Source organism: Alistipes sp. An66 (genome assembly GCF_002161445.1).
GTDB classification, from domain to species: domain Bacteria; phylum Bacteroidota; class Bacteroidia; order Bacteroidales; family Rikenellaceae; genus Alistipes; species Alistipes cottocaccae.
In genome coordinates this window covers 1-57671 of the sequence record NZ_NFHT01000016.1, presented here as the reverse complement: position 1 = coordinate 57671, position 57671 = coordinate 1, and the positions used below count along the sequence as shown (strand labels likewise).

Sequence of the window (57671 nt, the reverse complement as noted above, 5' to 3'; positions counted from 1 at the left end):
GAACGACGAGACCGACCGGATTGCTGCCTGGCTGGATGCCAATCCCGAAGAGCACCAAAAATACATGAATGAAGTTCATGAAAAGTTCATCATAAGTATTATGACTGAACCGGACTCCGTTCCCGAAGCCGATACGAACTTATGGTACCGCATCACACATTCAAGACCGGTTCGTCAAACCATGGGAATTGCGGCTTCCTTGCTTCTGGTTATCGGAGGGAGTTATCTGTTTTTCTCCTCTGAAATGGATCGGTTGGCGGGTACCCGGACATCCATTGAGGCCCCGGCCGGGCAGCATATCAATATCGCTCTGGGCGACGGCACCACCGTCAAACTCAATTCGAAGAGCCGGATCACCTATCCGGCGCTCTTCACCGGAAAGGAGCGTCGCGTGCGTCTCGAAGGCGAGGCGATGTTCGAGGTTGCGCACGATGCGTCGCAACCATTCGTTGTCGAGACCTACGCCTGCGATGTCGAGGTCTGCGGCACGCGGTTCAACGTGACCGCCGACAAGGATGTGCAGGAATTTTCAGCGGCGTTGTTCGAGGGCAGCGTCGCTGTTCGGAACAAAATGAACGACGAGGAAATTCTGATGGAGCCCAACACCATCGTCCATCTGAAAAACGGCCATCTTCATTTGAGCGATCTGGAAAACCAGGACAATTATCTGTGGACGGACGGCATCATCTCGTTCAGCGGCGACGATTTCGGGCAGATCATCAATAAATTAAGGAAATATTTCGGCGTCAGCATCGAGATCCAACGAGAGGAACTGCCCGAGATCAAATACAAGCGGTTGAAGGTCCGCACCTCGGAGGGTGTCGACCACATCCTGCGCATCCTGCAACGCTCGTCGGATTTCACTTATGAGTACAACGAACTCGATAATAAAATCATCATCCGATAGAACAGTGTAATTATTCATTTATGTCAAACCCCAAAACAGAATAGCCTATGGATTTGAAATAGAAGCGATTACCGTCTGTTTTTGATTGACATGAAAAAAGCCTGCAGGTGTTGCCTCACCCGCAGGCCGCAGTTCAATCAAAAATACTAACCGATTTTTACTTGAACCTTAACTCACAAATGTATGAATAAAAAGATTATTCAGCAAATCCGTCTGTCTATTCTTTTGTTCGTTCCTGCTTTGCTGTTCCCTGCATCCGTCATCCATGCACAGAATGTGCGGGTTACAATCCGGGAAAACAAGGTCAAAATGGAACAGGTCATCAGTGCAATCGAAGGGCAGACCCGTTATCTTTTTGGTATTGACGACAGTGTAGACACCGATCTTTTGGTCACCGTTCATGTCGAAAACGAACCCCTGAAAAAAGCCCTTGACGAGATGGTCCGCGGTACGGACATCGCCTATTCTGTCGAAGGGGGCAATATCCTTCTTTTCCGCAATACTGCGCAGTCCGGGCGCGCCGTAAGGGTCTCCGGTCAGGTGCTGGATTCCAAAGGACAGCCTGTTGTCGGCGCTTCGGTCATCGTGCGCGGCACGACGGTCGGAGTTTCGACCGACGCCGAGGGGCGCTTCTCGCTGGAAGTTCCTGCTCCGGCCGCGTCGCAGGTTCTCGAAATCAGCTACCTGGGTTATGAGACGGCTACGGTAGCCGTAGGCGCCCGGACGGATTTCAGCGTGACGCTCCGCGAGTCCACGTCGGAGATCGAGTCGGTCGTGGTGACGGCCCTGGGCATCAAGCGCGAGGAGAAGGCCCTCTCGTACAACGTCCAGCAGGTCGGCGCCGAGGATCTGACGACGGTCAAGGACGCCAACTTCATGAATTCGCTGGCGGGCAAGGTGGCCGGCGTGACGATCAACACCTCGTCGTCGGGCGTCGGCGGCGCCACGAAGGTCGTGCTGCGCGGCAACAAATCGATCTCGCAGTCGTCGAATGCGCTGTATGTGATCGACGGTATCCCGATGTACAACTTCGGCGGGGGCGGCGGCACGGAGTTCGATTCGCGCGGCGCGACGGAGTCGATTGCCGACATCAACCCGGAGGACATCGAGTCAATGTCGGTGCTGACGGGTGCCGCAGCCGCGGCCCTTTACGGTTCGGAGGCTGCAAACGGCGCCGTGATGATCACGACGAAAAAGGGGCAGGCCGGGGCCTTGAAGGTGACGCTTTCGAGCAACACGGAGTTCCTCGATCCCTTCGTGCTGCCGGAGTTCCAGAACCGCTACGGCACGGGGCTGAACGGTGTGAGCAGCGGCTCGAAGATATACAGCTGGGGCGAGCGGCTGAATCCCGCTTCAAGTTACGGCTATACTCCGAATGACTTTTTCGAGACGGGCCACGTCTATACGAACTCCGTGACGGTCTCGGGCGGCACGGACCGCAACCAGACCTACTTTTCGGCCGCGTCGGTCAATTCGGACGGCATCATCCCGAACAACGAGTACGACCGTTACAACTTCACCTTCCGGAATACCTCCTATTTTTTGAAGGACAAGCTGCGTCTGGATGCTTCGGCGAGCTACATCTACCAGCAGGATCAGAACATGACCAACCAGGGTGTCTATTCAAACCCTTTGGTTCCGGCCTACCTCTTCCCGCGGGGCGAGAACTTCGACCTCTACCGGCGTTTCGAACGTTACAACGAGGGTACGAAGCTCATGGAGCAGTTCTGGTCGGCGGATATGGAGGGCGGCGATTTGCGGATGCAGAACCCCTACTGGATCGCCTACCGCAACCTCCGCAATACGGACAAGAAGCGCTACATGCTGTCGTTCTCGGCCTCGTATGATATTCTGCCGTGGCTGAACGTCACGGGACGTGTGCGGATTGACAACGCCAACACGCTCTACACCCAGAAACTCTACGCCTCGTCGAACACGACGATCACCGACGGCGGCAAGAACGGCCACTACACCGAAGCCCGCGGCTACAACACGCAGACCTACGGAGACCTGATGGTCAACATCGACAAGACGTTCGGCGACGACTGGTCGTTGCAGGCCAACGTCGGTGCCTCGGTCAACAACGTCAAGAGCGACGAACTTTCGTACCGGGGCCCGATTCAGGAGAACGGCCTTCCGAACGTCTTCAACGTCTTCGACCTGGACGATACGAAGAAACGCGCCGAGAAGACCGGCTGGCACGACCAGACGCAGTCCGTGTTTGCCTCGGTGGAGGTCGGTTGGAAGCAGATGCTTTACCTGACCGTTACGGGCCGCAACGACTGGGCCTCGCAGATTGCCGGATCGTCCGAATCCTCGTTTTTCTATCCGTCGGTGGGCCTTTCGTGGGTACCCACCTCGCTCTGGGACATGGGCAATGCGCTGACCTACCTGAAACTCCGCGGCTCGATCGCCTCGGTGGGTACACCGTTCCCGCGCTATCTGACGATCCCGACCTACGAATACGATGCTACGAACCGCGTCTGGAAGGACAAGACGCACTATCCGATCGGGGATCTGAAACCCGAGCGGACGATCACCTACGAGGTGGGTCTGGACGCGCGCCTGTGGAAACATGTCAACCTTTCGGTTTCGTGGTACCAGGCCGACACGAAGAACCAGACCTTCGACCCCTCGCTGCCACCGTCGTCCTCCTACACGACGATCTACTTGCAGACGGGACATGTCCGCAACACGGGCGTCGAGCTCGCGGCGGGGTATGACAACCGCTGGGGCGATTTCCGCTGGGGGACGAACTTCACCTTCTCGTGGAACCGCAACGAGATCATCGAGCTGGCGGCCAACGCCATGAATCCGGTGACGGGCGAGCCGTTGAATCTCGAAAAACTCGACATCAAGGGACTGGGCAAGGCGAAGTACATCTTGAAGGAGGGCGGCACGCTGAACGACCTCTATACGACCTCGAGCCTGCGCTTCAACGACAACGGCTACGTCGAGGTGGATAAGAGCGGTAACCTGCTCATCACCGACGAGGGCGAGGACATCTACCTCGGGTCGGTGGTTCCGGACTACAACCTCGCGTGGCGCAACGACTTTTCGTGGAAAGGCATCAATCTCGGCGTGCTCTTCACGGGCAGCATCGGCGGCATCTGCTACTCCGCGACGCAGGCCAACCTCGACCTGTACGGCGTTTCGGAGGCTTCGGCCGCGGCGCGCGATGCGGGCGGCGTGTGGATCAACGGCCGCGAGCTGGTCGATGCGCAGAAGTGGTATCAGGCCATCGGTTCGCAGTCGGGTCTGCCGCAGTATTACACCTATTCGGCGACGAACTTCCGCTTGCAGGAGCTCTCGCTGGGCTATACGCTCCCTTCGAAGTGGTTCCGCGACAAGATGCGGATGACCGTCTCGTTCGTCGGGCGCAACTTGTGGATGATCTACTGCAAGGCGCCGTTCGATCCTGCGGCCGTGGCGTCGACGGGTCTGAACTATCAGGGCATCGACTATTTCATGATGCCGTCGCTGCGGAGCCTGGGCTTCAACGTCAAATTCCAATTCTAAATGAACAGCAAGACCATGAAAACAAGAAAAGATAAGGTGCAGCGGCTGCTGCTTGCGGTCGTGCTGCTCGGGCTGGGGGCCTGCACGGGGGATTTCGAGGATTACAACCGCAATCCCAACCAGGTGACCGAGGACCAGATGGAGGCCCTGAACTACAAGACGGGAACGAAGGTCAAAACCTTGCAGGGTCTCGTGATCCCGGTTCAGGAGCACATGTACCAGTTCAACGAATCGCTCTCGGGAGGTCCCTTCGCGGGCTATATCGGCGCCACGGTGGACTCCTGGCAGACGAAGTTCGAGACCTTCAACCCTTCGGCCGACTGGCGGAAGTGGCCCTTTGCGAACGTCATCACCGAGACCTACACCCCCTATAAGGGCATCATCGGCGGCACGGACGACGAGGTGGCCATTGCCTTTGCGCGGCTGCTGCGCGTGGCGATCATGCAGCGCGTGACGGACTCCTACGGTCCGATCCCGTACTCGAAACTCGAAGACAACGAATCGGTCTACGTCGAATACGACTCGCAGGAGACGGTCTATACGAAGATGTTCGAGGAGCTGGATGAGGCTATTGAGACGCTGGGCCGCAACACGACGCTCTCTTCGGATGCGTGGAGCCGCTACGACGGGGTCTACTACGGCAATATCGCAAAATGGTTGAAGTATGCCAACTCGCTGAAACTCCGCGTGGCGATGCGCCTCACGGAGGTGAAGCCCGAACTGGCGCAGGCGAAGGCTTCGGAGGCGATTGCCGGGGGCGTCATCACGTCGAATGCCGACAACGCGGCGATGCACGCCGCGGAGAACCGCATGACGCTGATCTACAACGACTGGGGCGACCACCGCGTGGGAGCGGACATCCTCTGCTACATGACCGGCTACAACGACCCGCGCACGGAGAAGATGTTCCTGCCGAACGACGTGGGCGACTTTGTCGGCATCCGCATCGGGATCGACGTGGCGGGCAAGTCGACGGCTATGTCGAAGTATTCGAACCTGATCGTCGAGTCGACAACCCCCTACCTGTGGTTCAACGCCGCGGAGGCTGCGTTCCTGCGTGCCGAATACGAGCTGCGCTGGGGTTCGGAGGAGACGGCGCAGTCGCTCTACGAGGATGCCATCCGCCTCTCGTTCGAGGAGCGGGGCGCCAGCGGCGCCGACGCCTACATCGCCGATGCCACGAGCCGCCCGGCGGCCTATACCGACCCGCTGGGCTCGTACAGCGCCGCGGCGCAAAGTACCATTACGATTGCCTGGGCTTCGGGTGCCGAGCATTTCGAGGAAAATCTCGAGCGGATCATCACCCAGAAGTGGATCGCCATCTTCCCGTTAGGCGTGGAGGCGTGGTCCGAGTACCGGCGCACGGGCTATCCGCGGCTGCTGCCGGTGGTGGCCGACAAGTCGGGCGGCGGGGTCGACGTGGCGCAGGGCGCGCGGCGGCTTCCCTACCCGGTGGAAGAATACCAGCAGAACAACACGAACCTGCAAGCCGCGATCCAGACGCTCAACGCCGAGCAGAAGAACGGCAACCGCACGGGCGACCAGATGGGTACGCGCGTATGGTGGGACTGCAAACCCTATAACAACTGACCGATATGAAACAGACAAGCATATACCGACTGATCCTTCCGGTCGTTGTGTTGCTGCTCGGGGCCTCGTGCAGCGACTGGACCGAGACGGAGAACATCGAGAACACGGTTCTCAAACCGTGGGAGCAGGACCCGGCGCTGTGGGCCGACTACATGGCGGCGCTGCGGACCTACAAGGCTTCGGAACACTACCTTTCGTATGCCCGGCTCCACAATTCGCCCTCGCCGGCCGCGAGTGAGCAGGACTTCATGCGCTGCCTGCCCGATTCGCTCGACATCGTGACGCTGACCAATGCCGACAACTTCTCGGCGTATGACGCCGAGGACTTGGCTGCGATGCACGAAAAGGGCACGAAAGTCCTCTACCAGGTGGACTACGCCGCACGGAAAGCGGAGTTTTCGGGAGAGGCTGCCCTCAAAGCCTACCTCGACGGCGTAATCGCCGCGGTAGCTGCCAACGGCCTGGACGGCTACTCGTTCACCGCCGACCCGCTGGACGCCGCCGCTACGGCTACGATCGTTGCGACGCTCTCGGCAGCCCGGAGCGATGGTCAGCTTCTCGTTTTCGAGGGCAACCCGTTGTCGGTGGCCGAAGCCGACCGTGCTAAACTCGACTTCGTGGTCCTCGACACCGAAAAGGCCGAAAATACCACCGAGGTGCAGCTGCTGGTCCTCAATGCCACGGGCTATGCGGGCATCGCCCCGGAAAAACTGCTTTTGGCTGCGGAGATCGACGCCCCGCTGCAGGACGAGGACCGCACGGAGTATGCCGCTGTGGAACTGATGGCGCGCTGCGTGGTGGAGTACGGCCCGCTGGCAGGCTTTGCAGCCTATAACATCGCCGGGGACTACTACCATGCCGAGATGAACTACCAGACCATCCGCACGGCGATTCAGACGTTGAACCCTTCCAAATAAGAGAGCCATGAAACGATACCTCATAACACTTTTCGCGCTGCTTGCTACGCTGACGGGCTGCGAGCGGTTCGATGCCGACGACCGCAAGTTCGACAATGTGGTCTACCTCGATGTCTCGCAGACAAGCCCCGTGCAGTTGGCGACGTTCAGCAACAACCGCGCGACCTATGACTGCACGTTGCAGGCGGCACTGACCTATCCCGCCGGACAGGACGTGCAGGTTTCGCTCGAGGTCGACCCGTCGCTCGTCGGGACGTACAACGCCCGCTACGGCACGCAGTGGCCGATGCTTGACGCGAAATACTACACGCTTTCGTCCGAAACCGCGACCATTCCCGCGGGACGTACCGCCTCGGACGTCGTAACCCTGCAGCTCAAGGAGCTCATGGGCGAGGGCGAGGAGCAGACCGGGGCCCTGCCTTTGGACGAGACCTATCTTGTCCCGGTGCGCATCAGCGGGGCGTCGATGGAGATCCTCGGGGGTTCGGACGTGGCCTACTACGTCGTCAAACGCTCCTCGGCAATCACCGTGGCCGCACAGCTCGGCGAGGGCAACTGGATCAACTTCCCGACCCTCGACAAGTACGGTGAGAACAGCAAGGCGTGGAACGGTCTTACGGCCATAACCTACGAGGCGCTGATTTATATCGACCAGTTCGCAAACTCGATCGTTAACGCCAGCGGCAATACCAGCACCGTGAACATCTCTTCGGTGATGGGTGTCGAGCAGTACCTGCTGCTGCGTATCGGCGACACGAACTTCGAGCGCCAGCAGCTGCAGTTCGACGGTTCGGGTAGCGGCTCACAGTTCGGCAAGATTCCGGGCAAGGACGCCTCGAAGAACCTCGAAGCGGGACGGTGGTACCATGTGGCCTGCACCTACGACCAGGCGACGCAGACCGTGCGCGTCTATGTCGACGGCAAGATCCAGAGCGAGGAGACCGGCGTGGGCATCACCGCTCCGAGCAAGAAGAACCAGATCAATCTGGCTATGCGGGCCTTGTATGACCTGTGGAACTCGGCCTCGGAAGCTGATAAACCGCAATACGAAACCGACGACACGGGCTACAACAAGCTGGGCGACGCCTACCAGTTCTTCATTGGTAAATCCTACGACGACTACCGTCCGCTGAACGGCAAGATTGCCGAGGCGCGCGTGTGGTCCGTGGCCCGCACGCCCGAACAGATCTGGGAAAACATGTACGAAATCACCGATCCCGAGAGCGACCCGACCCTGCTGGGCTACTGGAAGTTCAACGAGGGCAGCGGCAACACCGTCAAGGACTACTCGATGTACGGCAACGACGGCGTGGCCGAGATCGACATCGTTTGGCCTTCGGGCATTGAAATTCCGAAAATCAACGAAACGGAGGAGTAAACCATGAAAACGAAAATCAAAAAGTTCAGAACGATAGGAACGATGCTTCTTGCGGCGACCGTTCTTGCAGGCTTCACAGCCTGCAAGACGGACACCGTGGAGCAGTTGGGCGGCAAGTTACCCGATAAAGAAGGAATTGAGAATGTATACGGCATATTGCGTTGTAGCAACAGTTGTGAGAATATCGTAGATATGATCTTAACTGAAGGCAACGGCTTCTTGGTTAACGGCGTCTATTTCGAACAGACAAAACCGGTATCTGAAAACGTGTCCATCCAACTGCAAATAGACGAATCCGTTATTGAGGCTTATAATACTTTAACCGGCGAAGAACGCACCCTCCTTCCTGAATCGAACTATGAATTCATGGAAGGCAATACGCTCGAAATATCTGCCAACGGGAAGCAGTCTGCTTTGAAACAGATTAAATTTTTGGCCGAAGGACTTGCTGCCGGCAAATATGTGTTGCCTGTTTCAATCGGAGAACAAGGGAATGCATTGAGAGACAATGTCATATATTTCAATATTACCATCCGCGAACCGTTTGTTGGCGAAAATCCATTGGATCAAGAGGAATTCTATCCCGAAGAAGGAGAAAATGGAGCAAAAGAACCTATATTCATGGTATTTTATGTCAACACGAAAGATTATGATCCGCGATTGGTTACAGACTTCTATATACGCAAAAAACAACGTAGACCACCTGTTGAGTTATGGACCCGTGCAGTAGGCAATATTGTCAACCTGCGGACGGTCACCTTGAAATATGACGAGGCAAGCGGCCGCGCCCTGCTCGATTTAGGATCGGATATGACGCATGTATTGAGCCATGCCTCTACTTACATTTGGCCCATTCAGGAAACGGAACGCAAAGTGTGCCTCAGCCTGGAAGGTGGTGGGACTGGCCTCGGATTCTGTAATCTTACAGACGAACAAATTGCTGATTTCGTGGCACAAGTCAAGACCGTTGTCGAGACCTACAACCTCGATGGCATTAACCTTTGGGATCGCAATTCGGGGTATGGCAAGGAGGGAATGCCGGAAATGAATACCACTTCCTATCCGAAACTGATCAAGGCAATGCGCGAAGCCCTTGGGACAAACAAACTGCTGACTGTTACCGACCACGAAGAGCCGACCGAATATTTTTGGGATACGGAGGCAACTGGCGGTATTGAAGTCGGGCAATATTTGGACTATGCCTGGTCGGGATATAACAACGGAAATGAAGTTACACAAATTTGCGACCCATGGCATCCAGATGACGTGGAGGTTTCCAAATATACCCACAAACCTTTTGCCGGTTTGGATCCTGCAAAATATGGATGTATCAATGCTCCGTGGTATAAAGGTACTGATCCTACATCAATTAGAGATACGAAAAATGTTTATCGCTGGCGAGCAGCAGGAAACAAACAAAGTCAGATTCTGGTTTTCCAGGATTTAATGACCAGACTCCAGAATGAATATGAATCTACGGGGCAATCATATGGAGGAATTTGTTTAAATTTTGCTGATGATGGAAGAAATGGTACGGGATTAACAAGTTATTATAATAATTATACAAATGATACAACAAATTTAGCTCTCCTTCCTGATGGGACAGGAGGATATGGGAAATGGCTAAAGGATTGGTAGGGGTTAGTTTTTTTTAAGTAGGGAAGCATCCGGTTTGGGGTTTTAACCCCGGCCGGATGCTGTTTTTGTTTTTTCTGAATTTTTCATTCTCGATTTTTGATTTTTTGTTTTTGACCGCCAAACACAAAAATCCCTGCAAAGACCGTTTGCAGGGATTCGTTAGCAGGGATTCTGGAGGCTCGCTTCCACCCCCCCCCTCCTTGCGGAGAGAACGAGATTCGAACTCGTGGTACGGGTTACCCCGTACGTCGGTTTAGCAAACCGGTGGTTTCAGCCACTCACCCATCTCTCCGGGCACGCTCACGGACGATTCCGTCCGAAAGGGTGTGCAAATATAGAATCTTTTTGGGTAAATACAAAAAAATGCGGTCGAAAATTCCTATTTTTGCATGAAAAGACGCTTCCCATGCCGATCCGATTGCCGATAGGGGCTGCGCTGCGAATCTGTTGTGCGGCCTGTTGCCTGACCCTTTTCCCGAACACCGTGCGGGCCGATTCCGATCCGGCCCTCCCGGCTGCCCCGACTGCCACACTTGCCCTAACCGGCTCAACCATCCCGGCCGCCGTGCCTGCCCCGACCATCCCGGCCGCCGTGCCTGCCCCGGCCGTCCCGACAGCCGCAACCGTCCCGGCCGATCCGACCGCTCCGCAGCCGCTCACCCTTTTTTTGCGGCAGACGGAGCAGCGCTTCGGCGTGCGGATTGCCTGCAAACGCTTCGATCCCGACACGGTGCGGATCCGCTTCGGCGCCTTCCGCATCCGCTCCTATTCGCTCGACGAGACGCTCGACAACCTGCTCCGGCCCGCCGATCTGGTGTGGAGCCGCAGAAACGACCCCGACGGCCGGCCCCGGATCACCGTCCGGCCCTACGAATACCACCGACGCACACCCGCTGACGGGGAAAAACTGCTGCGGTGGCTTGCGTCGCTCGCGCCCGACAGCGCCTCGTGGGAGCACCGCCGCACCATGCTCCTCGCCGAAGCCCGTGCGGCGCTGGATCTCGGACCCTTCCTGCGGGGGCTTGCGGCCGATCCCGACGTGCGGCTGGGGCGCGCGGTGCGCCGCGACGGCTACACGACCCAAAACTACGCCCTCGAAACCCTGCCGGGTCTCTACGTCTGCGGCACGATCTACGCCCCGCTCACGAAGGGCCCGCATCCGCTGATCGTCTCGCCCGCAGGACACTGGGAGGGCGGCCGCTATCGCCCGGACCAGCAGCTGCGCATGGCGACCTTTGCGCGCATGGGGGCCGTGGCTGTCGATATGGATATCTTCGGCTGGGGCGATTCGGAGCGGCAGGTGGGACGCGACGCCCACACGCAACGCTATTCGATGCAGATCCAGACGCTGTGGTCGAAGGCCGTGACGGACTGGGTGCTGGCCGCACGGCGCGACATCGACACGGCGCGCCTGGCCGCGACGGGCGGCTCGGGCGGCGCGACGCACGCGCTGCTGCTGGCGCTGGTCGACGGACGTTTTGCGGCGCTGGCGCCGGTCGTGCACCTCGTGTCGCACTTCGACGGAGGCTGCCCGTGCGAGAGCGGCCGTCCGGTGACGCTGGCCGGCGGCGGGAGCTGCATGCCCGAACTGCTGGCGGCGGTGATGGCTCCGCGCCCGACGCTGGTTGTGAGCGACGGCGGAGACTGGACCGCGACCTGCCCGACGCTGGAATACCCCTTCCTGCAACGCATCTGGGGCTTCTACGGGGCAGCGGATGCGGTGCGCAACGCCCACTTCGCCGACGAACGCCACGACTACGGTGCGAACAAACGCCGGGCTGTCTACGCCTTTTTTGCCGAAACGCTGGGCCTCGACCCCGCGCAGGCGGACGAAAGCCGCGTGGAACTGCTTCCCGAATCGGCGCTGCGGAGTTTCGGCGACGAACTCCCGGAGCGTGCGCTGCGAAGCCGGGACGAACTGGAACGGATGCTCGAAAAACTCGAATGATATGAAACGCTTTTCCCTGCTTTTGCTGCTTTTGTGCCTGACGGTCGGCGATCTGGCCGCCCGGAGCCTGAAAACCCGCTACCGGGTGACGACGGACGGCGACCGCCGTGCCTGCCCGGTCGTGTTGCGCGACGTCCCGGCATGGGCCCAAAGCGTCCGTGTGCTGGTGGACGGCGCCGAGATCCCGTCGCAACTGGACCGTTCGCTGGGCGAGGCGGTCTTCGTGGCGGATATCCCCCGCAGCCGGGATTTCGTGGTGTTCTACTCGTCGGAATCGGCGGCGACGCGCTTCCCGAACCGCGTGCACGCGCAGATGTGGCTGAAAAACCCGGACAAGACGCTGCGGGCGGCGGATACGCTCTTCTCGACGAAGGATGACATGTACCGGAAGCTGCACCACCACGGCCCGGCCTTCGAGTCGGAGTATGCCGCCTACCGGATCTACTTCGACAAGAAGCAGACGATCGACACCTACGGCAAGAAACTCCCGCGGCTGGAACTCGCCGAGACGATGTGGTACCCCACGGACGAACAGCTGGCGGCCGATTATGGCTACGACAACCTGCGGGTTTTCGGATCGGTCGGGGTCGGGGCGCTCAAAGGCTGGGACGCCGAAGCGCGGAAGATGACCCACATCACGGATTTCGCCCGCCGGGAGGCGCGGATTCTGGCGCGGGGACCGGTGCGCACGGTGGTCGAGATGCGGGTCGAGGGTTGGCGCTACTGTGGACGGGAGATCACGCTGACGTCGCGCTACATTCTCTATGCGGGCCACAGCGACGTGCGGGTCGAGAACCGCATCGAGGGGGACTTTTCGGGTCTGCTCTTCACGACGGGCGTGATGAAGATGGCCGGGAACGAGGTGTGCCGCACGCAGACCGCGATTGCGGCCGTGGGGTGCGACTTCCCGGAGAACGACACGCTGAAATGGGAGCGCGAACGGGTCGGTCTTGCCATTGCCGTTCCGGAGGCGCGGATCGTCTCGCGCATCGACGACCGGACGAGCTACCTCTTCCAGCTGACGCCCGATGCCGGGGGGCGCATCGACTATGTGTTCGACATGTGGTGGCGGCGGAGTTCGTGGCTGTCGGAGATCCCCGACGCGGGGTTCCCCGCGCGGATGCTGGAACGCCTCGGCGGGGAGCTTCCGGAGCCGGAAGTGCGCCGTTTGAAACAGAATTGACGAAAAATACATCGTTTGCGACAAAAAATCCCGGTCGGAACGGAGGAGCCGACGTACTTTTGTATACCTGAAACTGCGAAATTTTACGGATACGAAATGAAACGATCCCTTCTCATGAACCTGACACGTGCGACGGCCTGTGCGGCGGTTCTGTTGCTGATTGTCTCCTGCTGCCGCACGCGGACTCCGAATGCCGGCGACGGCGATTATCCCTCGTGGATGCCGGCGGTCGGTGATCCGGCGATCCCGGCCCGCACGGTGTGCGTGACGGATTTCGGGGGTGTGGGCGACGGACTCACGCTCAATACGGAGGCTTTCCGGTTGGCGATCGCCGCGCTCTCGGAGCAGGGCGGAGGCCGGGTCACGGTGCCGGCGGGCGTGTGGTATACGGGCCCCGTCGTGCTGACGGACAACATCGAACTGCATCTCGAACGGAATGCGCTGCTGCTGTTCAGCGACGACAAGTCGCTCTATCCGCTCGTGGAGACCACCTTCGAGGGTTTGGAGACCTGGCGGTGCCAGTCGCCGATCTCGGCGACCGGTGCGCGGAACGTGGCCATCACGGGCGAAGGGGTGATCGACGGCAACGGCGACGCCTGGCGGGCGGTGAAGAGCGACAAGCTCACCGCGCGCGAGTGGGCGGCGAAGGTGAAGAGCGGGGGCGTGCTGTCCGACGACGGCCGGACGTGGTATCCGTCGGAGAGCTACAAGTTCGGTGCGACGTCGGGCGCCGACCAGAACGTCTCGACGTGGGCGGAGACGCGCGAAGACTTCGAGCGCATGCGGGATTTCCTGCGCCCGGTGATGGTTGCGATCCATCACTGCGAGAACGTGCTGCTCGAAGGGGTCACGTTCCAGAACTCGCCCTGCTGGAACCTCCACCCGGCAATGTGCACGAATCTGATCGTGCGTGACATCACGGTGCGCTGCCCGGACTATGCGCAGAACGGCGACGGCATCGACATCGAGTCGTGCCGGAACGTGGTGCTGACGGGCTCGCGCTTCGACGTGGGTGACGACGGCATCTGCATCAAGAGCGGCAAGGACCAGGCGGGTCGTGACCGCGGCATTCCGTGCGAGAATATCTATGTGAACAATTGCGTGGTCTTCCACGGCCACGGCGGTTTTGTCGTCGGGAGCGAAATGTCGGGCGGCGTGCGGAACGTGCTGGTTTCCGACTGCCTCTTCTCGGGTACGGACGTGGGTCTGCGCTTCAAGTCGACGCGGGGCCGCGGGGGCGTGGTCGAGAACATCCGGATCGAGAACATCACCATGAACAACATCATGCAGGAACCGCTGCTCTTCGACCTGTTCTACGGCGGGAAGTCGGCCTCGGAGGCGTATGCCGACGGGACGTCGGCCGCCGCATCGACCGACCTGCCGGCCCTGCCGGTGGACGAGACGACGCCGGCCTTCCGCGACATCCACATCCGGGATGTCCGGTGCCGCGGGGCGCGGCGTGCGATGTTCTTCAACGGACTTCCGGAGATGAACGTCGAGCGGGTCACCGTCGAGAACACCTCGATCCGCGCGCAGACGGGCGCCCGGATCAACGAGTCGGCGGACGTCGTGCTCCGCAACGTGGAGATCGTCCCGGAGGAGGGCCCGGCGCTGCTGCTCAACAACGTGAAAAACCTCACCGTGGAGTCGTTCTCCTGCCCGGAGGAGCTGCCGTGCGCGCTCTCCGTGACGGGAAGCCGCAACCGGGCCATCGCGGTCCGCACGTCGGAGATCACGACATCCCGGAGCCGTTTTGCGGACGGCGCGGAGCGCAGCGTAACCATCGAATAAAAGAGTAAAAAACAGCATATCCCATGAAGCAAACTTCGAAACGAACCCTTCTTTCCGCGCTGGCGCTCATGGCCTTTTTGAGTTGCAGCAGCGATACGACGTCGGACGATACGCCGGGAACCGGGAATGGCTCCGGAAATGGCGGCACCCCGGATCCGGGTACTCCGGCCGTAGTTGATTTCGGGCTTCCGCTGGCCAACGAGGACGACGGGGTCGTGCGGGCCTTCCCGGGCGCCGAGGGCGGCGGCATGTACACGACGGGCGGCCGTGGCGGCAAGGTCTACCACGTGACCAAACTTACGGACGACAATACGGTGGGGACGCTGCGTCATGCGGTCGAGCAGTCGGGCGCGCGGACGATCGTCTTCGACGTGGCGGGGACCATCGCGTTGAGCAGGGAGTTGGAGATCAAGCAGGGCGACCTGACGATTGCCGGCCAGACGGCTCCGGGCGATGGCATCTGCCTGCGGGACTTCCCCGTCACGATCAAGGCCGACAACGTGATCATCCGCTACCTGCGCTTCCGGCTCGGGGATGCGAACGTGAGCGACGGCGACGATACGATCTGGGGCCGTTACCGGCAGAATATCATCCTCGACCACTGCTCGATGTCGTGGTGCGTCGACGAATGTGCGTCGTTCTATGCGAACCGGAACTTCACGATGCAGTGGTGCCTGCTGGGGGAGAGCCTCCACAATTCGGGCCACTCGAAGGGCTCGCACGGCTACGGCGGCATTTGGGGCGGGGCTCCGGCGTCGTTCCACCACAACATCCTGGCGCACCACGATTCGCGCAACCCGCGTTTCGACGAACCGAACGCCTATGACTTCACGGGACTCAAAAACGGAGTCAGCGCGACGCATACGGGTGCGAGCGGCTTCTCGAACGACGACCGGATGATCGACTTCCGCAACAACGTGGTCTACAACTTCTGCAACTTCCCGGCCTACGGCGGCGAGGGGGCTCACATCAACTTCGTGGGCAACTACTACAAGTGGGGTCCGGCCTCGGTCAACGGCCTCGGGAAGACGATCAGCACGAGCGGCAAGGAGGGAACCGATACGGGCCACCGCCGCGAGTATTTCTACCAGGTGGACTGCGCCTATACGACGGGCGGCGTGACCTACGATGCGGGCCCGACGCAGGTCTACTACCGGGACAATACGCTCGACACGTCGGTGTCGGATGCCTCGAAGGGTGCGGCCGTGACGGCGGACAACTCACTGGGTTTCACGACGAAGAACGCCTCGAAGAGCGGACTGGGCGATGCTGGTTACCCGACGACGCCGTTTGCCATTGCGGCCGACGGACGCAGCTGCCGGGTGACGGAGCATGCGGCCGACAAGGCCCTCGAACTGACGTTGCTCTATGCGGGCGCCTCGTTGAGCCGTGACGCCGTGGACAAACGGCTGGCCGATGACGTGAAGAACGGCAAGGCGAACGTGATGGAGGGCTCGAACGGCAGCAAGAACGGTGTGATCGACCGCCCGTCGGATACGGCGACGGCCTCGCAGGCCTTCGGCGAGGTGGCTTCGGACGGTTATCCGGTGCTGACGGCCACCGACGAGGAGATCGCGCGTGCGAAGGACAGCGACGGCGACGGTATTCCGGACTACTACGAGGAGCTCTTCGGGCTGGACAAGAACAACGCCGCCGACGGCAATGCGAAGACGCTCGATCCGAAGGGACTCTATACGAATCTCGAAGTCTACCTGCACTACCTCGTGCGCGACATCACCGCCGCGCAGGTCGAGGGAGGAACCTATACGGAACTGAAATAACGAACCTTACGGACGATGGCCGCGGACGGGGATACTCTCCGGGGCCGTCGTCCTCCATTTTGACGCATCGCGTGAGATGAAACGGCTTTTTCTATTGGCACTCTGTATGTTGCTGTCGGCTCCGTCGTTCGGCGGCCCGCTGCGGGTCTTCCTGATCGGCGACTCGACGTGTGCGACGAAGGATCTCGCGAAGCAGAATCCCGAACGGGGCTGGGGACAGATGTTCCAGCCGCTGTTCGACGGGTCGGTCACGGTCGAAAACCACGCCGTCAACGGGCGCTCCACGAAGTCGTTCCGCGACGAGGGGCGCTGGGACCCGATTCTCGACCGCCTGCAAGCCGGCGACTGGGTCTTCATCCAGTTCGGCCACAACGACCAGAAGGCGCAGGACTCCACGCGTTATGCGGATCCGGCGCAGTATGCCGAAAATCTGCGGCGCTATGTCCGTGAGACGCGCGCGAAGGGGGCCGTCCCGGTGCTGCTGACGCCGATCGTGCGCCGGCACTTCTCCGGGGAGTCGCTGGATGATACCCACGGCGCCTATCTCGACGCGGTGCGGCGGGTGGCCGCCGGGGAGCAGACACCGCTGATCGACGCCGAACGCCTGACCCGGGCGTGGGTTGCGGGGCTCGGCGACGAGGCTTCGAAGGCCTTCTACATGTGGGTGGAGGAGGGCACCTGCCCGCTCTGCCCCGAGGGGCGGCAGGACAATACCCACCTCAACGTCCGCGGTGCGCGGACCGTCGCGCGGATGATCGCCGCACAACTGCCGCAGGCGGTCCCGGAACTCGGCGAACGGCTCGTGCCGTCGGATTTCACGGTGGCGCGCGACGGTTCGGGGGACTTCTTCACGCTGACGGAGGCCGTTGCCGCCCTCCCCGATTTCGGGCGCGACACGACGCGCATCGTCATCTGCGGGGGCGTCTACCGCGAGAAGATTTCGATTCCGGCGACGAAACGGCTGGTTGCGCTCACGGGCCGCGGCGACGTGACGCTGACGTGGGACGACTACGCCGCGAAGATCGGACCGACGGGACGTCCGCTCGGGACGTCGGGTTCGTCGACCCTCTATTTCGGGGGCGACGGCTGGACCGTGCGCGGCATCACCTTCGAGAACACCGCCGGGCGTGTCGGGCAGGCCGTGGCGGTGCAGTGTCTGGCTACGGAACTCCGCTTCATCGGCTGCCGCTTTCTGGGCAATCAGGACACGCTCTACCTCTACGGCACGGGCAACCGCGACGGCGAGCGTGTCACGGAGAATGCCCGGATCCGCTTCGAGGAGTGCTACATCGAGGGGACGACCGACTTCATCTTCGGGTCGGCGGCGGCGCTGTTCCGGCGCTGCGAGATCCGCTCGAAGGCTGATTCCTACGTTACGGCAGCCTCGACCTGCCGCGGGCAGCGTTGCGGGCTGATCTTCGTGGAGTGCCGCCTGACGGCCGACGAGGGGGTGACGGCCTGCTGGCTGGGGCGTCCGTGGCGGGACTATGCGCAGACGCTCTTCCTGCGCTGCCACCTGGGAGCCCACATCCGCCCCGAGGGGTGGCACGACTGGAACAAACCCCGGACGCACCGCACGGCGTTCTACGCCGAATGCGCCTCGGAAGGCCCCGGGGCTGCCGGACGCCGCGTGCCGTGGGCCCGCCGGATTGAGGAACGCCGGGCACTCCGGATTGTCGCCGCTTTCGATCGCTGAACGAAAAATTTTCGTATATTTACAAGATACGGGAGACACCTCCCGAAAAAATGCCGGAACGGCGGGGTAGTGACCTTCTCCTGCCGCCCGTTTGAACCAGAGACTCCCCGGAGCGGGTGCTGCCCGTCCGGATCCGTAAACCGCCGACCATGAAACGACCGTTGCTGACCCTGCTGCTGACCTTCGCCGCGCTGCTTCCGCCCCTCTTTGCGGCGACGCCTCCGCAGTGCCTCTTCCGAACCTATTCCACGCTCGACGGCATGACCCATGACCGCATCGCGGACATCTACACCGATTCGCGGGGCTTCGTGTGGGTCTGCACGTGGTACGGCGTGAGCCGCTTCGACGGCTATACGTTCAAGAATTTCAGCACCGCGCCGGGTGACTTCTCGCCCCTGGCCCACCACCGGTTCATCTCCGTGAGCGAGGATGCGAACGGCCACCTCTGGTTCACGACCTACAACCTCCACGTCTACCGCCTGAACCGCTATACGGAGCGCTTCGAGGATGTGGTCTCGCTGCTCGACGGCGTCGATTCGCAACACTACCGCACGCTCTTCATCCGGCACGACCGCCGCGGCGGAACGTGGGTCGCCATCGCCGGGGCCGGGGTGGTCCGCTTCGAGGATGCGGCCGACGAATCGCCGGTCCGCGTCTCGGGGTTCCACTCCTTCGAGGAGCTGGGCGGCGACGTGACGGCAATGTATGTCGACCGCAACGACGGGGCCTGGTTCGCCGCGTCGGAGGGGCGGTTGAGCCGTGCCGCCGCCGGAGCGGAGGCCCTCCATGCGGTCTGCGAGTCGGAGGCTCCCGGCATCGACTTCGCCGCCGATTCGGCGCATGTCTATTGCCTGATGCCCGGCGAGGTCGTCCGCTGCGGATACGACGGTGCGGAAGTCTGCCGCCTGCCGGGCGGCGCGGCGCCCCTGACGGCCATCACGGCCGATACGGTGCGGCAGCAGGTCTATGCGGGAAGCCGTGCGGGCGAACTCTTCCGTGTCGATGCGGACCGTCTGGCCCGGCTCCACCCCCGCGGGGTGCGCCCGCAGCGGATCCGGACGCTGGCCGCCGACTCCCACGGCATCGTCTGGATCACCACCCCCGAGACGGGCATCACGCGCTACAACCCCGCCACGGACGACTGCAAACACTTCGAACAGAAACCCTATACGGTCAGTTACAACATCGACACGCTGACGAAGATCGCCGAAGGCGGAGGCCGGCTGTGGGTCAAGATGAACAACTGGGGCTTCGGCTACTACGACCGCGAGCGGGACTGCATCGAGCCCTTCTACAACGACCCCGAACGCCCGGACTGCCAGATGACCAACGCCGTGGTGCGCTTCGACGTGCAGGACGACGTGCTGTGGCTCTCGACGTACAGCGAGCGCGGGCTCCGCAAGGCGGTGCTGCTGCGTCAGCCCGCGGAGGTCCTCATGCTCGATCCGCTGACGGAGAAGCCCCTTTCGGGGGAGATCCGCGCGCTGATGACCGACAGCCGGGGACGGATGTGGGTCGGGACGCGCGACGGGGAGCTGATCGCCTTCGACGCCGCGAAGCGTCCGGTCTATTCGCTGCCCCGTCAGACCCCGCGCGGAACGGGCATGATCTACGCCCTGCGCGAGGACTCTTCGGGCAACATCTGGGTGGGAACCAAAGGCGAGGGGCTCTACCGCATGACCCCCGCGGGCGCAAGCTACCGCATCACGCACTTCACGCACTCCGACACGGATCCCTGGTCGTTGAGCGACAATCAGGTCTATTGCGTCGAGGAGGACGACGACGGCCGCATCTGGGTGGCAACCTACGGCGGGGGCATCAACCTGCTGGAAGATCCTGCCGGGGAGCGCTTCATCCACGCCGGCAACCAGATGACGCACTACCCGCTGGACGAGGCGGGACGGGTGCGGTGGCTGCTCTACGACCGTCCGGACCGCATGCTGGCGGCTACGGTCGACGGCCTGCTGGTCTTCGATCCCGGGGTCCCGGCGCGTCAGATGCGTTTCCGCCTCGTGCAGAAGATCCCGGGCGACGCCGCGTCGCTGGGCAACAACGACATCATCCACATGCTCAAAGACCGGGAGGAGCGCGTGTGGCTGGCGACCTTCGGCGGCGGACTGAACCGCATCGAGGGGTATGACGGCGAGGGATTGCCCCGCTTCCGGTGTTACGACACGACGTGCGGGCTGGTCAGCAACATCTGCATGGCCGTGACCGAGGACCGGCAGGGGGACCTCTGGGTCTCGACCCACAACGCCGTCTCGCGCTTCGACCCGCGCCGCGAGCTCTTCTCGAACTACTACCTCTACGACAACATGCGCAACGCCATATTCAGCGAGGCAACGGCGCTGACCTCTCCGCAGGGGGATGTCTTCTTCGGCAGCGGACGCCGGCTCTACCGCTTCGATCCGGAGGAGATGCGCGCGGCGAAGATCGACTACGACCTGCGCTTCACGGGGCTCGACGTGCGCAACAAACCCGTCGTCGTGGGCGAACGCCGCTCGCCGCTCACGGAGTCGGTGACCGAGGCCCGGCGCATCGTCCTTCCCTACGACTTCTCGAACCTGCGCGTGGAGTTCGCATCGCTGAACTATGCCATTCAGCATGTCGTCGGATACATGTACAAACTCGAAGGTTACGACAAGGACTGGATCGTCGCGGGGTCGACGAACCGGGCGGCCTACTCCAATCTGCCGATCGGCAGCTACCGCTTCCATGTGCGCGCCTTCGCCGGGAATGCCGATGCCGCCGACGAGGGGATTGCCATCGCGATCGACGTGCTGCCGCCTCCTTGGCTGACGTGGTGGGCCAAGACGCTCTACGTGCTGGCGGCGCTGGCGGTGATCGTCGTTGCCGGGCGCATCGCCTGGACCGTCATGCGGATCCGCCGCGAGGCGAGCGTCGAGCAGAACCTCACGGACCTGAAACTGCGCTTCTTCACCAATATCTCGCATGAGCTGCGCACGCCGCTGACGCTGATTCTGGGCGGCATCGAGGATGTGCGCAAGCACGACCGCCTCTCGCCCCGCGGCGAGAGCAGCCTCACGCTGGCCCACCGCAACGCACGGCGCATGCTCTCGCTCATCAACCAGCTGCTCGACTTCCGCAAGATCATCAAGGAGAAGATGGAGTTGAAGATCTCGCGCGTGGACCTCGTGCCGCTGGTCGAGGATGCGCTGGACGATTTCCGCGAGATGGCCGCCGAGCGTCGGATCGAGCTGCTGTTCACCGTGTCGTGTCGCTCGGTGCTGGTGTGGGTGGATCCCGAGCGCATGGAGAGCGTGGTCTACAACCTGCTGTCGAACGCCCTGAAATTCACGCCCGAAGGCGGGCGCATCGAGGTGGTCCTCACGCTGCGCGAGGCCGAGGAGTGCGTCCTGCTGACCGTGCGCGACACGGGCATCGGCATCCCGAAGGACAAGCAGGAGCAGATCTTCGAACGCTTCGCACAGGCTTCGCGGGCCGTCGACCGCAACATGAAGGGCTCGGGAATCGGACTCTCGCTCTGCCGCGACATCGTGGCGCTGCACCACGGGGAGATCTCCGTGGAGAGCCGTCCCGGCGAAGGCGCGGCCTTCACGGTGCGGCTCCGCCTCGGAAACGCCCACTTCGGCATGGAGCAGATCGACTTCACGGGAGCGGAACGGCATGAGGGGAACCGCCGTCACGACTATATGGTCAGCGACTTCACCTCGGCCGACAGCCAGCGACGCACGGACGTCCGCCCGCCGAAGGAGGCCCAGAAAATTCTGCTCGTGGAGGATAACCGCGAGTTGCGTATCTTCCTCTACAACAGTCTGATCGATACCTACCACGTCGTGGAGGCCGACGACGGTGCCGAGGCCCTCGAAAAGATCCGCAGCGAGATGCCCGACATCATCGTCACGGACCTGATGATGCCCCGCATGGACGGCATCGAACTCATCGACAAGGTGCGCCACGACTTCACGATGAGCCACCTGCCCATCATCATGCTCACGGCCCGCCACTCGCCCGATGACCGGGTCAAGGCGATGGAGTTCGGCGCCGACGGATACATCACCAAACCGTTCAGCATCGAACTGCTGCTGGCGCGCATCGACAACCTGCTGACGCAGCGCCGCAAGCTCTTCGAGAAGTTCTCGGCGCAGTCGGCCCGGAACAAGATCGTCGAACTGACCGTCGACGACGTGGTCGTCACGGACCGCGACGAGGCCTTCATGAAGAACGTCATGTCGTGGCTCGGCGAGCACATCGAGAACTCGGATCTGACCATCGACCAGCTGGCGTCCCACCTCGGACTGGGCCGCACGACGATGTACAACAAGCTCAAAAGCCTCACCGGAAAGTCGCCCGTCGAACTGATCAAGGAGTACCGGATCACCAAGTCGCAGCTCCTGCTCCGCACGGGTCAGTTCTCCGTCTCGGAGGTCGCCTACAAGGTCGGATTCTCCGATCCGGGCTATTTCAGCCGCTGTTTCCGCGAGCAGTACCACATGTCGCCCGCGGAGTACCTCAAAACGCATAATCTGAAACAGAATCAAGATACGAAAACCGCATGAAACGACTCATTCTCCTTGCGGCGGCGTGCGCCGTCGCCGCGACCGCCTGCACATCGCGCCGGGCACTGTACGACTCCGGCGAACCGCTCGCCCTGCGGATGGCACGGAGCGAAATCGCCCGCAACCCCTCGCCGACGACCCTCGACGGAATCCCCGCCGGGAAGGTCAAGTGGAACTACACCACGGGGCTCGAACTCCTGGCGATCCGCGATGCGGGCATCGCCTGCGACGCCCCGGAGCTGATCCGCTATGCCGACCGCTATTACGACACGATCGTGCGCCCCGACGGCGAGGTGCTGACCTACCGCAAGTCGAAATACAACCTCGACCACATCTGTCCGGGACGCCCGCTCTTCGAACTCTACGACCGCACGGGCGACGACCGCTACCGCCGCGTGCTGGATACGCTCTTCGTGCAGTTGCAGGAGCAGCCCCGCAACGCCGACGGCGGGTTCTGGCACAAGCAGGTATACCCGAACCAGATGTGGCTCGACGGACTCTACATGGCCGAACCCTTCTATGCCGAGTATGTCATGCGCTTCCTTGCCGATGGGGAGGATGGCGCCCGGGATGCGTATTGCGAGGACATCGTCCGCCAGTTCACCGTCGTCGCCGACCATACCTTCGACCCCGCCACGGGCCTCTACCGCCACGCCTACGACGATTCGCGGGCGATGTTCTGGTGCGATTCGGTCACGGGGCAGTCGGCCCATGCCTGGTGCCGGGCCATGGGGTGGTATGCCATGGCCATCGTCGAGACGCTGCAATATCTGGGCGTCAGCCCGACCACGCAGCCGATGATCGACATCCTGGCCCATATCTACGAGGTGCTGCCGAAGTATGCCGATCCCGCAACGGGGATGTGGTATCAGGTCCTCGACTGCCCGGGGCGCGAGGGCAACTACCTCGAATCGACGGGCTCGGCGATGTTCGTCTATGCGCAGTTGAAGGGCGTGCGGCTGGGCTACCTCCCGGAGACGATGCGCGGGGAGGCGATGCGCCGCTACGAGCAGTTCGTGGAGCGCTTCGTGCGCGAGAACCCCGACGGGACGATCTCGCTTACGGACTGCTGCGCCGTAGCCGGGCTGGGCGGCAAGCAGATGCGCAGCGGAACGTTCGAATACTACATCTCGGAGCCCGTCATCGAGAACGACTGCAAGGGCGTCGGGCCCTTCATCTGGGCGGCGATGGAGTACGACCGCGCGAAAGGGCGGCTGGCCGATTGACGGGTCCGGCCGATGAGGTGCGACCGTCGGGGCGTGTCTTCGGAACAACTCCCGGGAACACCGCTCCGCGGCATGCCGCACGGATCGTCGCCGGAACCTCCGGAATCCTCCCCGAACAGGGAGGATTTTTTATCTTCCGGGAGCTGAAATGCCGTCTGGATGCATCTCCCGCGCGGTTGACAAATTCTCCATGAGAAGTGATAAAATTTACCAATCGAATCCTCCGGGGGCTATTATTTTTGTATAGGAAAAATGTGTTCCGCCGCGGAATTTCGCGAGACGAAATGAAGAAAAACCTAATTATTAACCAAAACCTGTTCTATGAAAAACTTTACGATGAAGTTTGCCCTGACGCTCCTGTTGGGACTGGGCCTGACCGCCTCGGCCATGGCCCAGAAGATCGGCGGAGTCGTCAAGGATGCTGCGGGCAACCCGGTGATCGGCGCCTCGGTGGTCGTTGACGGTACGACGTTGGGCGCCAGCTCGGGAATCGACGGCGCCTGGACGCTCAATGTCCCCGATGCCTCGAAACAGACCCTGGTCATTTCCTATATAGGAATGAAAACCCAGCGGATCGCCATCGGCTCGAAAACGAAGATCGACGTGACGCTGGAGGACGAATCCACGGCGCTGGACGATGTGGTCGTCGTGGGTTACGCCACCGTCAAGCGGCGCGATGTGGTGGGCTCCGTCTCGTCGGTGAGCTCCGAGGAGCTGACCCAGATGCCCGTGGCGTCGGTCGCCGAGGCGATGACCGGCCGCATGGCGGGCGTGCAGATCACGGCCACGGAGGGTGACCCCGACGCCGACATCAAGATCCGCGTGCGCGGCGGCGGTTCGATCACGCAGGACAACTCGCCGCTCTACATCGTGGACGGATTCCCCGTGGAGAGCATCTCGGACATCCCCGCTTCGGACATCGCGTCGATCGACGTGCTGAAAGACGCCTTCTCGACGGCCATCTACGGATCGCGCGGCGCCAACGGCGTTGTGATCGTCACGACCAAGAGCGGCGAAAAGGGCCGTGTGACCGTGAACTACAACCTCTATGTGGGCTTCAAGGATATGGCCTACAAGGACAAGATGAAGAGCATGGACGTCGGCAACTTCGTCCGCTACCAGTATGAGCTCGCCGCCTTGCAGAGCACCTCGTCGAGCAACACCGTGGCAAAGAACTACGAACCCTTCTTCGGCAGCTTCAACGACATCGGACTCTACGACTCGATGGAGGGCAACGACTGGATCGACCAGGTCTTCGGCCGCACCGGCGAGCAGTTCAGCCACAACCTCTCGGTTTCGGGCGGCGGCGACAAGTTCAAGTGGACGGCCAGCTACGCCCGTCTCTACGACAAGGCGATCATGACCGGCTCGAATTACAGCCGCGACAACCTCAACCTGAAAGCCAACTACAAGCCCGGAAAGCGGGTGACGTTCGACTTCTCGGTCCGTTACGCCGACACGGATGTGGCCGGCGCCGGCGCCAACTCGCTCAACGACATGGGCACCTCGACGTCGGGACGTCTGCGCAACGCGATCCTCTATCCGCCGATCCCGATCTCGGGACTGACGGCCGACGTGGACATGCCGGACAATTCGAGCGATGCGGTGAACCCGCTGGTGGCCATCGCCGACTCGGACAAGAAACGCAACCGCACGACGTGGAACGCCAACGCGGGCTTCACGTGGGAGATCATCGACGACCTGAAACTCAAAGTCGAGGCCGGCATCGACGACTACCGCCAGCAGGACAACGAGTTCTACGGCGTGACGTCCTACTACTCGCGCGAGTCGTCGACCGTGCTCGGCGCCCCGGCGGCCCGCTACGCCAACCAGACGCGCCGCCGCACGCGCAACACCAATACGCTGGCCTACAACTTCAAGAACGTGATCGGCAACGACGACCATGCGCTGGACCTGCTGCTCGGCCAGGAGTACATGATCACCGAGGACGAGACCTTCACGGCCATCGCCGACGGCCTGCCGTCGATGTTCTCGGCCAAGGATGCGTGGAGCTACATGCGTCTGGCGTCGAACGTCAAGGAGGCCTACAACAACATCTCGCCCGACGATATCCTCTTCTCGTTCTTCGGACGCGTGAATTACAGCTACAAGAGCAAGTACCTGCTTTCGGCGACGATGCGCGCCGACGGTTCGTCGAAGTTCGGCAAGAACCAGAAGTGGGGCTACTTCCCCTCGGTGGCGGCCTCGTGGCGCATCTCGGGTGAGAAGTGGCTCGAGGATGCCCGCTGGATCGACAACCTGAAAATCCGGTACAGCTTCGGTACGGCCGGCAACAACAACATCCCGACCTACGCCTCGCGGCCTTCGCAGGAGTTCTCCTCCTCGTCGTCCGCACACCTGAACATCGGAACGTCGTATCTCGACCCGGGTACGGTCATGGCCAACCCGGATCTGACCTGGGAGACGACCTATTCGCACAACGTCGGTCTTGATTTCAGCTTCTTCAACAGCCGTCTGTCGGGTTCGGTGGAGGTCTACCAGAACACGACCGAGGACCTGCTGGTGCGCTTCCCGGTGGGCGGCAGCGGCTACACCTATCAGTACCGCAACGTCGGTTCGACGCGCAACCGCGGTGTCGAGGTGGCCGTGAGCGCCTCGATCCTCCGCACCGAGAAGTACGGACTGGACTTCAACGCCAACATCGCCTTCAACCAGAATACGGTGCTCGACCTGGCCGACCTGAACGCCACGGGCTGGGGCGTCTCGTCGGGCTGGAACAACCGCATCGCCGACTCCGACTACGTGATCTACAAGGGCGGCTCGGTGGGCGACGTCTACGGCTACACGACCCTGGGCCGCTATGAGGTCGACGACTTCATCTGCGAGGTCGACAGCAAGGGCAACACGACCTGGACGCTCATCAACGGCGACGACTCGAAGGAGGTGGCCAACCTGATCGGCACGGTCCGCCCGGGCTCGCTGCGCGTGGCCACGGATGCCGACGGCAAACCCCTCTACGGCAAGATCGGCAACGTGCTGCCGAAATTCACGGGCGGTTTCTCGCTCTCGGGCTATGCCTACGGCTTCGACTTCGCGGCCAACTTCACCTACTCCTACGGCAACAAGGTCTACAACGCCAACAAACTCGAATATTCGGCCTCGCACACCTACACGGGCGCAGGGCAGATCCGCAACCTGCTGGACTTCATGTCGCTGGGCAGCCGCTGGACGAACATCGACTGGTCGACCGGTCAGGTCATCACGGATCCCGTGGCGCTGGCCGAGGCCAACCGGAACACGACGATGTGGTCGCCCTACATGACCGGCAACTTCGTCCACAGCTGGGGTCTGGAAGATGCGTCGTTCCTGCGTCTGTCGTCGCTGACGATCGGCTACACGCTCCCGAAGGCGTGGACGACGAAGGTGCGCCTGCAACGCGTGCGCATCTACGCCACGGGCACGAACCTCTTCTGCTGGACCCCCTATTCGGGCTTCGACCCCGAGGTCGACACGCGGCGTTCGACGCCCATGACCCCGAACGTCGACTACTCGGCCTACCCGAAGAGCCGTTCGTGGGTATTCGGCATCAACCTTTCGTTCTAACCCCTCCGTCTAAAATTACAACATGATGAAAAAGATAATTCTTCTTTTGATCGGGGCGGCCGCATTCGGCTCGGCGATGCTGACGCAGACCTCCTGCTCGGCGTTGGAGGATACGTTGTCGCCCGAATCGCCCTCGTCGTTCGAATCCGCGACGGTCTATTCGAACGTCTCGCTGGCCGACTACGCCGTGGTGGGCATCTACCAGTACTTCACCATCGACCGTTCGTACCGCAACCGCTTCAACACCTACTACGGATTCAATACCGACATCGAGTGGTACAACTCGGCGAACACCGACCCCTCGAAGAGCGACGAAAAATCGAACCTCGCGAACTTCAACACGACGGCCAACTCCTCGAACGAGCTCAACCAGTCGGGCGAACGCCGCCTCTTCTCGATCATCTATCAGGCCATCGAGCAGTGCAACCTCAACATCCAGGGACTCCGCGCCTACGGCAACGTGGCGTCGAATCCCGACATGGCGCACCTGCTGGGCGAATCGCTGACCATGCGTGCGATGTTCTACTACGACCTGATCAAGGCGTGGGGCGACGTTCCGGCGCGTTTCGAGCCCGTCACGGAGTCGACGATCTACATCCCGAAGAGCGACCGCGACGTGATCTTCAAGCAGCTCATCGCCGATTTGCAGGAGGCTGCGCCGATGATGTACTGGCCGGGCGAGTCCTCGTTCACCGCCACGACCGGACGTGCCAACCGGGCCTTTGCCGACGGTCTGCTGGCGCGGATCTGTCTGGCCGCCGCAGGCTATGCGTGGCGTCCCGACGACGGGACGGTCGGCACGGGCAACGCCGGGTCGTACCGTCGCAGCACGCTCGTCGAGTCGGGCGAGTGGGCCAACGACAAACTCTATGAGATCGCACTGAAAGCCTGCCAGGACGTGATCGCGCAGGAGAACGTGCACGTGATGCTCGAACCCGAATACGAACAGCTGTGGCGCGACGTCTGCACGTGGAAGAACGACGCCGTGAACCGCGAGACGATCTTCGCCATGCCGTTCGGCCACACGACGCTGCGCGGACGCTGGCTCTCGAACAACGCCATCAAGCACAACGCCGTCGACCAGTACTGCCAGTATTCGTCGGGCGGCGGATCCGTGGGGCCCGTCCCGACGATGTACTACGAGTTCGAGGCCAACGACGTGCGCCGCGACCTGACGTGCGTGAACTACGCCTGGTCCGCCGAGTCGAATGCCGTGCAGATGCCGGCCGACTTCAACAAGTGGTACTTCGGAAAATACCGCTACGAGTGGACCTCGCAGGTCATCACGAGCACCGACGACGGCATCATGCCGATCGTGCTTCGCTATGCCGACGTGCTGCTGATGGCCGCCGAGTGCTACAACCAGCTGGGGCAGCTGACCGAAGCGAAGACCGAGTTCCAGAAGGTCCGCATGCGCGCCTATGCCGGCAACGAGGGTGACGTGACGGCCTACATGGCCTCGATCACCGACCGGGATGCCATGTTGAAGGCGATCATGCACGAGCGTGCGTTGGAGTTCTGCGGGGAGTACCTGCGCAAGGGCGACCTGATCCGCTGGGGCATCTTCGGGGATGCGATCCTCGAATCGCGCGCCAAGATGCAGGCCATCCGCGACCATCTGACCTATACGTCGTCGATCACGGGCCGCCGGTACGACTATTCGACGCTGGGCACCTACCTCTACTACCGCCATGTGGGCGACCTGAACAGCGCGGGCAAGCGCGAGACGGTCGAGATGTGGGGTCTGAACCCCGGCGAGCAGGATGCTCCGAGCGGGCAGGGCTGGACCCAGCTGTTCAACGACGACGGCACGGAGCCCGACAAGTATATCGACAACGGCTCGCTCAGCGACAACAAGATCGCGACGCTGGACGGCAGTCTGGGCGCTGCGGCCGCCAAGACCCGGGACGAGATCAACAGCCGGATGTACTGGCCGATCTTCTCGCAGGATCTTTCGGCGAATCCGCGTCTGGTGAACGATTTCGGATATTAGTCGAAACCTTAAAACGAGTGAATCATGAAAAATAGCTATAAAAAACTCTTCGGCGGGCTGTTCATGCTGGGTGCCGTGTGCTTCGCGGGGTGCCACCAGCCGGATGCCGAAATCGACACGCTGGACTATTCCCGGGCGTTGCAGCCGTTGAACTTCACGGCGGCGGTGGACCGCGAAACGGGATATGACGTGAATTTCTCGTGGACCGTGGCCGAGAAGACGGACTATGTGCTCTCGATCCAGGAGGTCAACGAGGAGGGTGCGGCGATCGGTTCGCCGATCGAGGAGGAGATCCTCGCCGCCGATGCCGAAACGCCCTACAAGGTGACGCTCACTCCGGAGCGGATCTACAAGGCGACGTTGCAGGCCTTCTCGGCGACGAATCCCAACCTGCCGGGATCGCTGCTCGTGGAGGCGGGTCCCGTGGAGACCTACTACGTGATGGAGTCGCTGAACCCCGAGCTGGTGACGCGGACGATGAACTCGATCACGGTGAAGTGGACGAACGACGACGGCGACGCAACGCAGCTGTCGAAGATCGAGGCCGTGCCGCTGGATGCGGCATCGGGCGCAGCGACGGGCACGGTGGAGATCGACGCGGCGGCGCGGGCTGCCGGCGCGGCTACGGTCGGGAACCTGACCCCTTCGACGCAGTACGTGGTGACGCTCTATTACAGCAAGTCGACGCGCGGCGGCGTGACGGCCTGGACGGCCCCCGATACGGAGGGCATGACGCTGGTGAAGAACTCCGCGGAGCTGATGCAGGCCTTGACCGACGGCGCTACGAAAATTGCGGTGAAGGCCGGCGAGAAGTATGTGCTCGAATTCAGCGGGACGAATCCGTTGTCCGGTTGGAAGGGCGATCTGGAACTGGTCGGCGTGCTCGGAGATGACGGGTCGATGCCTGTGATCCGGGGTTTCGAACTGGAATCCTGGTGCGGAACCGACGCCGCGAATGGAGCCACCGGCATCTATCGCTTTGAAAACATCGTGTTCGAAGGAACCGGAGTCGGCGATGATGAATTTTTGTTCCGGACCGGTGAAGGTGCCGACGCGAAGGTGTCGATCGAATCGGTTGCGGTTCTCAACTGCGAGTTGTACAATTACGTGAGCGGAGTTGTCTTCACTTCGTCCAAGACCGCGGAGGCGACCATCGGGACGATTCGACTGGAAGGCCTCTATATCCACGACTTCCTGAATGCGGGCGGCGATCTGATCGACTTCCGGATCGGTACGGTGAATACGCTGACCATCCGCAACAATACGATCATCGACGCCGGCCGCGCCTTCCTGTTCAGCGACGTCAACGCGAACTTCTCGACGATCGAGATCTCCAACAATACGTTGAACCGGGTGGGTCTGACCAATACGCGCAAGGGTATTATCGGCGTGCGGACCGCGGTTCCGACCTTCACGCTGAACAAGAACCTTTTCCTGAACGAGTATTCGACGAGCGAGACCGTGCGTCTGATCCATGAGAACGCCAATGCGCAGATTCCCTCCATGTCGGGCAACTATTTCTACAATATCTGCTACAACTCGACGGGTGACGAGAACTATGCCGGTGCGGACTTCTTCACGACGAAGATCGGCAACAATGCCACGGCTGTCAATAAGGACCTGTGTTTGAGCGGCGGGGGCAAGGTGCTGACGTCGGATCCGTGCGTGAAATCCTCGCGCAACAAGATGGAGCTGACCAACTCGGAGGTGGCCGCCAACGAGGTGGGCGACCCGCGGTGGTGGACCGTTGCGGCTCCCGTCACGGAGATCGCCACGGAGCTGACGCCCGTCACGGAGGATTATGCGTGGCCGCTGTCGGACGACCTGATCTTCGAGCCGCAGGACATTACCGAGACGATCATCTACGGCAACCTGCGCTTCATCGCCTCGAACGAGACCTTCCCCGTGTCGATCACCTCGGATCATACGATCACCTTCTCCGGCGCGACGACCTTCACGGCCGACGGCGAGCCGACGAACAACGCTCTGGCCATCCGCGTTTCGGAGGCCGGATCGTTGATCCTCACGCCGTCGAATGCCGGGATCGGTGTCCAGTTGGAGATCATCGCCGGGACGGAGCGTTATACGGTTCCGTGCGACGGCGTGGAGCATACGGTGGGCCTGGGCGAAATCACGGGCGATACGCATGTCTATATCACGACGACGGGAGCCGTCGAGTTCTCGTCGCTGGCATGGTCGACCGAGGTGTCGGTCGACGGAGACCTGAAAGCGCTGGCGACTCCGGTCGTGAAGGCCGAACCGGCCTCGGTGGCATGGAGCGCCGAACAGGAGGTGGTGCTGTCGTGGGAGGCCGTGGCCAATGCGGCCGCCTATGCGGTGACGTGGGGCGACCAGGAGCCGGAGACGGTTGAGGAGCCGACCTTTACGATCCCTGCGGCGACGGTCAAAACGCTCGCCATCGGAAGCTATCCGGTGACGGTGGTTGCACAGCCGGTGGAGACCTCCACGAAATACAAGGCATCGGCTGCCGGCGAGGCGAAGTTCGAGGTGACGAAGATCACGCTGGGCACGCCCGAGGTGTCGGTTGCGCCGTCGACGGTAAACGTCGGAACGGAGCAGGCGGTTGTGGTTTCGTGGCCGGCGGTAGCGAATGCGGCATCGTATGACGTGACCTTCAACGGCCAGACGATGAACCAGTCGGAGACGACGCTGACGCTGTCGGCTGCGGATGTGGCGCTGCTTGCGGCGGGCCGTTACGAGATTACGGTCGTAGCGAAACCGACGGATGCGGAGCACTATGTGGATTCGGCTGCGGGAGCGGGCGAGCTGGAGATCAAGGCCGTCGGCGCCGCCACGACGCTGTCGTGGAACTTCTCGGATGCCGGATTCGATGCCGTGGCTACCGCGATCGGCACGTCGGATAACAAAACCTACTCGGGAGAATGGAATGGCTTGAATATAGCCGCCGGCAACAAGTCGATCAAGATTGATACGAACGCGAACGATCCGTATACCCGAGGCTTGCGACTTGGCGGGGAGGGCAGTACCACGGAACGGGTGCTGAGTTTTACGGCCCCGGCATCGGGAACGGTGACGGTTGTAACATCTGCGACGGGAAGCACTACGGATGAGGAGCGCAATATTCTTGTACAAGCAGGTAGTGCGGAGCCCGAATCGAAGATGGCCATTGTCAGAATGTCAAAAGAACTCGTAACCAATACGTTTGATATTACGGTTTCCGCGCCGACAACGATTTATGTTTATGCTGATGCCAGTATCAATGTCTACAAAATCGAGTTCAGCTATGTGGAGGCCGTGGAGACGGCTCCTTACAGCCTGACGTTGAACTATGACCTAATTAAGAACAAGGTCGGAACGGATGTTCAGATCCTTACGGGTACTGCGATGGATGGCTCGCCGTCGGCGGATGCCTTGGAGAAGTTCTCCGGTTCGAGCAGTACGCCTTTTATCCAGACGTGGACTTATCAGGGTGTAACCTTTGGGTCGACGATGGCTGCCTCTTCGAGTTCGATGTATATGAAAAAGGGACTTTCCGTGGAGACTTATCTGAAAAACGAGACTTCGCTGGGGGCTATTTCGACAATCTATTTGAAGATGGTGGAGGGTTCGAAACTTCCGGCTGTAAACAGTTCGGATGACGGATCTGTATTCACGACGCTGGATACTCCGTCTGCTGTCGAGGGTGAAGGTACGTATGCCGGATACTATAAATATGACGTGAGTGGCAAGCCTTATTTCAAGATCATGTCTACAAGTGCCGGAGATGCTAAGGTTATTGAAGCCATAATTGTTGGTGAAAAATAATTAATGGAAAATTTTCCAGAGAGGTGCGCGACTCCTTTGCGGGGTCGCGCCCTTTTTTTGCGGCAGGGTGTTTGCGGGCGATGGGTGTGCATAATTGCGAATAAATTATTAACTTTGCCCGGATATTTTGCACACCATGGCAGAGAACGAAAAAGAGATATTGGAAAACCTCGGCGAGCGGGAGTACAAATACGGATTCACCTCGGCGATCGAGACCGAAACCATCGGCAAGGGCCTTTCGGAGGAGGTCGTGCGGCTGATCTCCGAAAAAAAGGGCGAGCCGGAGTGGATGACCGAACGCCGCGTGGCGGCCTACCGCCACTGGCTGACGCTCGAACCCCCGACGTGGGCACACCTGACGATCCCCGAGATCGACTTTCAGGATATCATCTACTACGCGGCCCCGAAGGCCCGAAAGAGGCTCGGCTCGATGGACGAGGTCGATCCCGAACTGAAACGCACGTTCGACAAACTGGGCATCCCCCTCGAAGAGCAGATGGCGCTGGCGGGCGTGGCCGTCGATGCCGTGATGGACTCCGTGTCGGTGAAGACCACCTTCAAGGAGACGCTGGCCGAGAAGGGCATCATCTTCTGCTCGATCTCGGAGGCGCTGCGCGACCATCCCGAACTGGTGAAAAAATACCTGGGGAGTGTCGTGCCCTACACGGATAACTTCTATGCGGCGCTGAATGCCGCGGTCTTCTCCGACGGGTCGTTCTGCTACATCCCCAGGGGGGTGCGGTGCCCGATGGAGCTGTCGACCTACTTCCGGATCAACGCCGCCGGGACGGGGCAGTTCGAACGGACGCTGATCGTCGCCGACGAGGGCGCCTACGTGAGCTACCTCGAAGGGTGTACGGCGCCGCAGCGCGACGAAAACCAGCTGCACGCCGCCGTGGTGGAGATCGTCGTCGAGCGCGACGCCGAGGTGAAATACTCCACGGTGCAGAACTGGTATCCGGGCGACCGGGAGGGCCGGGGCGGCATCTACAACTTCGTGACCAAGCGGGGCCTGTGCCGCGAGAATGCGCGTCTGTCGTGGACGCAGGTCGAGACCGGCTCGGCCATCACGTGGAAATACCCGAGCTGCATCCTCGCCGGGGACAATGCGGTCGGGGAGTTCTACTCGGTGGCGATGACCAACAATTTCCAGCAGGCCGACACGGGCACGAAGATGATCCACATCGGCCGCAATACGCGGAGTAGGATCGTCTCGAAGGGCATTTCGGCGGGCCGGAGCGAGAACTCCTACCGGGGGCTGGTGCGCGTGGCGAAGGGTGCGGAGAATGCCCGCAACTACTCGCAGTGCGACTCGCTGCTGATCGGCGACCGGTGCGGCGCCCACACCTTCCCGGTGATCGACTGCCGTAACCGCACGGCGGTTCTGGAACACGAGGCCACGACGTCGAAGATTTCGGACGACCAGCTCTTCTACTGCAACCAGCGGGGGCTGTCGACGGAGGATGCCGTGGGGCTGATCGTGAACGGCTACGCGCGGGAGGTGCTGTCGAAGCTGCCGATGGAGTTTGCCGTGGAGGCCCAGAAACTGCTGGCCCTGCAATTGGAGGGCACGGTGGGATAACGGCCCCCCCCCATAAAGTTCCCTCCGAGAAGGCCTCCGTTCCGATACCGCACTGACTTTCCTCCATAAAGTCCCCTCCGCGGAGGGGATTTAGAGGAGGGTAGAATTGAATACGCGGCCGCAGGGCGCGGGCAACGGCGGCCGGGGTCGGGAAACCGGATAAAAAAGTGAATAAGATAATGGAAAACAATATGTTAAGCGTAAAGAATCTACACGCCACGGTCGAAGGCAAGGAGATCCTCCGGGGTATCAACCTCGAGGTGAAGGCCGGCGAGGTGCATGCCATCATGGGCCCGAACGGTTCGGGAAAGTCGACCCTCGCGTCGGTGCTGGCCGGCAACGAGAAGTTTACCGTCACGGAGGGCTCGGTGGAGTTTCTGGGACAAGACCTGCTTGCGATGCCGATCGAGGACCGCGCGCGGCTGGGACTGTTCCTCGGATTCCAGTATCCGGTGGAGATCCCGGGCGTGACGATGGCCAACTTCATGAAGCTGGCCGTCAACGAACAGCGCAGGTACCGCGGTGAGGAGCCCCTGACGGCTGCCGAGTTCCTGCGCCTGATGAAGGAGAAGAGCGCCGTCGTGGAGTTGTCGTCGAAATTGACCTCGCGGGCCGTGAACGAAGGCTTCTCGGGCGGTGAGAAGAAGAAGAACGAGATCTTCCAGATGGCGATGCTGGACCCGAAACTGGCCATTCTGGACGAGACCGACTCGGGCCTCGACATCGACGCGCTGCGGATCGTCGCCACGGGTGTCACGAAGCTGCACACGCCGCAGAACGCCACGGTGGTCATCACGCACTACCAGCGGCTGCTGGACTACATCGTCCCCGACGTGGTGCACGTGCTCTACAAGGGGCGGATCATCCATACGGGCGACAAGACGCTGGCGCTGAAACTCGAAAAGGAGGGTTACGACTGGCTGATCAACGAATACGACAAGTGATGGACCGGATACTGGAAATCATCGGCGAGCTCCGCAAGGCGGGCCGGGAGGAGTTCCGGGTCACGACGCCGGTCCCGCAGCCCTATGGGGCGGTGGATCCCGAACACCTGCGGGTGGAGCTGGCGGCGGGTGCCGCGGCGCATCTGGTGGTGCTCCACACGAAGGCCGCGACGTCGTCGCTCGACGTGGAGCTGGCCGAAGGGGCCCAGTTCGAACTGACGGAGCTCTTCCTGGGTGAGACCTTCTGCACGACGAACGTGCGGCAGGGGGCCCGCAGCCGGTGCCGCATGACGACGGTGCTGCTGGCCGGGGCCAATGTAGGCTGTACGGTCGACCTGACGGGCGCGGATGCCGAAAACTCGCTGGGCGGAACGTTCCTGGTCGGCGGCCGGGAGCATGCGGTCGTGAAGCTCCGCACGAACCACCGGGTGGCGGACTGCCGCAGCGACTCCACGTTCAAGGGCGTGGCGGGCGGCGAGGCCGTGGGTGAGTTCTCGGGGCTGGTGTACGTGGCGCAGGACGCCCAGCGCACCGATGCGCAGCAGCAGAGCCGCAACGTGCTGTTGAGCGATACGGCGCGCATCACGACGATGCCGCAGCTGGAAATCTATGCCGACGACGTGAAGTGCTCGCACGGCGCGACCGTCGGGCAGATGGATGCCGATGCGATTCTCTACATGCGTCAGCGCGGGTTGAGCGAGGCGCAGGCCCGGCGGTTGCAGATCGAGGGTTTCGTGGGCGACATCGTGCGCCGCTGCGGCGTGGAGCCGCTGGGCGAGGCCGTGTTGGAACTTGCGGCGGAGAAACTGGAAAAACTGTAACGGCATGTTCGACGTCGGAAAGATACGCGGGGAGTTCCCGATTCTGGAACGCAAGGTCTACGGGCGGCCGCTGGTCTACCTCGACAGCGGGGCTACGGCCCAGAAACCGCTGTCGGTGATCGAGACGGTCGACCGCCTGCACCGCGAGGGGAATGCCAACATCCACCGGGGCGTGCATCTGCTGTCGGAGGAGGCCACCGAGCGCTACGAGACGGCGCGGCAGGAGATCGCCGACTTCATCGGCGCTGCGGCGAAGGAGGAGATCGTCTTCACGGCCGGCGCCACGGCGTCGCTCAACACGGTGGCCTATGCGTGGGGCGACGCCTTCGTCGGCGCGGGCGACAACATCGTCGTCAGCGAGATGGAGCACCACTCGAACCTGGTTCCGTGGCAGCTGGTCGCCCGGCGGCGGGGCGCCGAGGTGCGGATGCTGCCCTTCGACGACGACGGGGCGCTGCGCACGGACCTGCTCCCGACGCTCATCGACTCCCGCACGCGCGTGGTCGCCGTGACGCAGGCCTCGAATACGCTCGGCACGCGCCCCGACCTGCGGCCCGTGATCGAGGCGGCGCATGCCGTGGGGGCCGTTGCGGTGGTCGACGGCTGTCAGGGCGTGGTCCACGGAGGTGTCGACGTCCGGACGCTGGACTGCGACTTCTACGCCTTCTCGGGCCACAAGCTCTACGGACCGACGGGCATCGGCGTCCTGTACGGCAAGCGGGAACTGCTCGAACGCATGCCGCCCTTCCTGGGCGGCGGCGACATGGTCGACCGGGTGTCGTTCGAGCGGACGACCTTCGCGCCCGTGCCGCTGAAATTCGAGGCCGGGACGGCCAACTTCGTCGGCGCCATCGGGCTGGGCGAGGCCGTGCGGTTCCTCCGGCGCTTCGACGCGGCGGAGATCGAGGCCCACGAGACGGCGTTGCTGACACGTGCCACCGAACGTCTTTCGGCCATCGACGGACTGCGGATCTTCGGCCGGACGCCGGACAAGTGCGCCATCGTGTCGTTCGACATCGAGGGCGTGCACCCCTACGACGTGGGGATGATTCTCGATAAACTGGGTATTGCGGTCCGCACGGGCCAGCATTGCGCCGAACCGGTGATGACGCACTTCGGCGTGACGGGCATGTGCCGGGCTTCGTTCGCCCTCTACAATACCGCGGAGGAGGTCGATGCACTGGTGGCCGGCGTGGCGCGGGCCGTCCGGATGCTGCGCAACTGAAAAAGGAGCAAACAGAATTACAGAAAACGGCGGACCGCTGCAAAAAGCTGCGGAGCGGGCAGCAGACGACCGAAGAAAACGCAATAAAACCGAAGAAAACCTATGTTCATCGTACTCGAAGGTCTGGACGGGGCCGGGAAATCGACCCAGATACGGCTGTTGCGCGACCTGCTCGCAGAGCGGGGCGTGGCGAGCGAATACGTGCATTTTCCGCGTTTCGACGCGCCGGTCTACGGCGAACTGATCGCCCGCTTCCTGCGGGGCGAATTCGGGGGCGTGAACGAGGTGGATCCCTATCTGGTTGCGCTGCTCTTTGCCGGCGACCGCGCCGAGGCGGGTCCGATGATCCGGCAATGGCTGTCGGAGGGCCGGGCGGTGATTCTGGACCGCTACGTCTGGTCGAACGTCGGCTTCCAGTGTGCGAAACTTCCGGCCGGGGAGGCGCGCGAGCGGCTGGCGCAGTGGATTCTGGACCTCGAATTCGGCCACAACGCGCTGCCGCGTCCCGACGTGTCGCTGTTCCTCGACGTGCCCTTCTCGTTCACGGAACGCAAACTCGCCGAGACGCGCGAAGGCGACGACCGCAGCTACCTGAACGGTGCGCGGGACATCCACGAGGATGCCCTGGATCTCCAACGGCGCGTGCGTGAGGTCTACCTCTCGATGGCGGCGCGGGACGCTTCGCTGCGTGTTGTGGCGTGCGGCGATCCGACGGGCGCGATGGAGACGCCGGAGCGCATATTCGAAAAAATCCGCGGGGCCCTCGCCCCGATAATCGGCGCACGATGAAAAGGACTCGGGGATTCAAGATTGCGGCCAACGTCTGCCGGGTGATTCTGGCGTGCACGTTCATTCTGTCGGGCTTCACGAAGGTGATCGACCCCTGGGGCACGGCGCTGAAAGTGAACGAGTACCTCTCGATCTACGGCATGGAGTGGTTGCAGCCCGCGGCGATGACCTTCTCGATCTGGCTGTGCGGCGCCGAACTGATGATGGGCTGCATGCTGCTCTTCAAGGTGCGCATCCGGCTGATCTCGATCTTTGCGGTGGTGTCGATGTGCTTCTTCACGGTGCTGACGCTGTTGAGCGCCACGGTGCTGCCGGTCGAGGACTGCGGATGCTTCGGCGATGCGCTGAAACTCACGCCCTGGGAGACCTTCGTGAAGAACCTCGTGCTGCTGCCGATGGCTGTCGTGGTGTGGTGGCGTTACCGCCCGGACAAGATCTTCGCCTTCAAGCCTGCGGAGGTTGCGCTGACCTGCATCTTCTTTTCGCTGTCGATGTATCTGGGGTACTACTGCTACATCCACCTGCCGCTGATCGACTTCCTGCCCTACAAGGTGGGTGTGAACATCCACGAGGCGATGCAGGCCCCGGCCGTTGAGGCGGGCGAGACGGAGACGGTGCTCGTCTACCGCAACCGCGCGACGGGCGAGGAGCGCGAATTCGCGTTGGAGGATCCCGAATGGCAGGACGACACGAAGTGGGAGTGGGTCGACACGCGCACGACGAGCGAAGCGCCGTCGATTCGTCCGTTGGTGAGCGAATTCGCGCTGCGCGATGCCGAAGGTGACGCCACGGAGGAGGTCATCACCCGGCCCGGCCGGGTCTACATGCTCTGCGTGACGGATTTCGACCGCCTGCCGCGGGGTTGTGCCCGGCGGATGGCGCGTCTGGCCGAGCGCGCCCGCAAAGAGGGCGCCGGGGTGGTGTGCCTGACGCCCGACCCGCTCTACGGGGAGATGTGGCACGACTTCGGAACGGGCGAGGTGCGGTGTTACAACATCGACGCCTCGACGATGCGGACGATGCTGCGGGCCGAAAACGGGCTCGTGGTGCTCGACGACGGAACGATCACGGCTAAAAGGAACTGTCGGGATATTCGTCCGTAGGGGCGCGCGGGCCGTTTCGTGCGGCATATGGTATGAAAGTTGACTCTCCCGGCGGAGAGTCGGCTTTTTCTTTTTTCCGAAGGGCGGCGGGAGGCCGCCGGGAGGTCGGGAACGGAGAGCCGGCCGCAGATTCAGACTTTCCGATCCATGCGCATCATTCCAATGTTGACAATTCTGCTGCTCGCCGGGTCCTGTTCGCACCGCACTCCGGCATCGCAGACGGTCCGTCCGGTGAAGGTCGTCACGGCCTCCGGTGCGGGGCTCATCGAGAAGGACTTCGCCGGCATGGCGACGCCCGACGATGCCGTGACGCTGGCCTTCAAACTCGCCGGACAGGTCCTGGATGTCCCCGTCTCGCAGGGCGAGCGGGTGGAGAAGGGGGCGTTGCTGGCCGAACTCGACCCGCGGGACATCGAGTTGCAGGTCGCGGCGACCCGCTCGGCCTTCGAGGAGGCGCGTTCCGTGCAGCAGCGCATGCAGCGGCTGCTGGCCCACGAGGCGGTGTCGCGTCAGGAGGCCGAGGCCGCGGCGACGCGCTACGCACAGGCCAAGTCCACGTATGACAATACGCTCGACCTGCTCAACGACACCCGCCTGCGGGCACCCTTCGCGGGAGTCGTCGAGCGCGTCTACGTCGACAATTTCGAGCGGGTGCAGGCCGGACAGTCGATCCTGCGGCTGGTGAATCCCGTGACGACGACCGTACAGTTCACCCTTCCGGAGAGTGCGCTGGACGTCCTGCGCGACTCGGCGACGCGCTTCTCGGTCCTTTTCGACAACTACCGCGGGGAGCTTTTCGCGGCACGCCTGAAAGATTACGCCGTCACGTCGTCCGACGCCTCCGGATTCCCCGTGTCGCTGACGCTCGACAATCCCTCGCCGGCTCGTTACCGCATCTCGCCCGGCATGTCGTGCACGATCACCATGCAGAGTCCCGATCCGGTTCCGGATGCCGTTTCGCTGCCCGTCTCGGCGATCTGCGCCCCGGCCGAGGGCGGTACCTGGGTCTGGATCGTGGGCGCGGACGACCGCGTCACGCGCCGTGCGGTGACGCTCGGCGAGCTGTTCGGCCGCGACCGTGTGGTCGTCGACAGCGGCGTGGCGCCCGGCGAGCGGGTCGTGACGGCCGGCGTCTACCGGCTCCGCGAGGGCGAACAGGTGCGGATTCTCAACTGATGCGGCCATGAACCTTCCGGAATATTCGCTGCGCAACGCCCGGGTGATCGGCTTTTTCCTCTTCCTGCTGCTCGTCGGCGGGATGGCGGGCTTCGCGACGCTGGGCAAGAAGGAGGACTCGACGTTCGTCATCAAGAGCGCCATGCTGCTGTGCTCCTACCCGGGAGCGACGCCGCAGGAGGTCGAGGAGATCATCACGGAGCCCATCGAACGCGAGGTGCAGTCGATGCGCCGCATCCACAAGATCACCTCGGAGTCGTGGTACGGACTCTCGAAGATCCAGGTCGAACTGGACCCGGGAACGCCCTCGCGCGAGATCCCGCAGCTGTGGGACGAACTGCGGCGCAAGACGCTGGACATCCGTCCGAAGCTCCCCGCCGAAGCCTCGGCGATCACCGTGGCGGACGACTTCGGCGACGTCTACGGCATCTACTACGGGCTCGCGGCCGACGAGGGCTTCTCCGATACCGAGCTGCGCGACTGGGCCCAGCGCCTGAAACGGGCGCTGGTGACCGTCGACGGCGTGCAGAAGGTGACCCTCTTCGGGGAGCAGAGCCCCGTGGTGAACGTCTACATGAGCCTCTCGGCGCTGGCGAACTTCGCGATCCGTCCGGAGACGATCGTCGCGACGATCGGCCAGCAGAACACGATCGTCGACAGCGGCGAGAAACAGGCCGGCGGAATGGAGATCCGCATCCTCGAGGACGGCACCTACCGCAGCCTCGACGATCTGGAAAACCAGTTGCTGATCTCCTCGTCGGGAAAACAGTACCGGCTGGGGGACCTGGCGCGCATCGAACGCGGATACGCCGAGCCGCCGCAGACGCTCATGCGCGTCGACGGACGCCGTGCCGTGGGAATCGGCGTATCGACCGAGCCGGAGTCCGATGTCGTGAAGGTCGGCGCGCGGATCGAGGCGCTGCTCGACGCCCTGACCGCCCGGATGCCCGTGGGACTGGAACTCACGGTGCTCTATCCCGAGAACCGCATCGCCCGCGAGGCGACGCGCACCTTTCTGCTGAACCTCGCCGAGTCGGTGGCGATCGTCATTGCGATCATCATGCTCGTGATGGGCTTCCGATCCGGGGTGCTGATCGGGAGTTCGCTGCTCTTCTCGATCGGCGGGACGCTGCTCGCGATGCAGTTCCTGGGCGAGGGGCTGAACCGCACGTCGCTCGCGGGCTTCATCATCGCCATGGGGATGCTGGTCGACAACGCCATCGTCGTTACCGACAACGCCCGTCAGGCGATGTTGCGCGGCACACCGCGGCGCGAGGCCTTCGTCCGGGGCGCCAACACGCCGCGGTGGAGCCTGCTGGGTGCGACGCTCATCGCCATCTTCTCGTTCCTGCCGCTGTATCTGGCGCCGTCGTCCGTGGCCGAGATCGTCAAGCCGCTCTTCGTGGTCATGGCCCTCTCGCTGCTGTTGAGCTGGGTGCTGGCTCTGACGCAGACGCCCCTGTTCGGCAACGCCATGCTGCGCGTCGCCCCGGCCGCCGGCGACCCCTACGATACGCCCTTCTACCGATGGTTCGACCGCCTGCTGGCGGCGCTGCTGCGCCATCGCTGGCTGACCGTGGCCGCCGTGACGGGGCTCTTCGCGCTCTCGCTCTTCGTCATGGGACGTCTGCCGCAGAACTTCTTCCCGTCGCTCGACAAGCCCTATTTCCGGGCCGACGTGCTGCTGCCCGAGGGCTGCAACATCCGCGACACGGAGCGGCATCTTGCGGCGATGGAGCAGTGGCTGCGCCGCCAGCCCGAGGTGAAAACCGTCTCCGCGACGGCGGGTTCCACGCCGCCGCGCTACTACCTGGCGAGCGGCAGCACGTCGCTGCGCCCCAACTTCGGCAATCTGCTGGTCGAACTGCACGACCGCCGCACGACGGCGGACGTCGAAACGCGCTTCAACGCCTGGGTCACGGCGTCGTTCCCCGACGTGTGGCTGCGTTCGTCGCTCTTCAAGCTCTCTCCCGTGCCGGATGCGGCGATCGAGTTCGGCTTCATCGGCGAGAATGCCGACACGCTGCGGCGCCTGACGGCCGCAGCCGAGCGGATCATGTGGCGGACCCCCGGGACGACGAACATCCGCAACAGCTGGGGCAACCGCATCCCGACGTGGCTGCCGCTCTACTCGCAGATGAAGGGCCAGCGCATCGGCATCACGCGCAGCCAGCTGGCCCGCGGCATCACGATCGCCACGCAGGGCTATCCGCTGGGGCAGTACCGCGAGGGGGACCGCTTCCTGCCGATTCTGCTCAAAGACGAGAACATCGCGGCCTACAACCTGACCAACTTGCAGGCGCTGCCGATCTTCAACCCCTCGGGGCGTGTCTTCTCGATCGGGCAGGCGACCGACGGCTTCCGCTTCGACTTCCGCCCGGGGGTGATCCGGCGCTTCGACCGCCAGCGGGTGATGAAGGCGCAGTGCGATCCGGACCGGGGCGTCAATACCATGCAGCTTTTTACGACGTTGCGCGACTCGCTGCAACGGGCCATCGCCCTGCCCGAAGGCTATGCGATGCGCGTCTTCGGCGAGCAGGAGAGCCAGCAGGAGTCGAACGCCGCGCTGGCGCGCTACCTGCCGCTGACCCTCGTGCTGATCTTCATCGTGCTGCTGCTTCTGTTCCGCAACTACCGCGATCCGGCGGTGATCCTGCTGATGATTCCGCTGATCTTCATCGGCGTGGTCCTCGGGCTGGCCGCCACGGGCAAGATCTTCAACTTCTTCTCGCTGCTGGGGCTGCTGGGGCTCGTCGGCATGAACATCAAGAACGCCGTGGTGCTCGTCGAACAGATCGGCACCCTGCGTCGCGAGGGGCGCACGCCGCGCGAGGCGCTCGTCGAGGCGACGCGCAGCCGCATCGTTCCCGTGACGATGGCCTCGGGGACCACCATCCTGGGCATGCTGCCGCTGCTGTTCGACTCGATGTTCGGGGCGATGGCCGCCACGATCATGGGCGGGCTGCTGGTGGCCACGCTGCTGACGATCTGCGTGCTGCCCGTCGTCTATGCACTGTTTTACCGCATCCGTTGACCATGAAACACCTGTTGTCGATCCTGATGCTGGCCGTCGGCCTTCCGGGGCTGTGCCAGACCACGTTGGAGGAGTACCGCACGGACGTCGCGGCGTACAGCCGGACGCTGAAACTCGCCGAAGCGAAGCGCACGGCCGCCGACGAGGAGTCGGGACAGGCCCGGACGGGCTACCTGCCGCGGCTGTCGGTGGAGGGCAGTTTCACGAAGAGCTTCCACCGCTATGAGGGCGTCGAGCCGTGGACGTTCGGCGTTCTGCCCCGGCTGGTCCAGACGCTTTACGGCGGGGGGTCGGTGCGTGCGGCGGTCGATCAGGCCGCGCTGGGCTACGACATTGCGCTCTGCGAGGAGGAGTTTTCGCGGCTCGACGTGCGCTTCGCGGCCGAATACGCCTATTGGAACCTCTCGGCCGTGGAGCTCTATGCGGAGTCGATGCGGCGTTACGTGACGCTGATCCGTTCGTTGAAGGAGGTGGTCGACCGCCGCTTCTCCGAGGGTTACATCGCCCGGGGCGACGTGCTGATGATCGACGCACGGTTGAGCGAGGCGGAGTACGAACTGGTGAGCGTCGAGCAGAACCGCGCGGTGGCGCTGCACAACTTCAACATCCTGCGCGGTGCGGACGCCGCAAAGCCGGTCGTGCTTGCGGAGGGGATCCGCGACACGCTCCCCATGCCGCAGCGGATTCCGGCGGAGGATGCCGTGGCGCGGCGTCCGGACCATGCGGCGGCGCAGTTGCGGCAGGCGCAGGCTGCGGCGGCGGTACGATCGGTGCGGGCTTCGTACAACCCGCAGGTAAGTGTCGGCGTCGGGGGTTCGTGGCAGCCCTACACGCCCAATACGGACGGGACGACGACGCTCGACGGTTCGGTATTCTTGCAGGTGTCGGTCCCGATCTTCCACGGGGGCGAACGCCGCCGGGCGACGGGGGCGGCGCGGGCCGTGGCGATGCAGCAGGAGTGGAGTGCGGCGGCGCTCCGCGACGACATCGTACGCGAGGAGATGAACGGCTGGACGGCGCTGGTGCAGAGCCGTGCGCAGGTCGACGCCACAGAGCAGAGCCTGCGCATCGCGGGCGAGAACCTCTCGATCAGCACCTATTCGTACAGCGAGGGGTTGGCAACGATCCTCGACGTCTTGCAGGCGCAGTTGAGCTGGATCCAGATCTACACGAATGCCATCCGTGCGCATTTCAACTATGCGGTGGCGGTCTCGGACTACCGCCGCATCACGGTGCAGTGAGGACGGTCGGCGGCATGAAAAAGCGGACGGAAGCTCCTCCTTCGCCGGGGAAGGATCCGGAGTCTCCGCCCGCAAACCGGCGTGTCAGCCCGATGGTCACGCCTTTACCGGCTCGGTGTTCACGACGGCGATCTCCCGCGTGACGGGGGCGATCCTGCGCAGCATCTGCATCAACCCGCAATACTGGTCGTGCGTCAGCTCGATGGCCCGGCTCGCCTTGCCGCGGTCGCCTTCGCCGCAGCATTCGACCCGGTAGATCACGTGGAAGCGCGTGAAGACACTCTCGGCATGGAGCGTCTCCGTCGAGAGGTCGCCCGACACGCTGATCTCGAAATTTCGGGGCGTCATGTGCTCCTTCTTCATGATCGCCAGCGCCGTGCGCCCCGCACACTGCGCCGCGGCATGCAACAGCTGCTCCTTGGGGTTCATCGACCCGCAATCCGCACTCCCGCGCGGCTCGAAACGACCCGCACGGCTCATCTGCAAATTCACTTTTTCGGTCATAAGTTCTGGTTTTTGGTTTGAACAATAACGCGACGGCAAATTCCGTTCCTTTGAGCGTGTGCAGTCGAATAAATTTCCTATCTTTGTCCGACCGTATGTGGGGCCGCACGGAGACCGCCCCGGGCCTTTGTCCTCCCCTGTGCGGAGCGACGGCCCGGCCCGCAAGAACCTCCCGGCGACCCGTTTAGAATGGAAGTGCTTATGCGAAAATCCCGGATATTCCTGCCGATTCTGGCCCTCGCGCTCTGCATGCCCGGAGTGCGTGCCGCGGGCTCCGATCCCGAAACCCTGATGCGGCGGGCCCGCGACCTCTTCGGCTACGGCCGTTGGAGCGACGCCCGCCACGAATTCCTGCGTGCGAAGGAGGCCCTCGACCCCTCGGAGCTGCTCCTCGCGCAGGAGGTCGAATACTATCTGGCGGCATGCGCCGTCGAACTCGGAAGCCCCGATGCCGAAGGGGCCCTGCGCGCCTTCGAGGAGCGCTATCCCGAGTCGGTCTACACGAACGACGTGCGCTTCTCGCTGGGGTCGTTCTACTGCTCCGTGGGGAACATGGACAGGGCCCGCGACGCCTTCGAACGCACCGATTACCGGACGTTGAGCCCGCAGCGCCGCGAACAGTACGACATCCGCATGGGATACGTCGAATTCACGCAGGGCGACTATCCGAAGGCCTACGAACATTTCGACCGGATCGGCAGCCGCAGCGAATACGCCGACCATGCGTGCTACTACCGCGCCTACATCGACTACGCCGAGGGCCGCTACGGCGTGGCCAAACAGGGCTTCAACTCGCTGCTGCGGAGCGACGCCTACCGGGCCGTGGTGCCTTACTACCTGTTGCAGATCGAGTTCCGCGAGGGCAACTACCGCTATGTCGTGGAGCACGGCGACGAGCTGGCGCAGAATGCCGTGCCGGAGCGGCGTGCCGAGCTCGAACGGGTGATCGCCGAGTCGTGGTTCCGGTTGGAAGATTTCAACCGGACGTTGGAGCATCTGGCCGCCTACCGCAGCGCCGGCGGCGAGATGGACCGCGACGCCTGCTATCTGGAAGGCTTCTCGCTCTACCGCACGGCGCGTTACGACGAGGCGGCCGAATGGCTGCGCAAGGCGTGCGGCGCCGAGGATGCCCTGACGCAGAACGCCTCCTACCACCTGGCCGACTGCTACCTGCGGGCCGGCGACAAGGAGCGGGCGATGCAGGCCTTTGCGATGGCTTCGGACGACTCGTTGGACGCCGCGGTGGCCGAGGATGCGCTGTTCAACTACGCCAAACTCCAATACGAACTGGGCGGCGGCGCCTTCAACGGCGCGATCAACGTCCTGACCCGTTATATCGAGCGTTACCCCGCGTCGCCGCGCACGCCCGAGGCCCGCACGCTGCTCATCGCCGCCTACTACAACTCGCGCGACTACGATGCCGCCTACCGCGCCATCAAGGCGATGCCGACGGGCGATGCGGAGATCCGCGCGGCGTTGCAGAAGATCGCCTATTACCGGGGTCTGGAAGCCTTCAAGGCGGGCGACATGCGTGCCGCACGGGAGTGCTTCGCCGAGTCGCAGTCGGCGAACGTCAGCCCCAAATACACGGCGTTGAGCACCTTCTGGCAGGGAGAGATCGCCTTCTCCGAGGGAGATTACGCCGTGGCGGCGGCCAAATACAACGCCTATCTGAAACGGGCGCCGCGCAGCGAACGCGAATATGCGCTGGCGTGGTACAACCTCGGCTACTGCGCCTTCGACCGCAACGACCTGGAACAGGCCGGGACGTCGTTCCGCAAGTTCCTCGGGGCCTACGGGCCGCAGGACCGCTACCGGGCCGATGCGCTGAACCGGCTGGGTGACGTGGCCTATTCGGACCGCCGTTTCGAGGAGGCCGTCGGGGAGTACGACCGGGCCATTGCGCTGGCGACTCCCGAAGCGGCGTATGCGCAGTACAAGCGGGCCGTGACGCTCGGCATTCTGGGCCGCACGGAGCAGAAGCAGCAGGCCCTGCGGCAGATCGAGGCCGCGGGCGGCGACTATGCCGACGAAGCCTCCTACGAGCTGGGCCGCAGCTACATTGCACAGGAGAAATACGCCGAGGGCGCCGCACAGTTGGAGCGCTTCGTGGCGAAATATCCCTCGTCGCCGCGCGTCGTGTCGGCGTGGTCGGACCTGGGACTGGCCTACCTGAACCTCGGCGACAAGCAGAAGTCGCTGGCCTGCTACGACCGCGTGGTGGGGGCGGCGCCGCAATCCTCCGAGGCGCGGGGCGCGATGCAGAGCATCCGCGAGATCTACGTCTCCGAGGGCGATGCCGACGCCTATTTCGACTATGCTGCCAAGTCGGGCATGGAGAGCGACCTGACGGCGCTGTCGCGCGATTCGCTGTCGTTCGCCGCGGCGCAGAAACTCTACCTCGACGGCGACCGTGCGGCGGCGACCCGTTCGCTGCGCAGCTATGTGGAGAACTATCCGAAGGGTTCCTGGCGCACCGATGCGCTCTACTATTTGAGCGACTGCTATCTGGTGGCGGGCGAGCGGGAGCATGCCATCGAGACCCTCACGGCGCTGGCCGATCAGGGTACGACGCAATATACGCTCCCGGTGCTGGAAAAACTGGCCGGGATGACCTTCGAGGACCAACGCTGGGACGAGTCGGCGGCGGCCTACCGGCGGCTGTACGACGCCGCCCCGAGCCGGGGCGGGCGTGAGGATGCCATGACGGGCTACGTGCGGGCCACGGTGGCCGGGGGCGATGCGGCGAAGATCGCCGCGATGGCCGCCGATGTCGCAGCCTGCAAGGATGCCGGCACGGTGGCGGTCCGCGAGTCGAAATATGCCCTGGCCACGCAGCTCCGCGAACAGGGCGATGCGGCCGCTGCCGGGAAACTTTACCGCGAACTGGCCGGGGAGGTGCGCACGAAGGAGGGTTCCGAGGCCGCCTACCGCCTGATCGAGACGACCTTCGCAAGCGGCGACATGGACCGCACCGAAAAGGAGGTCTTCGCCTTCTCGGATCGGGAGCCGCAGCCCTACTGGCTTGCGAAGGCTTACCTGCTGCTGGGCGATGTCTATGTCCGCAAGGGCGACACGTTCCAGGCGCGCGCCACGTGGCAGAGCGTGGCCGACGGCTATTCGCCCGATGACGACGGGATCGTCGAGGAGGCCCGGGCGCGAATCGCAAAACTCAACTGACGATGAAAAGATTCTGGATGATAGCCGCCTGTGCGGCGGTGGTGCCGCAGCTGGTTGCGGCACAGGTCGAGAAACGGGTCGAGGTGACGAAGGCCTATGTCCCGCGGGTGGAAAGCGCCCTGAAACTGGCCGTCGAGCCCGACATGACCGATACGACGCGGATGCGTCCCGAAATCGACTATACGGTGACGCCGCTGTCGTTGCAGACGACGCTCGCGACGCGCCCGATCCGTCCGGCGACGGTGACCTACTGGGAGTTCAACCGTCCGCTGCCGTTCTACCTGAAAGTCGGGGCGGGGTATCCGCTCAATTCGGTGCTGGACTTCTATGCCTCGACGCAGAATCCCTCGACGGGCTATGTCATCGGGTATCTGAACCATGAGGGGCGTTATGCGAAGATCGCCAACGAGGCCGGCGTGAAGAACAACTCCACGCGGATGTACAACCGTGCCGGGGTTGCGGCGGGGAAGTACTTCGGACGGCATGTTCTCGAAGGGGAGCTCTCCTACGACAACCGCATGTACCACCGCTACGGAAGCTATACGACCGATCCGGATCTCCCGGAGGAACAGCTCCGGGCGCTCGGCATCGGGGGAATGAACGACTATGGCGATGCGGCCCTTTCGGTGCGCTTCGGTGATGATTTCCAGGACCTTTCGCGGGTGAATTTCGAGGTGGGGCTGCATGGCGACCTCTTCTTCGACCACTCCGACCTGCCGGGCGACGGAGAGCGTTCCCGCCAGCTGAACCTCGGGGCCGAAGGGCGGATCGCCAGGAGCTTCGGACGCAGCAGCTTCTCGCTGGGAATCGGTTACGATGCCTTCGGAGGGCAGCAGTGGCTGTCGGGCTGCTGGCAGCAGTTGATCCGGGCCTCGCTGCGCTACCATTATGCCGGCGGTGTCGTCGGGCTCGAAGCCGGGGCCGACTACTACCACGACCGGGTCGAGACGCCGGGCGAACCCGAGGCGCTGGCCGAGACGGGCGACTACTTCATTCCCTTCGCACGCCTTGTCTTCAATCTGGGAACTCCGGGCCTGAAACCCTTCTTCGAGGCCGACGGCGGGGTCAGCCCCAACGATTTCCGCACACTGACCGCCGTGAATCCCTACGTGGCGCCGGGGACGTGGCTGGACAAGAGTTCGGTGGATTACAACTTCCGGGCGGGTCTGAGCGGCTCGCTGTGGCGCAACCGATTCACCTACCGGGTCTATGCCGGATTCTCGGTGCAGGACAACCGCCTCTTCTGGGCGACACTCCTCGAACGCTCGGGGGCGGCCGGCGAATACGAAACCTTCGCCTCGACCTTCATCCCGCAGTTGGGACGCCAGACCGTGACGTCGTTCAACGGCGAAATCGAGTACCGCCCGATCAGTTCGCTGCGGTTCGACCTCGGCGTGCACGGCCGCTTCTACAACAAGGAGTGCGACTGGGCCAACGGCGAGGCGTCGTTCGTCGGCAATATCGGGGTGGACTACACGGGCCGCAAGATCTCGTTCGGGATCGAGGCCCGTATGGAGAGCGAACGCAGCTGGTCGACGCTCGACTACATGTTTGTTGACGAAGCGCGCTACCTGCCGGTCTTCAAGGCGCCCTTTACGGTGGACCTGCGCGCACACTTCGACTGGCGGGTCTCGCACCGCGTAACGCTCTTCGCCGAAGGCCGCAACCTGGCCGATCAGCGGCTCTTCGACTTTGCCCGCTATCCCGAACTGGGGGCCAACTTCACGGTGGGCGTCAAGGCCAACTTCTGACCCTGCGGGCGGGTGAACTTCCGTGCCGCAACGAAAACCGGCCGAAAGATCTTTCTTTTCGGTTGCGGAGTACCAACCTGCGAAATTTTTGCTAAATTGGACACGTATTGCGGAACGATCCGCGATACGTGTCCAACTTTTAAAACGAATCATTATGAAACATGTCATGCCCGAGCTTCCCTACGCTCCGGAAACCCTTGCCCCGAAGATGAGCCGCGAGACGCTCGACTACCACTACGGCAAGCATCTGCAAACCTACGTGGATAACCTGAACCGGCTGATCCCCGGAACGCCTTACGCCGAGATGCCGCTCGACGAGATCGTGCGCCGGGCCGACGGCGCCGTCTTCAACAACGCCGCGCAGGCGTGGAACCATACCTTCTTTTTCCGGTCGCTGACCCCCACGCAGAGCGCCATGCCGGAGACGCTGGCCGCAAAACTTGCCGCCGCATTCGGATCGGTGGAGGCTTTCAGGGAGCAGTTCACGAAGGCGGCCGTGGGGCTGTTCGGCTCCGGCTGGGTGTGGCTCGCCGCCGACCGGTCGGGAAACCTCTCGATCGTCGCCAAACCGAATGCCGGAAACCCGATGACCGACGGATTGCGCCCCGTGCTGACGGTCGATGTCTGGGAGCACGCCTACTACATCGACTACCGCAACCGCCGGGCCGATTTCGTGGCGGCGTGGTGGGATCTGGTCGACTGGAAGCAGGTTGCGGAGCGCTGCATCCCGCGGCGCTGGAAGTGCACGGCGTGCGACTACGTCTACGATCCCGCGAAGGGCGATCCCGAGACGGGCATTGCCCCCGGCACGCCTTTCGAGGAGATTCCCGCCGACTGGGCCTGCCCGCTCTGCGGACTTTCGAAGGAGGCATTCCGCCCGGAGTAGCAGCAGGAGATTCCGGATCGGTCGTCCGACCCGGACCGTATCGTCTTAATTGAGAAAAACATGAAACTGAAATACGGATTGTTGGGTGTCGCCGCGTTGTGCGGCACCATGCAGGCGCTGGCCTGCACGGGCATTTCGCTGACGGCCGCCGACGGCAGTTACGTCCAGTCCCGCACCATCGAGTGGGGCAGCAGCGCCCTGGAAAGCATGTATGTCGTCATTCCGCGCGGACAGCAGCTCCGCTCGCTCACGCCCACCGGCGGCCAGGGGCTCGCCTACACGGCGCGTTACGGCGTGGTGGGGCTGGCCGTCGTCGAGCAGGCGTTCATCGCCGAGGGAATCAACGAGGCCGGGCTTTCGGCCGGGCTCTTCTTCTTCCCGCAGTACGGCGGTTACGAGACCTACGACCCGGCGCAGGAGGCTCGCACGCTGGTCGATTTGCAGGTTGCCGGGTGGATCCTCACGCAGTTCTCCACGATCGACGAGGTGAAGGCCGCGATCGGGAAGGTCCGCATCGTGGGGTTGGAGAAGAATGCCGTCGTGCACTGGCGCATCGGCGAACCTTCGGGACGCCAGGTGGTGTTGGAGATCGTCGGCGGCGTGCCTCACTTCTACGAGAACGAGGTCGGGGTGCTGACCAACGCGCCCGGTTTCGAGTGGCAGGTGACCAACCTGAACAACTACGTGAATCTCCGCCCGGGGGAGGTTGAACCCTACCAGGTGGGCGAAAAGACCCTGCGGGCCTTCGGCGCCACGGCGGGTTTTCTGGGTCTTCCGGGCGACGACACGCCGCCGTCGCGCTTCGTGCGTGCGGCCTTCTTCCGCGCTACGGCGCCGCAGCGTGCCACGGCTTTCGAGACGGTGCAGGAGTGCTTCCACCTGCTCAACAACTTCGACGTGCCCATCGGGCTCGAACACCCTGCCGGGCAGTGCCCCGACATTCCGAGCGCCACGCAGTGGACCTCGGCCATCGACCTGACCCACCGGACGGTCTACTACAAGACGGCCTACAACAACACGATCCGCTGCATCGACCTCTCGCAGATCGACTTCGGGAAGGTGCGCTACCAGTCGCATCCGCTGGACCGTGTGCAGCAGCAGCCCGTCGAGCGGATCACGGTGAAGTGATTCCGCCGCACGGCCCGCACCCGGCCCGCACCCGGCCGGCATCCGTGCAGCACGCCTCCGCGCCCGGCCGGCAGCCGGCCCGGCACGCGAAGCGACCCGTCGGACGGTCAGCGCCCGGCGATGAGGAATAATCCGAGGCCTCGGTCCCCGGCAAGGGGCCGGGGTCTTTTATTTGCGGAAGATGAAGTAGGCGGCCAGAATCAGACAGAGGAATCCGGCAATATGGTTCCAGCGCAGCGAGTCGGATTTCATGAAGACAAGCGCGAAGATCGCGAAGACCGTGAGCGAGATGACCTCCTGAACGACTTTCAGTTCCCAGATCGAGAAGGGACCGCCGAATTCGGCCGATCCGATGCGGTTTGCCGGCACCTGGAAGCAGTATTCGAAGAGGGCGATGCCCCAACTCAAAAAGATGATGGCCATGGCTCCGAAACGTTCGAGCCGTGATTTGAAGGCGATATGCCCGTACCAGGCCAGCGTCATGAAGGCGTTGGAGATGACGAGCAGCAAAACGGTGGCAAATCCCCGGAACATAAGTCGCACATTTGAAAACGGCGCAAAAATAGCGAATTTTTCCGAATGCGTGCTCTTCGGGGCTTAAAAACATCTTCTCCGGGGCCGGAAAAGCGGCTCATGGGCATGCCGTCTCGCCGCGTCTCCTCGCCGCGTCTCCATGCTTTGCCCGCTCTTCTTGCCGTTCCCTTTCCGGTTCAGGCCAGCAGGGCGTCGAGGTCCGTGAGGAGGTCGGCGAAGGTGTCGATCACCCGGTCGGCGTCGGTTTCGCGTTCCAGCACCTCGCGCGGAAGGGTGGTCGCCAGCGCCACGATACGTCCGACGCCGGCCCGGCGTGCCGATTCGATGCCGGCCTTGGCATCCTCGAAGACCACGCAGTCGGCCGGGTCCGTTCCTGCGGCCGCGGCGGCTTTGAGGTAGATCTCCGGGTCGGGTTTGCAGCGCGTGACCGCATCGCCCGAGATCCGGGCCTCGAACCACGCCCCGATGTCGCACTTTTCCAGTACGAAATCGACGTTTTTCCGGCATCCCGACGACCCGACGGCGCAACGGACGCCCCGGTCGTGCAGTGCCGCGAGCAGTTCGCGAAGCCCCTCGACGGGCCGGATTTCCGGGGCATATAACTCGCGGTAGATGGCCTCCTTCTCCTCGGCCAGCGCCGCGGTGCCCTTGACACGGATGATCGCTTCGGGCATGATCAGACGCATGATGTCGTCGTTGCCCATGCCGTATCCCCGGGAGAGGCGTTCCTTCCAGTCCGTGACGCCGTAGCGGTCGCAGAAGATCTCGAAGGCCCGGATATGGGCCGCGGTGTTGTCCACCAGCGTGCCGTCCATGTCGAACAGAGCTGCTTTTTTCATGGTTCGGTTTGTTTTTGCGCCGTCAAAGATAGGGAAAATCCTCCGATTCGGCACCGCCGCAGGGTCAGAATTTGAGCTGGATGCCGAGGTTCACGGCGAAATTCTGTACCTCCTGACCGGGAACCGCATTCCGATGGGTCAGCCGCCAGATGCAGTCCACGCGGAAGAGTTTGAAGATGTTCTCCACGCCGAACCCCGCCTCGACGTAGGGGTCCGATACGGATCCCATGCCGATCGGGAAGAGCAGCGGGGCCTGTGTGCCGATCCGTGCCCCGTTGTTCTTTTCCGAAAGCGTTCCCCAGACACCCTTGCAGATCAGGACCTCCCGCCATTTCAACTTCTTGACGAGGGGCACTCTCCCGAGCAGCACTCCGTTGAAGTGGTGCTCCCAGAACCACGACACCCACGTGTCGGAGGCGAATTCGTAGTAGTTCATGCACGAGAAGGCGTAGGTGTCGTAGAAGTAGGTGCCGTTTCCCTCGTGGAGTTTCAGCAGCGGGTAGGGGACCCGCCCGAAGAGCCGCCCGCCCTGGACGGTGATCTCCGAATAGCCGATCGGCGGCAGGTCGGGACGGTAGCGGATGCTCCCCACCAGCCTGTAATATTCGGGGCTGTGGCGCAGCAGTCCGGGGATTCCGGCCGTGAACGAGAGCGTCGCCACGGGATAGACCGTCCCGAGGTAGTGCTTGTCGAAGGGCAGGCGGTAGACCATCTCGTCCTTCGACAGGCGGATGCCGATCTGCACTGCGGCATCCGTGATTCCCCCCGTCGGGAGTCCGTCGGGCCGCACCATCGGGACGTAGCGGTTGCCGTAGATCCGTTCCATCCGCATGCCGACGCTGGTGCTGATGCCGTGGCGCCATTCGTGCTCGTAGGTCGCCTCGCCGCGGTCGACCATCGAGAGCCGCTGGTCTCCGCGCGAGAGAATCGAGGCGAGGATATTGCTCTCGGTCAGGGCGTTCTGTCCGGCGCCGAGCTGCACCACGTCGTGGCGTCCGGCGAGGGTCAGCTTGCGTGTCAGCCGCCGCGAGAAGGCCAGTTCGAGGCTTCCGCCGCCCTTCACCCGCTCGTCGCGCGTGCCGTAGGCGACGTAGCCGCCCAGCCGGACCCGGCGGCTGAATTCGGAGGTCGTACGCAGCCCCGCCTGCATGCGGAATCCTTCCAGATCGTTGAAGCTCCCCAGTTTGTAGTAGGGTCCGATGCCGATGTACTTCGTGTTCCAGTAGCCGGCGATCAGCGTGTTGATCACGGTGTAGATGTTGCGGTAGAGCGGGACCTGCTGCACGGAGTCTACCATGTTGTAGATACGCCGTTCGCGGTCGCTCAACCGATAGGGGCGTATGGTTTCCCAGTAGGCTTCGGCGTCCTCTCCGGGGTCGTGCTTTTCGATCACGACGTTGTTGTCCATGCGTCGCACCTCGTCGGGGATCGGCTCGCCGATGCGCACGTCGGAGTAGACCACCTCGCGCGTTCCGAGGAACGAGGTGAGCTTCGTCGAGTCGGCCCCCGAGACGGAGAATTCGGCCGAGACCCGGTCGCGGGCCCGGAACCAGCTTCCGTCGGGCAGACGGCGGTTTTCGTTTTCGAGTTGCAGGTGCCGCACCCAGTTGACGTTCACACCCCGGGGCATGCGTGCCGTGGCCGATACGAGCGCGAAGCTCGCCGAGTCGATGTTGATCTCTCCGTCGAGCACCGGCGTGGTCGTGCGCTTGGGGTGGAAGCGGATCTTGTAGACCTTGCGTCCTTCGCGGCAGGTGCTGTCCACGAGGAAATAGTCGTAGAAACTCCTTCCGCCCTCGGCCAGCGGGCTGGCGAAGCGGATGTTGAACAGGTCGATGAAGTTGTCGTAGAAATTCACGTCGCCGTGCATTCCGCCGGTGAACTGCGCCACGGCGAAGTCGTTCTCGACGCCCGAAATGCGGCTGGCGCGGATCACCTCGCGTTTGAATTCCGGGTTGCGGCTCCGGTAGAGGTCGGCCGTCGCCTCGGAGATCATCGCCGGGAGGTAGGGCTGTCCGGTGAGGGCCGAGGTGTCCACGTAGTCGAAGATGAATCCGAAGTTGCGTTGCAGCCTCCGGCTCCGGAACTTCGTTCGGATGTTCGTCAGGTCGAGCTCCATTTTCGTATAGGTCCGGCAGCGGTAGGAGTCGTGGCGGTCCGGGTCGTTGCGGGATCTGTTGCGCAGGACGCCGTCGAGGATCGGGAAGGCGGGGTTTTCGCCCGGGGTGATGACCACCTGTCCGATGTCGAACTCCACGGCTTCGAGCACGAAGTCCACGCGGTTGAAGATTCCGGGCGTGACCGGGCGTGTGCGGGTGGCGTAGCCGATCATCGAGGCCTGGACGCGGCTCACCGTGTCGCGGGTTTCGAGCGCGTAGACGCCCTGTTCGTCGGTGGTGATGCCGACGGTCGTCCCGGGGAACACGACGCTCACGAACCGCAGCGGCACACCGTTTCCGTCGGTCACCTGACCGCGGACGCGGGTGCTCTGCGCCTGTGTTCCGACAATTCCGGAGAGGAGCGCCAGAATCCCGAGGATCATTCTCCGTATCATGATGGGACAAATGTAAGAAAAAAGAACAGATCCGGCGAAAATAAACTACCTTTGCGCGAAAACAGCCGATAAACAGGACAGAATGGCACGCGGAAAAATCGAAAAAACGAATGCCGCCCGTCTGCTCGACCGGGCGAAGATCGCTTACGAACTGGTTCCTTACGAGGTCGACGAGGAGCATCTGGCCGCGACGCACGTCGCCGAGCAGCTGGGCGAGGATATCTCCACCGTGTTCAAGACGCTGGTGTTGAAGGGCGACCGCACGGGATATTTCGTTTGTGTGGTTCCGGGCGACCACGAGGTCGACCTGAAAGCCGCCGCGAAGGTCTCGGGCAACAAGAAGTGCGATCTGATTCCGATGAAGGAGCTGCTGCCCGTGACGGGTTACATCCGCGGGGGCTGTTCGCCGATCGGCATGAAGAAACTCTTCCCGACCTACATTCACGTTTCGGCCGAGGCGTTGCCGTTCATCTACATCAGTGCGGGGGTTCGGGGCTTGCAGCTGCGGCTCGACCCGAAGGCGCTGGCGGTCTACGTCCGGGCATCCTTCGCCGAAATCTAACCCCGGCTAAAAGCCGGGTTTCAGGAACGGAGGAGCCTTTGCGGGGTTTCCGATCCGGTTCCGCGCGTCGACCGTCGACGCGCGGAACTGTTTTTCATATTCATAAATTGTGCGCTGGAAAATCTCCGGCTTGATGAAAAAATCGAAAAGAAAGATGCGGACTAAAAATGCGAGCGCCGGGGACGGTTTGCTTGCAAACCCGCGAATAGTCGCCCGGCGCCGGCTTAAAAAGCCGGTTTTGTGGGCGGAGGTATGTCCGAAAGGTTCGGATTCAGGTCTGCGCTTCGAACGTTGGACGCGGATTCACGATTCGGAAACCTCGTGAGTTTCCGCAGCCCACAAATCCCCTTTCTTAAAGGG

General features: G+C 62.6%; 35 protein-coding genes and 1 tRNA gene (1 of these 36 running past the window's edge). 31 read left to right on the top strand and 5 right to left on the bottom strand.

The features are described 5' to 3' along the window. The 6 genes from B5G16_RS10295 to B5G16_RS10270 all read left to right on the top strand — a co-directional run. Window positions 1-907, top strand: the 3' portion of a protein-coding gene (locus tag B5G16_RS10295; protein WP_087263656.1) for a FecR family protein. 59 nt of this gene lie to the left of the window's left edge; 907 of the gene's 966 nt are visible here — the last part of the coding sequence; the start codon falls outside the window, past its left edge; the stop codon is at window positions 905-907. Between the two features lie 183 nt (window positions 908-1090). Then, window positions 1091-4426: a TonB-dependent receptor gene (locus B5G16_RS10290; protein WP_087263655.1), complete on the top strand. Its 3336-nt coding sequence runs from the start codon at window positions 1091-1093 to the stop codon at window positions 4424-4426. Window positions 4427-4441: 15 nt separating this feature from the next. After that, window positions 4442-6016: a SusD/RagB family nutrient-binding outer membrane lipoprotein gene (locus tag B5G16_RS10285; RefSeq protein WP_087263665.1), complete on the top strand. Its 1575-nt coding sequence runs from the start codon at window positions 4442-4444 to the stop codon at window positions 6014-6016. Window positions 6017-6021: 5 nt separating this feature from the next. Further along, entirely contained in the window at window positions 6022-6933 is a 912-nt protein-coding gene (locus B5G16_RS10280; RefSeq protein WP_087263654.1) for a glycoside hydrolase family 18, read from the top strand. Between the two features lie 7 nt (window positions 6934-6940). Continuing rightward, a complete protein-coding gene (locus B5G16_RS10275; RefSeq protein ID WP_087263653.1) occupies window positions 6941-8311 on the top strand; it encodes a DUF1735 and LamG domain-containing protein in 1371 nt (456 codons plus the stop codon). A 3-nt stretch (window positions 8312-8314) separates the two neighbouring features. After that, complete coding sequence (locus B5G16_RS10270; RefSeq protein ID WP_087263652.1) at window positions 8315-9949, top strand: BT_3987 domain-containing protein; 1635 nt, start codon at window positions 8315-8317, stop codon at window positions 9947-9949. Between the two features lie 203 nt (window positions 9950-10152). Here the strand turns inward: B5G16_RS10270 and B5G16_RS10265 are convergent. Continuing rightward, window positions 10153-10241 (bottom strand) — tRNA-Ser (locus B5G16_RS10265). A gap of 273 nt (window positions 10242-10514) precedes the next feature. On the opposite strand from B5G16_RS10265, the gene B5G16_RS10260 reads away from it, so the two are divergent. The 19 genes from B5G16_RS10260 (at window position 10515) to B5G16_RS10170 (ending at window position 45373) form a co-directional block, all read left to right on the top strand. Beyond that, window positions 10515-11897: an alpha/beta hydrolase family protein gene (locus B5G16_RS10260; protein WP_143260868.1), complete on the top strand. Its 1383-nt coding sequence runs from the start codon at window positions 10515-10517 to the stop codon at window positions 11895-11897. A gap of 1 nt (window position 11898) precedes the next feature. After that, window positions 11899-13080 carry a DUF4861 family protein gene (locus tag B5G16_RS10255; RefSeq protein ID WP_087263650.1) on the top strand — a complete coding sequence of 394 codons (1182 nt, stop codon included), beginning with the start codon at window positions 11899-11901 and terminating at the stop codon, window positions 13078-13080. Window positions 13081-13176: 96 nt separating this feature from the next. Then, entirely contained in the window at window positions 13177-14871 is a 1695-nt protein-coding gene (locus tag B5G16_RS10250; protein WP_239406085.1) for a glycoside hydrolase family 28 protein, read from the top strand. Between the two features lie 23 nt (window positions 14872-14894). Then, window positions 14895-16652 (top strand): pectate lyase family protein, encoded by a 1758-nt coding sequence (locus B5G16_RS10245; protein ID WP_143260867.1) that lies wholly within the window; start codon window positions 14895-14897, stop codon window positions 16650-16652. Between the two features lie 94 nt (window positions 16653-16746). Then, window positions 16747-18348, top strand: a complete 1602-nt coding sequence (locus B5G16_RS10240; protein WP_162612056.1) for a pectinesterase family protein — start codon at window positions 16747-16749, stop codon at window positions 18346-18348. A gap of 149 nt (window positions 18349-18497) precedes the next feature. After that, the gene (locus tag B5G16_RS10235) at window positions 18498-22889 is read left to right on the top strand and encodes a hybrid sensor histidine kinase/response regulator transcription factor (RefSeq protein ID WP_143260866.1); all 4392 of its coding nucleotides are present in this window, start codon (window positions 18498-18500) and stop codon (window positions 22887-22889) included. Next, window positions 22886-24115 carry a glycoside hydrolase family 88/105 protein gene (locus B5G16_RS10230; RefSeq protein WP_087263645.1) on the top strand — a complete coding sequence of 410 codons (1230 nt, stop codon included), beginning with the start codon at window positions 22886-22888 and terminating at the stop codon, window positions 24113-24115. The genes B5G16_RS10235 and B5G16_RS10230 overlap by 4 nt, the downstream gene beginning before the upstream one ends. A gap of 321 nt (window positions 24116-24436) precedes the next feature. Then, the gene (locus B5G16_RS10225; protein ID WP_239406084.1) at window positions 24437-27679 is read left to right on the top strand and encodes a SusC/RagA family TonB-linked outer membrane protein; all 3243 of its coding nucleotides are present in this window, start codon (window positions 24437-24439) and stop codon (window positions 27677-27679) included. 25 nt (window positions 27680-27704) lie between these two features. Next, window positions 27705-29672, top strand: coding sequence for a RagB/SusD family nutrient uptake outer membrane protein (locus B5G16_RS10220; protein WP_162612055.1), 1968 nt, complete (start codon window positions 27705-27707; stop codon window positions 29670-29672). Between the two features lie 24 nt (window positions 29673-29696). Beyond that, the gene (locus tag B5G16_RS10215; RefSeq protein ID WP_087263642.1) at window positions 29697-33458 is read left to right on the top strand and encodes a DUF4957 domain-containing protein; all 3762 of its coding nucleotides are present in this window, start codon (window positions 29697-29699) and stop codon (window positions 33456-33458) included. 136 nt (window positions 33459-33594) lie between these two features. Next, window positions 33595-35040, top strand: coding sequence for a Fe-S cluster assembly protein SufB (gene sufB / locus B5G16_RS10210; protein WP_087263641.1), 1446 nt, complete (start codon window positions 33595-33597; stop codon window positions 35038-35040). A 191-nt stretch (window positions 35041-35231) separates the two neighbouring features. Then, window positions 35232-35984 carry a Fe-S cluster assembly ATPase SufC gene (gene sufC / locus B5G16_RS10205; RefSeq protein ID WP_087263664.1) on the top strand — a complete coding sequence of 251 codons (753 nt, stop codon included), beginning with the start codon at window positions 35232-35234 and terminating at the stop codon, window positions 35982-35984. Next, window positions 35984-36805 (top strand): SufD family Fe-S cluster assembly protein, encoded by an 822-nt coding sequence (locus tag B5G16_RS10200; RefSeq protein WP_087263640.1) that lies wholly within the window; start codon window positions 35984-35986, stop codon window positions 36803-36805. Before sufC ends, B5G16_RS10200 begins: the two co-directional genes overlap by 1 nt. Window positions 36806-36809: 4 nt before the next feature. Then, the gene (locus B5G16_RS10195) at window positions 36810-38030 is read left to right on the top strand and encodes a cysteine desulfurase (protein ID WP_087263639.1); all 1221 of its coding nucleotides are present in this window, start codon (window positions 36810-36812) and stop codon (window positions 38028-38030) included. 102 nt (window positions 38031-38132) lie between these two features. Further along, window positions 38133-38819 (top strand): dTMP kinase, encoded by a 687-nt coding sequence (tmk, locus tag B5G16_RS10190; RefSeq protein WP_087263638.1) that lies wholly within the window; start codon window positions 38133-38135, stop codon window positions 38817-38819. Beyond that, window positions 38816-39922, top strand: a complete 1107-nt coding sequence (locus B5G16_RS10185) for a BT_3928 family protein (RefSeq protein WP_087263637.1) — start codon at window positions 38816-38818, stop codon at window positions 39920-39922. Before tmk ends, B5G16_RS10185 begins: the two co-directional genes overlap by 4 nt. A 147-nt stretch (window positions 39923-40069) precedes the next feature. Then, entirely contained in the window at window positions 40070-41098 is a 1029-nt protein-coding gene (locus tag B5G16_RS10180; RefSeq protein WP_087263636.1) for an efflux RND transporter periplasmic adaptor subunit, read from the top strand. A 7-nt stretch (window positions 41099-41105) separates the two neighbouring features. Further along, entirely contained in the window at window positions 41106-44132 is a 3027-nt protein-coding gene (locus tag B5G16_RS10175; RefSeq protein ID WP_087263635.1) for an efflux RND transporter permease subunit, read from the top strand. A 2-nt stretch (window positions 44133-44134) separates the two neighbouring features. Then, window positions 44135-45373: a TolC family protein gene (locus B5G16_RS10170; RefSeq protein ID WP_087263634.1), complete on the top strand. Its 1239-nt coding sequence runs from the start codon at window positions 44135-44137 to the stop codon at window positions 45371-45373. 96 nt (window positions 45374-45469) lie between these two features. On the opposite strand, the gene B5G16_RS10165 is transcribed toward B5G16_RS10170, so the two are convergent. Beyond that, on the bottom strand, window positions 45470-45877 hold the full coding sequence (locus B5G16_RS10165) for an OsmC family protein (RefSeq protein WP_087263633.1): 408 nt from the start codon (window positions 45875-45877) through the stop codon (window positions 45470-45472). A gap of 201 nt (window positions 45878-46078) precedes the next feature. Here B5G16_RS10165 and B5G16_RS10160 point away from each other — a divergent pair, with 201 nt between their 5' ends. From B5G16_RS10160 to B5G16_RS10145, 4 genes are all read left to right on the top strand, one after another. Beyond that, window positions 46079-49057, top strand: coding sequence for a tetratricopeptide repeat protein (locus B5G16_RS10160; protein ID WP_087263632.1), 2979 nt, complete (start codon window positions 46079-46081; stop codon window positions 49055-49057). 2 nt (window positions 49058-49059) lie between these two features. Next, the gene (locus tag B5G16_RS10155; RefSeq protein ID WP_087263631.1) at window positions 49060-50808 is read left to right on the top strand and encodes a hypothetical protein; all 1749 of its coding nucleotides are present in this window, start codon (window positions 49060-49062) and stop codon (window positions 50806-50808) included. A 154-nt stretch (window positions 50809-50962) separates the two neighbouring features. Continuing rightward, entirely contained in the window at window positions 50963-51694 is a 732-nt protein-coding gene (locus B5G16_RS10150; protein ID WP_204228078.1) for a Fe-Mn family superoxide dismutase, read from the top strand. Window positions 51695-51754: 60 nt separating this feature from the next. Beyond that, window positions 51755-52822: a linear amide C-N hydrolase gene (locus B5G16_RS10145; RefSeq protein ID WP_087263630.1), complete on the top strand. Its 1068-nt coding sequence runs from the start codon at window positions 51755-51757 to the stop codon at window positions 52820-52822. Between the two features lie 168 nt (window positions 52823-52990). On the opposite strand, the gene B5G16_RS10140 is transcribed toward B5G16_RS10145, so the two are convergent. From B5G16_RS10140 to B5G16_RS10130, 3 genes are all read right to left on the bottom strand, one after another. Beyond that, window positions 52991-53356, bottom strand: coding sequence for a DMT family protein (locus tag B5G16_RS10140; RefSeq protein WP_087263629.1), 366 nt, complete (start codon window positions 53354-53356; stop codon window positions 52991-52993). Between the two features lie 176 nt (window positions 53357-53532). Further along, on the bottom strand, window positions 53533-54195 hold the full coding sequence (locus B5G16_RS10135; protein ID WP_087263628.1) for an HAD family hydrolase: 663 nt from the start codon (window positions 54193-54195) through the stop codon (window positions 53533-53535). A gap of 64 nt (window positions 54196-54259) precedes the next feature. After that, a complete protein-coding gene (locus B5G16_RS10130; protein WP_087263627.1) occupies window positions 54260-56749 on the bottom strand; it encodes a DUF5686 family protein in 2490 nt (829 codons plus the stop codon). Between the two features lie 82 nt (window positions 56750-56831). Between B5G16_RS10130 and ybaK the strand changes: the two genes are divergently transcribed. After that, window positions 56832-57311 (top strand): Cys-tRNA(Pro) deacylase, encoded by a 480-nt coding sequence (gene ybaK / locus B5G16_RS10125; protein WP_087263626.1) that lies wholly within the window; start codon window positions 56832-56834, stop codon window positions 57309-57311. 133 nt (window positions 57312-57444) lie between these two features. Further along, window positions 57445-57636, top strand: coding sequence for a hypothetical protein (locus tag B5G16_RS12600; RefSeq protein WP_143260865.1), 192 nt, complete (start codon window positions 57445-57447; stop codon window positions 57634-57636). Window positions 57637-57671 lie beyond the last annotated feature (35 nt).

Bases quoted from the DNA above. Each gene is read 5' to 3' on its own strand.
- B5G16_RS10270 (WP_087263652.1), top strand. From the start codon at position 8,315: ATGAAAACGAAAATCAAAAAGTTCAGAACGATAGGAACGATGCTTCTT.
- B5G16_RS10275 (WP_087263653.1), top strand. From the start codon at position 6,941: ATGAAACGATACCTCATAACACTTTTCGCGCTGCTTGCTACGCTGACG.
- B5G16_RS10245 (WP_143260867.1), top strand. From the start codon at position 14,895: ATGAAGCAAACTTCGAAACGAACCCTTCTTTCCGCGCTGGCGCTCATG.
- B5G16_RS10160 (WP_087263632.1), top strand. From the start codon at position 46,079: ATGCGAAAATCCCGGATATTCCTGCCGATTCTGGCCCTCGCGCTCTGC.
- B5G16_RS10235 (WP_143260866.1), top strand. From the start codon at position 18,498: ATGAAACGACCGTTGCTGACCCTGCTGCTGACCTTCGCCGCGCTGCTT.
- B5G16_RS10225 (WP_239406084.1), top strand. From the start codon at position 24,437: ATGAAAAACTTTACGATGAAGTTTGCCCTGACGCTCCTGTTGGGACTG.
- tmk (WP_087263638.1), top strand. From the start codon at position 38,133: ATGTTCATCGTACTCGAAGGTCTGGACGGGGCCGGGAAATCGACCCAG.
- B5G16_RS12600 (WP_143260865.1), top strand. From the start codon at position 57,445: ATGAAAAAATCGAAAAGAAAGATGCGGACTAAAAATGCGAGCGCCGGG.
- B5G16_RS10175 (WP_087263635.1), top strand. From the start codon at position 41,106: ATGAACCTTCCGGAATATTCGCTGCGCAACGCCCGGGTGATCGGCTTT.
- sufB (WP_087263641.1), top strand. From the start codon at position 33,595: ATGGCAGAGAACGAAAAAGAGATATTGGAAAACCTCGGCGAGCGGGAG.
- ybaK (WP_087263626.1), top strand. From the start codon at position 56,832: ATGGCACGCGGAAAAATCGAAAAAACGAATGCCGCCCGTCTGCTCGAC.
- B5G16_RS10165 (WP_087263633.1), bottom strand. From the start codon at position 45,877: ATGACCGAAAAAGTGAATTTGCAGATGAGCCGTGCGGGTCGTTTCGAG.
- B5G16_RS10255 (WP_087263650.1), top strand. From the start codon at position 11,899: ATGAAACGCTTTTCCCTGCTTTTGCTGCTTTTGTGCCTGACGGTCGGC.
- B5G16_RS10140 (WP_087263629.1), bottom strand. From the start codon at position 53,356: ATGTTCCGGGGATTTGCCACCGTTTTGCTGCTCGTCATCTCCAACGCC.
- B5G16_RS10230 (WP_087263645.1), top strand. From the start codon at position 22,886: ATGAAACGACTCATTCTCCTTGCGGCGGCGTGCGCCGTCGCCGCGACC.
- sufC (WP_087263664.1), top strand. From the start codon at position 35,232: ATGTTAAGCGTAAAGAATCTACACGCCACGGTCGAAGGCAAGGAGATC.
- B5G16_RS10280 (WP_087263654.1), top strand. From the start codon at position 6,022: ATGAAACAGACAAGCATATACCGACTGATCCTTCCGGTCGTTGTGTTG.
- B5G16_RS10220 (WP_162612055.1), top strand. From the start codon at position 27,705: ATGAAAAAGATAATTCTTCTTTTGATCGGGGCGGCCGCATTCGGCTCG.
- B5G16_RS10215 (WP_087263642.1), top strand. From the start codon at position 29,697: ATGAAAAATAGCTATAAAAAACTCTTCGGCGGGCTGTTCATGCTGGGT.
- B5G16_RS10250 (WP_239406085.1), top strand. From the start codon at position 13,177: ATGAAACGATCCCTTCTCATGAACCTGACACGTGCGACGGCCTGTGCG.
- B5G16_RS10135 (WP_087263628.1), bottom strand. From the start codon at position 54,195: ATGAAAAAAGCAGCTCTGTTCGACATGGACGGCACGCTGGTGGACAAC.
- B5G16_RS10290 (WP_087263655.1), top strand. From the start codon at position 1,091: ATGAATAAAAAGATTATTCAGCAAATCCGTCTGTCTATTCTTTTGTTC.
- B5G16_RS10155 (WP_087263631.1), top strand. From the start codon at position 49,060: ATGAAAAGATTCTGGATGATAGCCGCCTGTGCGGCGGTGGTGCCGCAG.
- B5G16_RS10185 (WP_087263637.1), top strand. From the start codon at position 38,816: ATGAAAAGGACTCGGGGATTCAAGATTGCGGCCAACGTCTGCCGGGTG.
- B5G16_RS10150 (WP_204228078.1), top strand. From the start codon at position 50,963: ATGAAACATGTCATGCCCGAGCTTCCCTACGCTCCGGAAACCCTTGCC.
- B5G16_RS10180 (WP_087263636.1), top strand. From the start codon at position 40,070: ATGCGCATCATTCCAATGTTGACAATTCTGCTGCTCGCCGGGTCCTGT.
- B5G16_RS10285 (WP_087263665.1), top strand. From the start codon at position 4,442: ATGAAAACAAGAAAAGATAAGGTGCAGCGGCTGCTGCTTGCGGTCGTG.
- B5G16_RS10130 (WP_087263627.1), bottom strand. From the start codon at position 56,749: ATGATACGGAGAATGATCCTCGGGATTCTGGCGCTCCTCTCCGGAATT.
- B5G16_RS10145 (WP_087263630.1), top strand. From the start codon at position 51,755: ATGAAACTGAAATACGGATTGTTGGGTGTCGCCGCGTTGTGCGGCACC.
- B5G16_RS10200 (WP_087263640.1), top strand. From the start codon at position 35,984: ATGGACCGGATACTGGAAATCATCGGCGAGCTCCGCAAGGCGGGCCGG.
- B5G16_RS10170 (WP_087263634.1), top strand. From the start codon at position 44,135: ATGAAACACCTGTTGTCGATCCTGATGCTGGCCGTCGGCCTTCCGGGG.
- B5G16_RS10195 (WP_087263639.1), top strand. From the start codon at position 36,810: ATGTTCGACGTCGGAAAGATACGCGGGGAGTTCCCGATTCTGGAACGC.